Origin of the sequence: Saccharococcus thermophilus (assembly GCF_011761475.1) — a bacterium.
Taxonomy (GTDB): Bacteria; Bacillota; Bacilli; order Bacillales; family Anoxybacillaceae; genus Saccharococcus; species Saccharococcus thermophilus.
The window spans coordinates 1,555,486-1,612,388 of the sequence record NZ_JAASRS010000001.1 but is presented as its reverse complement, the minus strand read 5'-3'; the positions used below and the strand labels follow the sequence as shown (position 1 = coordinate 1,612,388).

The window sequence follows — 56,903 nt, the reverse complement described above, 5'->3', positions numbered from 1 at the left end:
ATTGCCAGCTTTTTATCGATTTTGCGCTTGCGCGGGGAAACGGTCGATGAATTGACGGGATTCGTGAGAGCGATGCGCAGTCGCATGATGGCCCTCGATTATGAAGAAGAAGTCATCGATACGTGCGGAACGGGAGGGGACGGGGCATCGACGTTCAACATTTCCACGGCAGCAGCGATCGTTGTTTCCTCGCTCGGCGTCAAAGTGGCGAAGCACGGCAATCGCGCCGTTTCCTCCAAAAGCGGAAGCGCGGATGTGTTAGAAGCGCTTCGCATTGGCATTCAAACAACTCCAGAGGAAGCGAAAAAAGCGTTAAAAACGAAAGGATTAGCGTTTTTATTTGCGCCGCTGTATCATTCGGCGATGAAACATGCCGCACTGCCGCGGAAAGAGATCGGATTTCGCACCGTATTTAATCTCATTGGGCCGCTGGCCAATCCAGCGCGCTGCAAGCGGCAAGTCATCGGCGTTTATTCAACGCAGTATGCGGAAAAACTTGCGGAAACGCTGCGCCGCCTTGGCTCTGAACATGTTTTATTCGTAACGGGAAAAGATGGGATCGATGAATGCAGCATTGCCGCGGAAACGGATGTGGTCGAACTGAAACACGGAGAAATTCGCCGCTTTGTCATCACGCCCGAACAATACGGGCTTGCGCGCGGAAAATTGGAACATATCCAAGTGCACACCGTGCAGCAGAGCGCCGAACTGTTAAAAGCGGTGATGGAAGGAAAGGCCAATGAAAGTGCGACCAATATCGTCATTTTCAATGCCGGCGTCGCCTTATATGCGGCCGGGAAAGCGGGCACGATTCACGAAGGGGTGGAAATGGCGAAAGAAGCGCTGATGACAAAGAAAGCGTATGAACAATTCGAGCGCCTGCGCTTGAAAGAGGTGGAACAATATGCTTGAGCAAATTATTGCCACGAAACGCGAAGAAATGAAAACACTCACTTTACCGGAGCCGCTGCCAGTGAGAACGCAGCGTTCGCTGCGGGCGGCGCTAGAGCGGCCTAACCGCTCGCTTGGTTTAATCGCTGAGGTGAAAAAGGCTTCTCCGTCCAAAGGGGTCATCCGCCCCGATTTCCATCCAGTCGACATTGCCAAGGCGTATGAAAAAGCGGGTGCCGATGCGATTAGCGTATTGACGGATGAACATTATTTCCAGGGACATCGCCGTTATTTACGTGAGGTGAAAGAAGCGGTAAGCGTTCCGGTTTTACGCAAAGATTTTATTATCGACCGCTTGCAGATCGAGGAGAGCGTGCGCATCGGCGCCGATGCGATTTTATTAATCGGCGAAGCGCTGCCGCCAAAAGCGTTGTACGAATTGTATCAAGAGGCGTATGACAAAGGGCTGGAATGTTTAGTCGAGGTGCATGCGAGCGAAACGCTGGAGCGAATTCTTGACTTGTTTACCCCAGAGATGATCGGGATTAATAACCGTGATTTGCATACGTTTGTGACGGATTTGGAAACAACCGAAAAAGTGGCTCCGTTGATCCCGCCTTCGAGCATCATCGTCAGCGAAAGCGGCATTGCCACTTTCGCTGATGTCAAGAAAGTGCAAACGTACGGGGCCAACGCCATGCTTGTCGGCGAATCGCTGATGCGAAAAGCCGATGTGGAGGCGGCGGTATATGAATTGTTCGGGGAGGTCGATTCGCTTGCCCGTCCGTCTTAAGTATTGTGGCAACCGTTCCGCGTCAGATTTGCAAAAATCGCTGCAGAGCAAAGCGGATTACATTGGACTGATTTTTGCCGAGAGCAAGCGGAAAGTAGAAGCGGAAGAAGTAAAACAGTGGCTGCGAACGATCGAGCTTGGCAATAAGCAGCTCGTCGGCGTGTTTGTCAACGCGCCGGCGGAGTTAGTTGCCAATGTAGCATCGCAGCTGCCGCTCGCGGTTATTCAATGCCACGGTCATGAAACAGCGGCGCATGTCGCAGCGATCAAAGAAGCGACAGGCCTTGTCGTTTGGAAGGCGATTCATCATGATGAAGATGCCGTTAGCAAGATGCAGCAATACGCCGGCATAGCCGACGGCTATGTTGTGGATAGCCGGGTAAGCGGGGCATGGGGAGGAACGGGAGTTACCTTTGACTGGAGCAATGTTCCGCTTTATTTAGAAGAAGCGGCCCGGCAAGCCGTCCCTTGCTTTATTGCCGGGGGGATTACGCCGGAAAATGTCGAGCGGCTTTTAGCCTATCGGCCGTACGGCATTGACATTAGCAGCGGGATTGAGGAAAACGGAGAAAAAAGCGTGGAAAAAATGAAAGAAATCGAAAAGAAGGTGGCGAACTATGTATAACGTTCCAAACGAGAATGGCAGATTTGGAGATTTCGGCGGAAAGTTTGTGCCGGAAACGTTAATGCTTCCGCTTGAGGAAATAGAAGAAGAACTAACGAAGGCGCTGGCCGATGAGACGTTTAAAGCGGAGTATATCCGCATTTTGCAGCAATATTCCGGGCGCCCGACTCCGCTTACGTTTGCGCCGAATTTAACGAAACTGCTAAACGGCGCTAAAATTTATTTAAAACGCGAAGATTTAAACCATACCGGTGCCCATAAAATTAATAATGCCATCGGACAGGCGCTTTTGGCGAAGCGGATGGGCAAGAAAAAAATTATTGCCGAAACGGGTGCGGGCCAGCACGGGGTCGCCGCCGCCACCGTAGCGGCGCATTTCGGCATGGAATGCATCGTCTTTATGGGGGAGGAAGATATTAAGCGCCAGGAATTAAACGTCTTTCGCATGAAATTGCTAGGCGCCGAGGTGGTTCCGGTATACAGCGGCAACCGGACTCTAAAAGACGCGACGAACGAAGCGATTCGCTATTGGGTGCAGCATTGCGATGACCATTTTTATATGATCGGCTCTGTCGTCGGGCCGCATCCGTATCCAAAAATGGTGCGTGAATTTCAGCGTGTCATCGGAGATGAAGCGAAGCGGCAGTTTCTTGAGCGAGAAGGAAAGCTGCCGAACGTCATTGTCGCGTGTGTGGGCGGCGGAAGCAACGCGATCGGCATGTTTTATCCGTTTTTGGAGGATGACGTGCAGCTTGTCGGCGTTGAAGCGGCCGGGAAAGGAGTCGATACCCCGTATCACGCCGCAACCATCACCAAAGGCACGAAAGGCGTTATCCACGGATCTTTAACATACTTGCTGCAGGATGAATATGGGCAAATTATCGAACCGTATTCCATTTCCGCCGGCCTCGACTATCCAGGCGTCGGCCCGGAACATGCGTATTTGGCAAGCATCGGCCGCGTTCGCTACGAAAGCGTGACTGACGAGGAAGCGATCGCCGCGTTTCAATTGTTATCGCGGGAAGAGGGGATTATTCCGGCGATCGAGTCGGCACACGCATTGGCCAAAGCAGTGGAGCTGGCGAAAACGATGGACGATAGCCAAACGGTGCTCGTCTGCCTCTCAGGTCGCGGGGATAAGGACGTGCAAACGATGATGCGCTATGTCCATGTAAAGGAGGATGACGACGTTGCCGCTATGTACCGTAACTAAACCGATGTTTATTCCGTTCATTGTCGCCGGGGATCCAAGCCCAGACATTACGGTAGAACTAGCGCTTGCGCTTCAAGAAGCAGGCGCCGATATGTTAGAGCTTGGCGTACCGTATTCCGATCCGCTTGCGGATGGCCCGATTATTCAGCGGGCGGCCGCCCGGGCGCTGCGCGGGCAGATGACGCTGCAAAAAGCGGTCGAATTAGTTCCGGAAATGCGAAAAAAAGGCGTAAAAATTCCGATTATTATCTTTACGTATTACAATCCTGTGTTACAATTAGGAAAAGAACACTTTTTTGCTTTAGCGCAACAAAACGGAGTCGATGGGGTGCTAATCCCTGATCTTCCGTTTGAAGAAAGCGGCCCGATCCGCCAGCTTGGCGAAAAAACAGGCATTCCGCTTATTTCGCTAGTAGCGCCGACATCGAAAAAGCGGATGGAAACAATCGCTTCCCATGCGCAAGGTTTTTTATACTGCGTCTCTTCGCTCGGGGTAACCGGAGTACGCGACACGTTGCCGGAAACGTTAAACGGCTTTTTAACGGAAGTAAAACGGCACAGCCGCGTCCCTGTTGTTGTCGGATTTGGCATCTCGACTAGCGAACAAGTGAAAATGCTAAAAGACTATTGCGACGGTGTGGTCATTGGCAGTGCGCTCGTGCAAAAAATAGAGCAGCTGAATGAGCGGTTGCAAACACCGGCAAACAAAGAAGAGGCGCTTGCCGAGTTTCAACGTTACGCCCGTTCGCTAGTAGCACCGCTGAAACAAGCGTGTTCATCGCATGAAAGTTCGAAATAAGGAGTGTCGTTATGGAAATCAAAGCACAGTTAAGGGGTTTGCCCCCTTATCAACCGGGAAAATCGATCGAAGAAGTGAAGCGGCAGTACGGACTTTCCGATATTATTAAACTAGCATCCAACGAAAATCCATATGGATGTTCACCTGCTGTGAAAGAGGCGATCATCAACAGATTAGACCATCTTGCTGTTTATCCAGACGGGTATGCGCGCCTATTGCGGGAAAAAGTGGCGGCACATTTAGGCGTAAAAGAAACGCAGCTTATTTTTGGCAACGGGTCCGATGAAGTCATACAAATTATTTCTCGTGCGTTTTTATCTGCCGGTACGAACACGGTCATGGCTGTGCCGACATTTCCGCAATATCGCCATAATGCGGTCATCGAAGGAGCGGAAATTCGTGAGATTCCGCTTGTTAACGGACGCCATGATTTAGAAGCGATGCTTGCGGCTATTGATGAAAAGACGCGTGTTGTTTGGATTTGCAACCCGAATAACCCAACTGGGACGTATGTCACGGAACAGGAGCTGCAATCGTTTTTGAAGCGCGTTCCTAAGCATGTCCTTGTGGTGCTAGACGAGGCATATTATGAATACGCGACGGCGGATGATTATCCGCAAACCGTTTCGCTTCTTGCGCAATATGATAATGTCATGATTTTGCGGACGTTTTCCAAAGCATACGGATTAGCGGCGCTCCGAGTCGGATATGGTATTGCCAGCGAAGCGCTTATTCAAGGGATGGAGCCGGCGCGCGAGCCATTTAATACATCCAGCATCGCGCAGGCAGCGGCGATTGCGGCGCTAGATGACCAAGCGTTTATCCGCGTTTGCTTGGACAAAAACAGAGAAGGGCTTGAGATGTTTTACCGTTTTTGCGAGGAAAACGGCTTGCGCTACTATCCTTCGCAGACGAATTTCATTTTGATTGATTTTGCGATCGAGGGAAATGAAGTCTTTCAATATTTGCTCGAGCGCGGCATTATCGTCCGCTCCGGCAATGCGCTTGGCTTTCCGACGTCCGTGCGTATTACCGTTGGTTCGAAAGAGCAGAACGAACGGGTGATTAGCGCGTTGGCGCAAATGATCCGGGAAAAACAACTTGTATAGTGGATGAACCGCCCCGTTGCTTTTTTAGGCAGCGGGCGCATTTTTACAAATGTATATACCACGAAGCCCGTGACTTAAGTCTTGGGATGGAGTGGAAAACAGCTTTGAATAGAGCCGACAGGGAGCTAAGCCCCATTGAGGTGTTTGTCCATGAAAATTTGGCGGAACAAGAGTAAGTGTTTGCACATGCAGGTGTAGGAAAACTCTTTAGTACGTCAGAACCCGCCGACCTTAGTCGTGTAGAAGTTCAGATGAAGAAGGTGAAGCAATTGGAAGGAAACGTCTTTGTTGTTGGCCTTGGTTTAATTGGTGGATCGATCGCGCTGGCGGTGAAAAAAGCACATCCAGACGCTGTCATTATCGGATATGACGTCAACGAACAAGAGCTGAAGCTTGCCCGCTCCTTAAAAGTGATTGATGAAGTTGCTTCGTCGCTGGAGCGGGGGATGGAGAATGCGGATTTGATTGTTTTAGCGACGCCTGTCATGCAGACGGAAAAAATTTTGGCGCAAATGCCCGTCCATCTGCTAAAAGAAAACGTGATTGTCACCGATGTAGGAAGCACAAAGCAGCGGATTGTCCACCATGCGCAGCGGTTAGGAAAGCAAGGAATCACGTTTATCGGCGGCCACCCGATGGCGGGTTCGCATAAAAGCGGCGTTACTGCAGCACGGACGCATTTGTTTGAGAACGCTTTTTACGTATTGACGCCGACAAATGGAGTGGCAGTCGAGAAAATCGAGCGCCTGAAAGAATGGCTGAAAGGGACGAAAGCGCAGTTTGTCGTGCTGTCGCCGGAAGAACACGACCGTATTACCGGAGTGATCAGCCATTTTCCGCACATTATCGCCGCAAGCCTTGTTCACCAAGCCCAACAGTATGAAAAAGAAAACCCGCTTGTCAGTCGTCTTGCCGCGGGAGGCTTTCGCGATATTACGCGCATCGCCTCGAGCAACCCGGAAATGTGGCGCGATATTTTTATACATAATAAGGGTGAGCTTTTAACGTTGTTTGACCGCTGGATCGCCGAGATGAAAAAGCTTCGTTCCATCGTGGAAGAGGAAAACAGCGCGGCGATTTATCATTATTTCCTAGAGGCAAAACAATTTCGCGACGGCCTGCCGACACGGACGAAAGGAGCGATTCCATCGTTTTACGATTTATATGTCGATGTGCCCGATTACCCTGGAGTTATTTCCGAAGTCACTGGCTATCTAGCCAAAGAGAACATCAGCATCACCAATATCCGCATTATTGAAACAAGGGAAGAAATATACGGGGTATTGCGGCTTAGCTTTCAAAGCGAAGAAGACCGAGCGAAGGCGAAAGCATGCATACAAAAACATACGAATTATGAAACATATGAAGTATAAAATGGAGGGGATGACGTGCAGTTACGGACAAACGTTTCATCATTGCAAGGAATCATCCATGTACCCGGCGACAAATCGGTTTCCCACCGCGCGGTGATGTTGGGAGCGATTGCGCGCGGTACGACGACGATTGAAAATTTTTTGACGGGGGAAGATTGCTTAAGCACGATTGATTGTTTCCGGAAAATGGGAGTAATGATCCGGCAGGATGGGAGCCATGTCGTTGTCGAGGGAAAAGGACGGGACGGATTACAAGAGCCGTCTGATATTTTACATGTCGGCAATTCGGGAACAACGGCGAGGCTGTTGCTTGGCATTCTAGCCGGATGTCCATTTCACGCCTGCCTGATTGGCGACGAATCGATCGCCAAACGGCCGATGGGAAGAGTGACGAAGCCGTTGAAAATGATGGGAGCGCGCATTGATGGGCGCGAATATGGAAACTATACGCCGATATCGATCCGCGGCGGTGAACTTCAGCCGATTCATTATGAATCTCCTGTGGCGAGCGCGCAAGTAAAATCAGCCATTTTATTGGCGGGCTTAGCGACGGATGGCACGACGGCAGTAACGGAGCCACATCGTTCCCGCGATCACACGGAGCGCATGATCCGGCTGTTTGGTGGGGATGTAGCGGTAGATGGCCTCACGGTGTCGGTTACAGGGCCGCAGCAGCTGACAGGGACCAGTATATATGTTCCTGGAGACATCTCTTCGGCCGCCTTTTTCTTAGTGGCGGGCGCCATTGTCCCTAACAGCGAAATCACGTTAAAAAACGTTGGATTGAATCCAACAAGAACTGGAATTATTGATGTGTTGCAAAAGATGGGCGCGGAAATAGCGATCGAGAACGTTCGCAATGAACAGACAGAGCCGCTTGGCGATATTACCGTCCGCACTTCGCGGTTAGCGGCAACGGAAATTGGCGGCGAACTCATTCCACGGTTAATCGATGAAATTCCGATTATTGCCCTCCTTGCCACCCAGGCGGAAGGAACGACGGTTATTAAAGATGCAAGCGAACTAAAGGTGAAGGAAACGAACCGAATTGATACGGTCGTGACCGAGTTAAGAAAGCTCGGTGCCGAGATTGAAGCGACGGAAGATGGCATGATCATTCATGGCAAATCAGCTTTAAAAGCAGAGGAAGCTGTGGTCGACAGCCATGGCGATCATCGCCTCGGCATGATGTTGGCGATTGCCGCCTGCATTACGAAAGGAACCGTCCATTTAAAACGCCCGGAAGCGGTCGCTGTTTCGTATCCGGCGTTTTTTAACCATCTTCATTCTTTAATGTGAGCGAAAAAGCAAGAAACGGTATGCCGGTTTCTTGCTTTTTATCATAACGAGGCGTCCCACTTTCACCGAAAATAAGTGGGAAGAAGGCCAATCATATGTCGCTTCATTCCCTCATATTCTGTCGTAAAGGGGGAATGAAGACATGCCATATATTATTGAAAGCGCATATGTCATTCGTCAAGAACGGCTGCAGCACTGTGCGCTCGTGATGGATCATAATCGCATTGACTACATAGATGAGCAGGCGAAGCGTTATACATGGATGCGCATGGAAATAGGGGAAATGATCGTCACACCCGGGCACGTGATGGTTGATTTTTCCTTTCAGCAACCGCGGACATTTGCCCAATTTAAACAATATGTTCAGCAATCTCTCATCAAGAACGGCTGCACCACGCTGCTAGCTGTTTGTGACGTCCCTTCGGAACGGGAGCTCGCTTCCGCACTGCGTAAGCTGCGACAGCATTTGTTAAACAGCCCCATCGATTATTTCATCGGCGTAAAAGTACCCGCTCGTATGCTGACCCCGTCCTTTGTGCTTGCCTGCAGGAGATGGAAAATACGAGTCATTTTTGTCGAAATAGAGGAAAGCGATGTTTTGCATTCCGTGCCATGGTATTGGATTGCCGATATCATGAAAACCGCCCCGCTTACCTTTGTGCCATATTGGCCGAACGAAAAAAGAATGAAAAAGCAGGAGGCAGCATGGCGAAACTTGCTCGCTATGCACCACATCCCATTTATTCCGTTTCCGCTGCGGGAGCGAACGCCGCTAAGGCTGAATGTGTTAAAGCAAATCGGCATTTATCCACAAAAAGGAGATCTGCGCATTGGCGGCGAAGTAGATTATAATCTATATGGAAAGGAAGCGATGAGCCGTTTAGTTGCCGAAACGCATATTGTCGATTATGATAATCATGTTCCGGTTGTTACGGTTCATAAAGGAAGATTGCTGAAGGTGGAAAATCAACTTTATTTTTACCCCGGATTTGGCACGGAGCGGATCATCCGTGCAGCTGGGATGTTTGCTGCTAATTTTTCGTAAGGAAGGGTTTATGTCTATGACACGCGTCGAAGAAATTGTCCGTTTGGTCGAAAATGGAGAAGTGAATAAAGCGTTATCTTTGGTGCCTGAGGTGAAGAAAAACGGAAGCGATGAAGAAAAATACGAGCTTGCTGATTACTTATATTCGTGGGGAATGCTAGAGGAAGCGAAAGAACTGCTCGAAGAGTTGTCGCTTCGCTATCCGGACGAAGGGGAAATCCGTTTGTTTTTGGCGGAAGTATATACAGAGCTCGACGAAGAGGACAGGGCGCTTGAGATTTTAGCGCAAATTAAGGAAGACGACCCGCTGTTTGCGCGCGCCTGTCTGCTTGCGGCCGATCTGTATCAAATGCAGGGGCTGGAGGAAGTCAGCGAACGAAAGTTAAAGCAGGCATATGAAAAAATGCCGGATGAACCGATTATTCAATTTGCCTTAGCGGAGCTATATTTTTCGATGGGGCAATATACAAAAAGCATTCCATTTTACGAAAAAGTGCGGGAAAAAACAAAGGAAATGGCCGGCACCCTCATTGTTGAGCGGCTTGCAGAGGCGCTCAGCTTTTGCGGGGAATTTGAGCAGGCGCTGCCGTATTACGACGAAGCGCTAAAAGCAAAAGTCGACAGCCGGACGCTATTCGGCTATGGGTTTACGGCATTTCAAGCGGAATATTACCAAACCGCCATTGAAAAGCTAAGCGAGCTAAAAGAACTCGATCCGGAATACGTTCCGCTTTACTTATACTTGGCGAAAGCGTATGAGCATGAAGGAAAGCTGAAAAAAAGCTATGACATTGCCAAGGAAGGCATCCATGTCGATGAATGGAACAAAGAATTGCTGCTCTACGCCGGGAAAATGGCGCTAAAGCTTGGAAAGCCGGATGAAGCGGAATCATGGCTGAAAAAAGCGATCGAAATCGACCCAGGCTATATTGAAGCGCTGACGACGTTATGTGCGCTGCTCTTGCACGAGGAGCGGTATGAAGACGTTGTTTCCTGCCTAGAAGGAGCGCTGGCGCAAGGAGAGTATGACCCGCAGTTTGAATGGGATTTAGCGCGCGCGAAACATAAGCTCGAAATGTATTCCGATGCATTAAACCATTACCAAGAGGCATATACTTTCTTTAAGAATAACGTTGATTTCCTTGAAGAGTACGGCTATTTTCTCATCGAAGAAGGCGACAGAGAGAGAGCCAAAGAAATATTTCAGCAAATCGTACGTCTTGACCCTGGGCACATGGAGGCAGCCAACATGCTGCTGCAGTTAGAGGAGTAGGAGATCCGCGGTCCATATTACCTCTTTCTTGGAAAATGATAGAGGGGGAAGCGCATAATGACGCACGTATCCGTGAATGAAAAAAAAGAGTTTATTCGTTGGTTTTTAAATCACTATCAGCTGAAGCGGCGTGAATGTGTTTGGATTTTAAACTATTTAATGAGCCATGACCAGCTGATGCAAAAGGTTCATTTTGTGGAAAACGCCCAATATTGTCCGCGCGGCATCATTATGTCGACCCATTGTGTCGATGATGTTCCGTTCCGTTTTTACAAAGGCAACGTGATGACGACCGATGCGGAAAAATCGTTCCATGACATTCGTCTAAACCGCGACGAGGATATTTATATCCAGCTGAATTTCCGCGCTTCTTTTCATTCGCCGCAATATGTTGCTGTATTGGAAGAAAACCCGTATGCGCCGAAACAAATGCATGTCAACGAAAGTGATCAGCGTTTGGCCGAACAATTTTTAGAAAAATCGCTGTATGAATTTCAGCGGGAACGGTTAATGAAGCTGATTGATGAAGCGTTAGACCGCCAAGATGAAGAAGCATTCCGCCGTCTTACCGAAGAATTGAAAAAGTTATGAAACCTTGCTGTACGCAAGGTTTTTTTTTGTTAAAAAATATGGTATGGTGATAGGGGAAATGAACTTTGGAAAAAAGGAGAGTACATATGAAATGGACAGCAGCGGATGTACAATTGTATCAAAAAGAAAAAGATTATATTGACACGGCGCTTATTCCGCTTATTCCTATTACGATGGACGACGGCGCCAAGGCGGCTGCTTCCGGGGGAGAGTTTGTGCAGCTTGTTGCCGGGGAATTGGAGCGGCAATTAAAAGGCAGGGTGTTTTTATTTCCACCGTTTTCCTATTTCCTAAGCGAATCGAGAAAATTGCTTGTAGAAAGGCTCACGGATTGGACAAGCCTGCTAATGGAACAAGGAATGAAATATGTATTTTATATAACATGCGATCGTACATGGAAAGAGCAAGAAACAGTAATTTCAGACAGGCTGTGGACTGTTCCGACGGTTCCGTTCGAGAATATGGATGAATCCTATAAACATGAACTGGTCCGTGATCAAGCGTCGCAGCTGCTCCGCTTTTTTATTGCGCAATGGTCCTAAACCGGCTTGGCAGAAAGTTGAAAGGTTAAAGCGATGACGATATTGACCTTGTCCGCCGATTGAGCTATCATTAGAATGTCCTAGTTTTCTGTTGTGTTATACAATATCGTTCGGATGGACTTTATTTTGGATAGAGGGGGGAAGACGATGAGTGACAAACATCGCGTAACAAGACGCCAATTTTTAAACTACACGTTAACTGGCGTCGGCGGCTTTATGGCTGCTGGAACTTTAATGCCGATGCTCCGCTTTGCCTTTGATCCGATTCTAAAGCGTGAAGCAGGCACGGAGATGGTAGCGGTAGCGGATGTAAAAGACATTACGACTGAGCCAAAGCGTTTTGACTTCAAAGTAAAAGTAAAAGACGCTTGGTATGAGTCGGAAGAGCCAAGATCGGCATGGGTGTACAAAGACGAAAAAGGAGAAATCGTAGCGCTTTCTCCAATTTGTAAACACCTTGGTTGTACAGTGAACTGGAATACGGATAAAGCACATCCGAACCAATTTTTCTGTCCGTGCCATTACGGGCGCTACACGAAAGATGGCACGAACGTTCCAGGAACGCCGCCACAAGCTCCACTAGATCGTTACGAGTACAAAGTGAAAGACGGAAAGTTATACTTAGGAAAAGCGAAACCACGAGGGGGGGCGTAATACGTGTTAAACAAACTGTATGACTGGGTTGACGAACGTTTAGATATTACGCCTTTGTGGCGGGATATCGCTGACCATGAAGTTCCGGAACATGTTAATCCGGCACATCACTTTTCCGCATTTGTTTACTGCTTTGGCGGATTAACGTTCTTTATTACGGTCATTCAAATTTTATCTGGAATGTTTTTAACGATGTATTACGTTCCAGATATTAAAAACGCTTGGGAATCTGTGTATTACTTGCAAAATGAAGTGGCGTTTGGCCAAATTGTTCGCGGCATGCATCACTGGGGCGCAAGCCTTGTTATTGTCATGATGTTTTTACATACATTGCGCGTCTTTTTCCAAGGTGCATACAAAAAGCCGCGGGAGCTAAACTGGATCGTTGGTGTGCTTATTTTCATGGTCATGATGGGGCTTGGCTTTACCGGCTACTTATTGCCATGGGATATGAAAGCGCTATTTGCGACAAAAGTAGGTTTGCAAATCGCGGAAGCAACACCGGTGATCGGTCCGGCAATTAAAACGCTGCTCGCAGGGGATCCAGAAATTGTCGGTGCGCAAACATTGACAAGATTCTTTGCGATTCACGTTTTCTTCTTGCCTGGCATTCTGCTCGGTTTAATGGCTGCGCACTTTTTAATGATCCGCAGACAAGGTATTTCTGGTCCACTATGATGCGAATGAACGTGGTTGATTGATAAGAAAAAGGAGGGAAACATGCAATGCATCGCGGAAAGGGAATGAAATTCGTCGGCGATTCCCGCGTTCCCGCTGTGAGAAAGCCGAATATTCCAAAAGACTATTCGGAATATCCCGGGAAAACGGAAGCGTTTTGGCCGAACTTCCTATTAAAAGAATGGATGGTCGGTTCTGTCTTTTTAATCGGCTTTTTATGTTTGACGGTTGCCCATCCATCTCCATTAGAGCGTATTGCCGACCCGACGGATACGGCATATATTCCGCTTCCAGACTGGTATTTCTTGTTCTTGTATCAATTGCTCAAATATTCGTATGCATCCGGTCCTTATACCGTCATCGGAGCAATTGTAATACCAGGGCTGGCCTTTGCTTCGTTATTGTTGGCGCCGTTTTTGGATCGCGGCCCGGAGCGCCGCCCATGGAAACGTCCGGTTGCGACCGGAATGATGCTGTTAACGCTGGCGGCTATGACTTATTTAACATGGGAAGCCGTTGTTACACATGACTGGAAAAAAGCGGCTGAGCAAGGGAAAATCCGTGCGCAAGTGGAAATTGATAAAAATGCGGAAGGCTATAAAATTGCTCAAGCGAATACATGTACATCCTGCCACGGTGAAAACTTATCCGGCGGTGCGGCCGCGCCATCGCTCATCGGCACGGGCTTAAAGCCGGAAGAAATCGCGAAAATCGCGAGAAATGGTAAAGGCAACATGCCTAAAGGCGTTTTCAAAGGCACGGATGCTGATTTGAAAAAGCTTTCGGAATTCATTGCTGGGTTAAAAGCGAAATAAACGGTCCATCGAGAAAAAAGCTGGCTAGGATTAGTCAGCTTTTTTCTTTCACGACAAGCATAGAGAGCAGGTGCATAGGAATGAAATGGCTGTATCCTATATTGGCATATCGTCCCTTTTTATGGCTTTTGCTGGTTGTCAACATAGCTGGGACGATTTACGGGTATATATGGTACCGATATCAATTGGCGGAAACGCCGCCCATTTTTTTGCCGTTTGTTCCTGATAGCCCGACGGCAAGCCTATTTTTTGTGTTTGTTTTGCTTGCGTTTTTGTGCCGCCGCCATTTTCCCTTATTGGAGGCATTAGCGCTTGTCACATTAGTCAAGTACGGCGTTTGGGCGGTGGTGATGAACATATTAGTGTGGAAAGTGACAGGAACGCTCGATGTGATTGGTTGGATGTTGATGATCTCCCATGGAGCGATGGCGGTAGAAGGGATGCTCTATGCCCCGTTTTATCGCTTCCGCTGGCCGCATTTAGCGATTGCCGCTGTTTGGACGTTACATAATGATATCATCGATTACGTCTTTGGAATGATGCCTCGTTATAGCGTGCTCGAGAAATACACAGCAGCTATTGGTTATTTTACGTTTTGGCTTAGCATTGTTTCGATTGCGATCGGCTATTTATTGTGTGTACGAAAAAACCGTTTTGTTCTCCCGTTAAATTAATGGTCTACTCTTGTCCACTCCTTCATACATTGTAGTAGTTAATGGAGGAGGGACAAGGATGAAGCGAATATGGCTGCTTGCTTTGCTTACGCTCGTCTGTTTATTTCCATCGCTAAACTATGCCGCCGAACAGGATGGAGGCTGGAAAAAATTAGACCAAATTTCTGATCAAGCATTGCAATTGGCGAAAAACGGGCAATTTGAAGAAGCAAAAGAAGTATTGCTCTATTTTTCCAAGCAATTTTTCGCGACGAATGCGCGCGATCGGCTAAAATCTGCCGACGAACTACGCGCTGTCACGATTACTCATGAAAATGCGCTGAAAGCGGTTGCCGCCTCTTCATTGCCGGCGGAAGAAAAAATCGATAAAATTACACAGTTTCGGCTTGTTGTCGATGCGATTCGCTCGGCCCATCAACCGCTTTGGTCAGAGATGGAAGCAACGGTGATGAATGCATTTCATCAGCTTGAAAATGCGGTCGATCAACAGAGTGAGGAGGCGTTTGCCGCTTCCCTCCGCTACTTTTTAGATCGTTATGCGCTGATTGAGCCGAGCGTCAAAATTGATGTGCCGGCGGAGCAAGCGAAAAAAATAGACAACGAGATAGAAATGTTGCAAGCACCGGTCTTTCAGCAGCTAAGCCTTGTGGAAAAGCATGAACGTTTAAAACAGATGCGCGCAGATTTGCGGTCGCTTTTTGAAGGGGCTAAAAAAGATGAAGCCGACCCATCATTAATATGGGTGATGATTTCGACAGGGGGAATTATTGTATTGACGCTATCTTATGTAGGCTGGAGAAAGTATCAAGGAGAGAAGGAAAAAAGCCGCACCCGCCAAAAAAACGAGGAATAAAAGGGGCATAGCGCCCCTTTTTAGTGTTCAATCGGTTGTTTTCGTTCGTCGAGCGTAAAGCCTTCGCCAAGCACATCGTGAACGTCCGTCACCGCGACGAACGCATGCGGATCAACGGAAATAATAACGTTTTTCAGCCGCGGCAGTTCATTTTTCGCAACCACACAGTACAGTACATCGCGGTCGCGTTTTGTATAGGAGCCGCGCCCTTTTAACACCGTTACACCGCGGTCCATTTCCGTCAAAATTCGATTGGCGATTTCCTCGCTCTTTTCCGAAATAATCGTCGCTCCTTTTGCCGCATAGCCGCCTTCCTGCATAAAATCAACGACACGAGCCGCGATAAACACCGCGACGAGCGTATACATTGCCTCGCGGTAAGAAAGATAAAGCAGCAAAGAAAGGGTGATGACGACCGCGTCAAACGTAAACATCGTTTTTCCCATGCTGATTCCTTTATATTTATAAAGGAGTCTGGCAATAATATCGACGCCACCCGTCGTGCCGCCGTAGCGGAAAATAATGCCAAGGCCAACGCCGATAAAGACGCCGGCAAACAATGCGGCCAACGTCATATCATGTTTCAGCGGCATATGAATGGTGTAACGTTGAAAAATCCAAAGAAAGAGAGAAACGCTAACCGTTCCGATAATCGTGTATAAAAACGTATGGCGGCCAAGTAATTTCCAGCCAATAAAAAAGAGAGGAATATTTAGCGCCAAGTTGGTAATGGAAGGATCAATGCCAAACAAAAAGTAAAGCAACAGCGTAATTCCGGTAAAGCCGCCTTCCGCCAAATTATTTTGCATGTTAAAGTGGACAAGCCCGAACGCAAAAATGGCGGCGCCAAACAAAATGAAAAGGATGTTTTTTATTTTTAGCCCGAGAATCATACATTCCCTCCGTATTCAGAGTAGTCGGCGACCTTAATTATAGATGAAGTTGCCCATTCAGGCAACGCGGATGGACGGTGCGCGAAAATATTTGTCAAAAACGCCGCTTTTCGCTAACATGAAGACATGAGAGGTGACATGGATGCAGGAAAAAACGATGAAACAACTGCAACAAGAAGTCGATGAATATATTGGCCAGTTTAAAGAAGGATATTTCAGCCCGCTCGCTATGCTGGCAAGGCTGACGGAAGAACTTGGTGAACTGGCGCGGGAAGTAAACCATTATTATGGAGAAAAGCCGAAAAAACAGACGGAAAAAGAAAAAACCATTGAAGAAGAGCTAGGGGATTTGCTATTTGTTCTTATTTGTTTTGCCAATTCCCTGCACATCGATTTGCAGCAGGCGCATGACATGGTGATGGAAAAGTTTCGCACCCGTGATAAAGACCGTTGGACACGAAAAGAGGAGGAGAAATAATGAAAACGATTCGTATTGTCATTGCCGGCCCGCGCGGCCGTATGGGGCGTGAAGCTGTTTCACTTGTTCAAAAGACCGATCATTTTCAACTCGTTGGGGTTATTGACCGGAAAAATGACGGCGGAGATTTAGCAGATGTCGAAGGGTTTTCCGGCATCCACGCCCCGATTTATACGGATGCGGCCCGTTGTTTTGAGGAAGTCAAACCGGATGTGCTCATCGATTTAACGACACCGGAAGCGGGAAAAAAACATGCCGAAATCGCCCTTCACTGCGGAGTCCGTCCGGTAGTCGGCACGACCGGCTTTACAGATGAAGACATTAAACGGCTTACTGCATTGGCGGAAGAAAAAGAAATTGGCGCGATCATTGCTCCTAATTTTGCGGTTGGCGCGGTATTAATGATGAAGTTTGCACAAATGGCGGCGAAATATTTTCCAGATGTCGAGATTATTGAATTGCATCACGATCAAAAATTGGACGCTCCATCAGGAACGGCACTGAAAACAGCGCAACTCATTTCGGCGGTGCGTCCATCGAAAAAACAAGGGCATCCCGATGAGAAAGAAACGCTTGCCGGGGCGCGTGGGGCAACCTATGACGGCATTCCGATCCACAGTGTCCGTCTGCCGGGATTGGTCGCTCATCAAGAAGTCATTTTTGGCGGCAACGGCCAATCGTTAACGATTCGCCACGATTCTTTTCACCGCGGTTCATTTATGTCGGGAGTGAAGTTGTCCGTCGAAACGGTAATGCATTTACATACGCTTGTATATGGATTGGAACATATTATTGAATAGCGTTGCTTGGTAAGTTTGGAGAGAGAAAATAACGAACACAAGCGGGGGTGCTATCGTGAAAATCGCGTTAATCGCGCATGATAAAAAGAAAGCGGACATGATTGCGTTTGTTACCGCCTATCAGCCGATTTTAGAACAACATGAATTGTATGCGACCGGCACAACCGGCCTTCGCATTCAAGAAGCAACCGGATTAAACGTCCATCGCTTTCAATCCGGTCCGTACGGTGGCGATCAAGAAATCGGCGCGATGATTGCCCGCAATGAAATGGATATGGTTATCTTTCTTCGCGATCCGCTCACGGCGCAGCCGCACGAACCGGATGTGAGCGCATTAATTCGTTTATGCGACGTATATTCCGTGCCGCTGGCGACAAATATGGGGACGGCGGAAATTTTGATTAAAGGTTTAGAGCGCGGCGATTTTGCGTGGCGAAATATTGTCCGCGGCAGAAAAGGTGAAGCTGATGAATAATGAACTGCATATATTAGCATTTGGCGCCCATCCGGATGATGTCGAAATCGGCATGGGCGGAACGATCGCCAAATACGCCGAAAAAGGTTACTGCATCGGTATTTGCGATTTAACGTTTGCCGAACTGTCGTCCAACGGCACGGTCGAACGGCGGCAACAGGAAGCGAACGATGCTGCGCGTATTTTAGGCGTTGCCGCGAGAATCAACCTTGGCCTTCCTGATCGCGGTCTACATTTGACAGAAGAAGCGGTTAGAAGCATTGTTGCTGTCATCCGGCGGTATCGTCCGCGTGTGGTGTTTGCCCCTTACTGGGTCGATCGCCATCCGGATCATGGGCATTGCGCCCGGCTTGTCGAGGAAGCGGTTTTTTCCGCCGGCATCCGCCGCTATAAAACAGAGCCGGATTTGCCCGCACATCGCGTCGAATCCGTCTATTATTATATGATTAACACTTGGGATCGCCCGCATTTTGTTATCGATATTAGCGATACGATCGAGAAAAAAATCGCTAGTTTGCGCGCTTATGAAAGCCAATTTACGAAGACGGCAGGCTCGGTCGATACGCCGCTTACCAATGGCTATATTGAAACAGTCGAAAGCCGCGAGCGGCTATTCGGAAAAGAAGTTGGCGTTAAGTTTGCCGAAGGCTTTTTCACGAAGAAGCCAATTCTTATCCATGATTTACTAGGAGTGTGACGATGAGGTTAAAAATAGGTATTGTTTGTTATCCGACAGTCGGAGGTTCCGGAGTTGTTGCCACGGAATTAGGAAAATTGCTGGCGGAAAAGGGTCATGAAATCCACTTTATTTCGTCAAGCATGCCGTTTCGCTTAAATAAAATATATGGCAATATTTACTATCATGAAGTAAGCGTCAACCAGTATTCCGTTTTTCAATATCCGCCATACGATTTGGCGCTAGCTAACAAAATTGCCGAAGTGGCGAAACGCGAGCAGCTTGATGTGTTACATGCCCACTATGCCGTTCCACATGCTGTTTGTGCTGTATTAGCGAGGCAAATGGTAGGGGGAAAATTAAATATTGTTACGACATTGCATGGAACGGATATTACTGTTTTAGGGTACGATCCTTCACTAAGCGATATGATTAAATTCGGTATTGAGCAATCTGATGTCGTTACCGCCGTTTCCAACGCGCTCGTTCGCCAGACGTATGAGCTGCTGGATGTGCAAAAGCCGATTCAAACCGTTTATAATTTTGTTGATGAACGGGTTTACCGCCGCAAAGAAGCCGGCTATTTAAAAAAGGAGTACGGAATTCAAGAAAACGAAAAAGTGATCATTCACGTATCCAACTTTCGCAAAGTGAAACGGGTTCCCGATGTAGTCCGGGCGTTCTCGCTTATTCGCAAGCAGTTGCCGGCGAAGCTTCTGCTTGTCGGCGATGGTCCGGAAATGACGGTCGTCTCCCACCTTGTGGAAGAGCTTGGACTTAACGATGATGTACGTTTTTTAGGAAAACAAGATAGGCTGGATGAATTATATTCGATTAGCGATGTGAAGCTGCTATTGTCTGAAAAAGAAAGCTTTGGCCTTGTGCTATTAGAAGCGATGGCCTGCGGCGTGCCGTGCGTCGGCACAACGATTGGCGGCATTCCAGAAGTGATTGAAGACGGACACACAGGATTTTTATGCGGACTCGGCGATGTCGAGGAAGTGGCAGAAAAAACGCTGCGGATTTTAACCGATCCACAACTTCATACATATATGGCCAAACAGGCGGTGCAAACCGTATATCAAAAGTTTCATTCGAGAGAAATTGTCCAGCAATATGAAGATATTTATGTTTCACTAGTAAAGAGGTGAGCCAATGAAAGAACCATTTCAAAAGGCGCTTGGCATCATTCGCCAGCTAAAACAGCATGGATATGAGGCATATTTTGTCGGCGGAGCGGTGCGAGATCTTTTATTGGGACGGAAAATCGGCGATGTCGATATCGCAACAAGCGCACTGCCGCATGAAGTGATGAAATTGTTTCCGAAAACGATTGATATTGGCTCGCAGCATGGCACCGTCGTCGTTATTGATGACGGAATTCCGTATGAAGTAACCACGTTCCGTACCGACGGCGACTATGAAGACCACCGCCGGCCGGAATCGGTGACGTTCGTCCGTTCTCTTTACGAAGATTTAAAGCGACGCGATTTTACAATGAATGCGGTTGCCATGGACGAACAAGGAAAGCTGATCGATCCGTTTGGTGGGCAAGATGCGATTGCAAAGCGGGTTATCTGCACCGTCGGCGAAGCAAAGCAGCGTTTTTCCGAAGACGCTTTGCGCATGATGCGGGCGCTCCGTTTTGTCAGCCAGCTCGGCTTTTCCCTTGCCGAAGAAACAAGGCAGGCGATTGTAGAAAACGCCCCGCTTCTTGCCCATATTTCGGTAGAGCGGATGACGATGGAATTTGAAAAGCTGCTCGAGGGGCCGTTTGCCAGCCGCGGCCTGTCTTTACTAGTTGAAACAGGGCTGTTTTCCTATTTGCCGCTGCTTCGCGATAAAGGGCATGACTTAAAGGCGGCGGTCGGCTATGATTGGAGTCTGCTTGATTCGCGCGGGCAGCGTTGGGGGCTTTTGTGCCAGACCCTTCACATTACCGATGCGGACTCCTTTTTGCGCGCCTGGAAATTGCCCAATCGGCTGATTAAAGAAGTGGAGGCAGTGCTATCCATTTTGCGGGAGGTTCATTCGTTTGGCGACTGGACGAAAGAACGGTTATTTGCCTTTGGATTAGAACATGCCATTTCCGCGGAAACGGTCCGTTCTGTCATCCAGGGGGAGCCGGTGGAAAAGCATCTCCAAATGTTAAACGAGATGTTTGCCGCTCTTCCGATTAAAACAAAAAACGAACTGGCCGTAAGCGGAAAAGATCTGATCGAATGGTTTGAAAAACCAGGCGGCCCTTGGATAAAAGAAATGCTTGCCGTGGTTGAACGAGCGGTGATTCATGGAGAAGTAGATAATCATAAGGAGCGGATTTACGAATGGCTCATGGATCGCAATCGGATACAAGAAAAAAATTATTAGAGCTATTTGCGGAAGCAAACGGCGATTTTATTTCCGGGCAAAAAATTAGTGAAATACTCGGATGTTCGCGCGCCGCTGTGTGGAAACATATTGAAGAGCTGCGAAAAGAAGGATTTGAACTTGAGGCGGTGCGCCGGCTCGGCTACCGAATTGTCAGCACCCCTGATAAAGTGACTGCCAATGAAATTCAGCTTGGCCTCAAGACGGAAACATTTGGCCATTTCGTTCATTTTGAGGAAGAAGTGGCTTCGACGCAAAAAATTGCTTTGAAGCTTGCCTATGAGGGGGCAAAAGAAGGGACGCTTGTTATTTCCGAGCTGCAGACAGCAGGTCGCGGCCGCATGGGCCGCAAATGGTTTTCGCCAAAGGGAACGGGCATTTGGATGAGCCTCATTTTGCGCCCGCCGATTCCGCCGCAAAAGGCGCCGCAGCTGACGTTGTTAACTGCGGTTGCCATTTGCCAGGCGATTCAGCAAGTAACCGGCATAGTTCCCGATATTAAATGGCCGAACGATATTTTATTGAATGGCAAAAAATGCGTCGGCATTTTAACCGAGCTGCAGGCTGATCCGGACCGCGTTCATTCCGTTATTATTGGCATCGGCGTGAATGTCAACCAAACAGTCGAGCAGTTTCCGGAAGACATTCGCACCATTGCCACATCGCTTGCCATTGAAAAGGGAGAACGGATCAAGCGCGCGCGGCTCGTGCAGGAAATTTTGCTTCAGCTAGAGAAACTTTACCATCAATATTTGCAGCATGGATTTCGTCCGATTAAACTATTATGGGAAGGATATGCTGTCAGCATCGGTAAAAAAATTACGGCGCGCACGTTAAACGGCTCCATAAAAGGAACCGCTCTCGGCATTACCGATGAGGGACTGTTGATGCTTGAGGATGAGGACAAGCATATCCATTACATTCATTCAGCGGATATTCAACTATAAAATACCGTCTAGAAAAGTTATGACAATTCTGTTACAATACAAACGAATAAGGAAATGGGCAGTATCTTTCGTGAAAGAACTGCACCGCGCATCAAGGAAAACAGAAAAAACGCGATCTGCCTTGATCCTTAGAAAGGACTTGGACAGAGGGATGAACTCAGCCGATGACGGTCAAGAATGTCCTTCTTTCTCAAGGCAGGGAAAGAAGGCTTTTTTGTTCGGTCGATTCATCTCCTCTGCAAACAAAGAGGAGGGAATAAGTGGTGAAAACGAAAACGGACTTTCTGAAAATGAAAAAAACGAATGAGCCGATTGTCATGCTGACCGCCTATGATTTTCCGTCGGCGAAACTGGCGGAAGCAGCGGGGGTCGATATGATTCTAGTCGGCGACTCACTCGGCATGGTCGTTTTAGGATATGATTCGACGATTCCTGTTACCGTCGAAGACATGATTCACCATACGAAAGCGGTTCGCCGCGGCGCGCCGAATACGTTTATTGTCACCGATATGCCGTTTATGTCCTATCATTTATCACGAGAAGAGGCGCTCCGCAATGCGCAGCGGATCATGCAGCAGTCTGGGGCAAACGCTGTGAAGGTCGAAGGTGCGGACGAAGTCGTTCACGTCATTCGCGCCTTAACACAGGCGGGAGTTCCGGTCGTCGCCCACCTTGGCCTTACGCCGCAGTCTGTCGGGGTGCTCGGCGGCTATAAAGTGCAAGGAAAAGACGCGGAAAGCGCGAAAAAATTAATCGAAGATGCGAAGCTTTGCGAACAGGCTGGCGCGATCGCGTTGGTATTGGAATGTGTGCCAAAGCAAATTGCGGCAGCGATTACGGAGCAGTTGGAAATACCGGTTATTGGCATCGGCGCCGGCGATGAAGTCGACGGTCAAGTACTCGTCTATCATGATATTCTCGGCTACGGAGTCGATCGCGTTCCGAAGTTTGTAAAAAAATACGCCAATATTCAAGAAGTGATTTCCCATGCGATTGCCAATTATGTCGCCGATGTCAAACTGCGCCAGTTTCCGGAGCTAAGCCATATGTTTACGATGAAAGAAGAAGAGTGGATTGCGCTGTATGGAGGAAAACAATCATGATTGTAATCACAAAAATAAAGGATATGCAAACAAAGATGGAGCAGTACCGCCGCGAAGGAAAAACGATCGGCTTTGTCCCGACGATGGGGTATTTACATGAAGGCCATATCGCTTTAATCCAAAAAGCACGGGAGGAAAACGACATTGTCGCTTTAAGCGTGTTTGTCAATCCGCTTCAGTTCGGACCAAATGAAGATTTCGAGCGCTATCCGCGCGATCTCGAACGCGATCAGCGCATTGCCAAAGAAAATGGCGTCGATGTTTTCTTTTCTCCCGATGTCAAGGAGATGTATCCGCACCCGTTAAGCGTGCAAGTGATCGTCAAAGAGCGTGTCGATGTCCTTTGCGGCAAATCGCGGCCGGGTCATTTTGATGGGGTTGCTACCGTATTAACTAAACTGTTTCATATTGTGATGCCGCACCGCGCTTATTTTGGCTTAAAGGATGCGCAACAAGTGGCGGTGGTAGACGGGTTGATCCGCGATTTTCATTTTCCGATTGAATTAGTGGCGGTGCCGACCGTTCGCGAAGAAGACGGTCTTGCCAAAAGTTCCCGCAATGTTTATTTATCGCCGGAAGAACGAAAAGAAGCGCCCGCTTTATATGAAGCGCTGAAGCAGGCCAAAGCGGCCATCGAAAGCGGAGAAAGAAACGCAGAGGCGGTTTGTGCACTAGTAGAACAATATATTCAAACTCATACTCACGCTGAAATCGACTATGTGGAAATTTACTCTTATCCGGAATTGAAACCGCTCGAAACGCTTGCCGGAAAAGTAATTATTGCGGTGGCGGTCCGCTTTGCGAACGCGCGCCTGATTGATAACATTATCCTCGATATAGTGTAAGACGATACCAGTTACTTTCTAGGGAGGGATTGCCTTGTTTCGTACATTAATGAACGCGAAAATTCACCGTGCACGCGTGACGGAAGCAAATTTAAATTATGTCGGCAGCATTACGATCGACGCCGATATTTTAGATGCCGTCGGCATGGTTGCGAACGAAAAAGTGCAAATTGTCAACAATAATAACGGAGCTCGTTTTGAAACGTATATTATTCCCGGCGAACGGGGCAGCGGCGTATTTTGCCTAAATGGAGCGGCGGCGCGCCTTGTGCAAAAGGGAGATATTATCATTGTCATTTCTTATGTGATGGTTCCGGAAGAGAAAATTGCAGAGCACCGTCCGAAAATCGCCATTATGGATGAAAATAATCGCATCCAGCAGCTCATTGTCGAAGAGCCGGCGCATACGGTTTTATAAAAAAGGAGAGGGGCTATTTCGAAATACGGAAAAGCCCCTTTCATTACGCTGTTGAATTTTGAGGTGACAATCCAACATGCACGAACGTTTTGTCGTTATTGATTTAGAAACAACCGGGAATGTTCCGAAAAAAGGAGACCGCATTATTCAGCTCGGCATGGTCGTGGTCGAGAATGGGAAAATTGTTGACCGTTTCTCGAGCTTTTTTAATCCCGACCGAACGATCCCGCCTTTTGTTCAACAGTTAACGAACATTAGCGAGCAAATGGTGGAAAACGCGCCGAGCTTTGCTGAAAAAGCGGCGAAAGTAGTTGATATGTTGCAGCAGTCTTATTTCGTTGCCCATAACGTTTCTTTTGATTTGCCGTTTTTACAAGAAGAATTGCAGATGGCCGGCTTGCCGATCTTTACCGGTCCAACTATTGATACGGTGGAATTAGCCCGCATTGTGCTGCCGACGGCGGAGAGCTATAAATTAGGCGATTTGGCCAAACTGCTCCATATTACCCACGATCAACCGCATCAAGCGGACAGCGATGCCGAAGTGACAGCAAAGCTATTGATGAAGCTGCTCGACCGTCTGCGCCAGCTTCCGCTTATTACGTTGCAGCAGCTAAAACGCTTGTCACCGTATTTGAAAAGCGATTTATATTCGCTGCTCGATGGCATCATCATGGAAAAGATGGCGACGTTAGCGGATGAACCGCCATATGTATTTTATCGTGGCATTGCTTTAAAAAAGCCGTCATCTGTGTCGAAAAAGGAAAAAGATCGAGATCAAACAGCGTCTTTTTCCGCGTTTTATGCCGGCCCGCACACTCTTCCGCTCGATCATTATGAAAAGCGGGATGGGCAGTGGGAGATGATGAAGCTTGTCTACGAGGCGCTGGCTACATCGCAGCACGCTTTAATTGAAGCGGGCACGGGACTTGGCAAATCGCTCGCCTATTTAATCCCGAGTGCTTTTTTTGCTTACGAGCAGCAAAAGCGGGTCGTCATTAGCACGCATACGCTGCAGCTGCAGCAACAGCTTTTAGAACGGGATATTCCGCTTTTAAACAAGATTGTTCCATTTTCGCTGCGCGTCGCGGTGCTAAAAGGAAAGCGCAATTACCTTTCTGTTGATAAGTTTATCTCCTTTTTGCGCGAACCCCATCCAACTTATGATGTGGTGCTGCTCAAATGCCAGCTGCTTGTTTGGCTAACGCAAACGGAAACCGGAGATATGGATGAACTGAATATATCGTCCGGCGCGCGTTTATTTTGGTCGTCTTTATCTGCGGATGACGAAGATGGTAGCAGTAAATATAATTTCTTTATGCAGGCAAAACAACGTGCGGAAGAATCGCATATTATTATCACCAATCACGCGTTTTTATTGCATGATCTCATTTCTTCCGCTCCGCTTTTGCCATCTTATGATCATATGATTATTGATGAAGCGCATCATTTAGAAGAAGTAGCATCCCATTATTTCGGAGAGCACGTTGACTATGTCTCCATCCGGCTATTGTTGACCAAAATCGGCAAAATGAATGAAAATGGCTCATTGGCCAAATTAATAAAGCGGTTTACGGAACAAAATTGGCATGCAGAAGATGCGTTTTTGCACTGCGAGCGCCTTTTGGAGGAACTGCAATTTGAATGCGATGAATTGTTTCGCCTGCTGCGCCGCTATGCGCTAGAAAGAAAAGCGTCGAGATCGGGCCGCTGCCGCTACCGTTTTGCTCCGGAAAAGGAAGGCGGAAGGCAGTGGAGCGCGGTGAAAGAATTATGCTGGCGCATTCGCGGCCATATGGCTAAATTGGTGGAGGAAACAAGACGATTGCAGTCGATATGTACCAAGGAGCAAACACAATCAAGACAGGCTGGCGATTATTCATATTTTTCTGATATTTCTGCTTTGCAGCAACGGATGGAGGCGTTGTCTGACTTGCTTGAAAGCGACGATCCGATGGTGGTGCGCTGGATCGAAGCGGAAGAAAAAGGGGCGGCGAACGCCACGGCCCTGTACTCACAGCCGATTCAGTTGGACGAATTTTTTGCCGAGCGTCTGTTTATGGTGAAAAAAAGCGTTGTACTTACTTCCGCCACCTTAACGATTGGCGATAGTTTTTCTTATATCGTATCGCGGCTTGGCTTAAGCGATTTTTATCCACTTTGCCGCGCGATTCCGTCGCCATTTTCGTATAAAGAACAGGCGATGGTAATGATTCCGACCGATTTGCCATCCATTTCTTCCACCGCTTTGGAAACATATGCGGAAGCTGTTGCGGATGGGGTAGGGAAAATCGCAAGACAAATAAAAGGAAAAATGCTCGTGCTTTTTACTTCTTACGAATTGCTGAAATTAACGGCAGCGGCGATGAAGATGGAAGAACGAAATGAAGATTTTGTTCTCATCGCCCAAGGGGTGCAAAGCGGGAGTGCGGCAAAGCTGACAAGAACGTTTCAACAGTTCGATCATGCGATTTTGTTTGGGACAAGCAATTTCTGGGAAGGTGTTGACTTGCCGGGAGATGAACTGACAATCGTGGTGATTGTCCGTTTGCCGTTTGCACCGCCGGATGACCCAGTGATGGAAGCAAAAAGCGAACATGTTCGCGCCAAAGGCGGGGATCCTTTTTATGAACTATCCCTCCCTGAAGCGGTTCTGCGCTTTAAACAAGGATTCGGCAGGCTGATTCGGACAGAAAAGGATAAAGGGGCGCTTTTTGTCCTTGATCGCCGCCTCACCACCGCCTCATACGGAAAATATTTTCTAAATTCGCTGCCGTCCGTACATGTTTGCGAAGATTCGCTCGATCGGCTGCTGCAAAAACTCAAAGCATGGCTTTGATAAATAAGCGAAAAATGGTGTAATCTATAGCTAGATGAATCAGCCGACCATGCTTGTGAAAGAAAAACAATAAAAGGCGCCTTGCTGCCAATAAGGACGGCAAGGCGCTTACGAAATGGATTTCGGCGGTGTAGGCGGGCAATTTTTTATGAAACAAACAGGCAAACCTGTTATAATAATGAAGAAGCACAACATGTTTTTCTGTTGTTGTATTTGTATTGTTGCCGTCAATCGTGCTTTGTATAAGTAACAAAATTTGTGTCACACAGGAGGAAACGACGTAAATGGAAAGTAAAATCGAAGTGCTCGCTACCGTTAAAATCCAGCATTCCGATGACTTGTACAAAATTGTCGATTGCCTAAACCGGACGTTAAAGCGCGACAATCTCATGTTTGGGCTTGCTTTAGATGAAAATGATAAAAACCAGGCAATTTTTACTATTTACCGAACGTAGTGAGATGTGGTGGCAATGAGAAAATGGGTGGTTTTGCTCTTTATTTTTTTATGCCTTGCCGTTTGGCAGGCGATTTCCGTTTATCAAGACGCACTTAAGCCAAAGCTGTGCATGGAGGCAAAAGCGCTCGAGCGCGCCAAAGAAAAAATTGCGCTGGCACAGATTGACCGTACGTATACATACTATGGCAACGAGTCGTATATCGTTTTCGTCGGCAGGACGAAACAAGGAAAAAGATATGTCGTCTGGGTTCCGGAGAAAAAGGGAAAAATCGTTGTCAAACGGGCGGGAAGCGGCATTACGGAAACAGAAGCGATCGCGAAATTAAAAGCCGATCGTCATCCGAAGAAGATCATTTCCGCTAAGCTTGGTATGGAAAAGGGTGTACCTCTTTGGGAGTTAACATATATCGATCAATATAATCGTTACTCGTTTTACTACTTAAGTTTTACGGACGGAACCTTTCTAAAGAGGTACAGTTTTCAACAATGATGTATTAGGGGGAAAGAAACGATGAAATTGGCAAAGCGGGTTGCTTCACTCACACCATCAACAACATTAGCGATTACGGCAAAAGCAAAAGAGCTAAAAGCAGCAGGCTATGACGTGATCGGATTAGGCGCGGGTGAGCCGGATTTTAACACGCCGCAGCATATTATTGACGCAGCGGTAAAAGCGATGAATGAAGGGTATACGAAATATACACCAACAGGTGGTCTGCCAGCTCTAAAGGAGGAAATTATTAAGAAATTCGAAAAAGACCAGCAGCTTCGTTATGAGCCGTCAGAAATTATTGTTTGTGTTGGAGCAAAATACGCATTGTATACATTGTTTCAAGCTATTTTAGACGAAGGGGATGAAGTGATCATCCCGACTCCATATTGGGTTAGCTATCCAGAGCAAGTGAAGCTTGCCGGCGGTGTGCCAGTTTATGTTGAGGGGCTGGAAGAAAATCAATTTAAAATCACGCCAGAACAGTTAAAAGCGGCGATTACGGAGCGGACAAAAGCGGTGATTATCAACTCGCCAAGCAATCCGACGGGAATGATTTATACGGAAGAGGAGCTAAAAGCGCTTGGCGAAGTTTGCTTGGAGCATGATATTTTGGTCGTTTCCGATGAAATTTATGAGAAATTGGTGTACGGAAACGCCAGACACGTATCGATCGCGCAATTGTCGCCGGAGTTAAAAGAGCAAACGGTCATCATTAATGGCTTGTCCAAATCGCATTCGATGACGGGATGGCGGATTGGCTATGCGGCGGGAAACAAAGAAATTATCAAGGCGATGACCAATCTTGCCAGCCATAGTACATCCAACCCGACCTCGATTGCGCAATATGCGGCCATTGCCGCGTACAGCGGCCCACAAGAGCCGGTCGAAGAAATGCGCAAAGCGTTTGAAGAACGGTTAAACATTATTTACGAAAAACTGATTCAAATTCCAGGGTTTACTTGTGTAAAACCACAAGGGGCGTTTTATTTGTTCCCGAACGTCCGCGAGGCGGCGCGAATGGCTGGTTATGATACGGTAGACCAATTTGTTGCCGCGCTGCTAGAAGAGGCAAACGTGGCGATTGTTCCAGGATCTGGATTCGGCGCTCCGGACAATGTCCGCTTGTCCTATGCCACTTCGCTCGATGTATTGGAAAAAGCAGTCGAGCGCATGAAACAATTTATGGAGAAAAAACTGCAACGCGCATAAACAAAGCGGCTTTGCTTCCGGCAAGGCCGCTTTCCTAATGGACGCACGCTTTTCTATTGCCTCTGTTTTTGTCGAAATGTATAATATTGAATGATTGTACATACATTGCGTTCGAACAGATGTTGGAGGGAAAATGTACGTGAAAACAACGATTGCAGAAGTAAAAAATTACGTTGGACAAGAAGTAACGATCGGCGCCTGGTTGGCCAACAAGCGTTCAAGCGGCAAAATCGCCTTTTTGCAGCTGCGCGATGGGACAGGCTTTATCCAAGGCGTTGTCGAAAAATCAAAGGTAACGGAAGAGGTTTTTCAAATCGCCAAATCGATCACCCAAGAAACATCGCTATACGTAACAGGAACGGTGCGTGTCGACGAACGTTCCCCGTTTGGTTATGAACTTTCGGTGACGAATTTACAAATTATTCATGAGGCTGTTGATTATCCGATTACCCCAAAAGAGCATGGCGTTGAGTTTTTAATGGACCATCGCCATCTTTGGTTGCGCTCGCGCCGCCAGCATGCGATTATGAAAATCCGCAATGAAGTGATTCGCGCTACATATGAATTTTTTAATGATCGCGGCTTTGTGAAAATCGATCCGCCGATTTTAACCGGTAGCGCGCCGGAAGGAACGACGGAACTGTTCCATACGAAATATTTTGATGAAGATGCATATTTGTCGCAAAGCGGTCAGCTGTATATGGAAGCGGCGGCGATGGCGCTCGGCAAAGTATTTTCATTCGGCCCGACGTTCCGCGCCGAAAAATCAAAAACGCGCCGGCATTTAATTGAGTTTTGGATGGTTGAGCCGGAAATGGCGTTTTACGAATTTGAGGATAATCTCAAACTGCAAGAGGAATACGTATCATATATCGTTCAATCTGTTTTGAAACATTGCGAGCTGGAATTAAAACGGCTAGAGCGTGACACAACGAAACTGGAGCTCATCCAGGCGCCGTTCCCGCGCATCACGTATGATGAAGCGATTCAGCTGTTGCATGAAAAAGGGTTTAACGACATTCAGTGGGGTGATGATTTTGGCGCGCCTCATGAAACAGCAATTGCTGAAAGTTTCGATAAGCCTGTATTTATTACCCATTATCCGACGAGCCTAAAGCCATTTTATATGCAGCCGGATCCAAACCGTCCGAAAGTGGTATTATGCGCGGATTTAATCGCCCCGGAAGGATACGGGGAAATTATCGGCGGTTCTGAGCGGATTCATGATTATGAATTGTTAAAACAGCGCCTCGAAGAGCACCATCTGCCGCTGGATGCGTACAAATGGTATTTAGAGTTGCGGCAATACGGTTCCGTGCCGCATTCCGGATTTGGCCTTGGGCTTGAACGCACGGTCGCCTGGATTTGCGGCGTCGACCACGTTCGCGAAACGATTCCGTTTCCACGTCTGCTTAACCGTCTTTATCCATAAGAAAAACCCCCGAGAAAAAGGGGGTTTTTTTATCCGGTTAATGTTATACTATAGTTGAGGTGCATCCGCATGGATAAAAAGAAAATAGCCGAATGGCTGGCGCAAGGAAGCGTCGCCATTCCAAAATTATTGTTGAATCATTATAAGTATCTCGGTTTGTCGGAAGGGGAGTTCGTGTTATTATTACATATGCATTCCTTTATCGAAGATGGTGTTTTATTTCCGACCCCCGCCGAGCTGGCCGAAAAAATGACAGCTGCTCCTTCTGAATGCATGGAAATGCTCCGCAAATTGCTGCAAAAGGGATTTATTGCCATTGAGGAGCATACCGATGAGCGGGGGATCCGCAGTGAAAAGTATTCGTTGCAGCCGCTTTGGGAACAGCTTGTTCAATATTTATACACCGAGTGGGCGAAGGAAGAAAGGAAAGATCGGCAAGAAGAAGAGGAAAGCTTATATACCGTGTTTGAACAAGAGTTTGGCCGGCCGCTTTCCCCGTTTGAATGTGAAACGTTATCGATGTGGATTGACCAAGACGGACATAGCCCGCAGATTATTAAAGCGGCGCTTCGCGAAGCGGTGCTGTCGGGAAAATTGAATTTCCGCTACATCGACCGTATTTTATTCGAATGGAAAAAGAATGGAATCCGTACGATCGAGCAGGCGCAACATTATGGAAAAAAATTCCGTAAACATCAGCAATCCGCTCGATCAACGAAGACAGCGCCGAGTGAATACAAACAAACCATTCCTTTTTTTAACTGGCTGGAATCTTAGCGAGAGGCATTGTCTCTCGTTTTTCTTTGCAAATAGAAAGGAGAATGGACCGTGCTGACGAAAGAGCAAATTCGCTACTGTTTAGATAAAATGGGAGAAATGTTTCCGAACGCGCATTGCGAGCTTGTGCATCGCAACCCGTTTGAACTGTTAATCGCCGTTGTTTTATCCGCCCAATGCACCGACGCCTTGGTCAATAAAGTGACAAAAAGTTTATTTGAGAAGTATAAGACTCCCGAAGACTATATCAAAGTGCCGCTTGAAGAGCTGCAGCAGGATATTCGTTCGATCGGTTTGTACCGCAACAAAGCGAAAAATATTCAAAAGTTATGTGCCATGTTAATCGAGAAATATAACGGCGAGGTACCGAAAGACCTCGATGAGCTGATGAAACTGCCGGGGGTTGGGAGAAAAACGGCCAATGTGGTCGTTTCGGTCGCTTTCGGCATCCCGGCCATCGCCGTTGATACGCACGTCGAGCGCGTAAGCAAGCGCCTTGGTTTTTGCCGGTGGAATGATACCGTTTTAGAGGTCGAAAAAACGTTAATGAAAAAAGTTCCGAAAGAAGAATGGTCCATTACCCATCATCGCATGATTTTCTTCGGACGTTATCATTGCAAAGCACAGTCGCCGCAATGTCACGTTTGTCCGCTTCTCGATTTATGCCGGGAAGGGAAAAAGAGAATGCGAAAGAGGGATGAAAGCAGTGCAGGTGCCAAATGAGTTTGCCCACCCATTGTTTTTCCGTGAGGGAGAAGTGATCGAAGTTAAAGAAGAACTGGCTTTTCCGCAGATGATGAAAAACGTGCCCTTTTATTATGACATAACGGCGCGTGAGCCGTTTCCATGGGATCATATCGAACAATCGATTCCGGCGGTGCTGCAATTATGGAACGAAGAAAAAACGCAATTGGAACACTGCTTTGCCAGACGCGACCGCCGCGCTGCCCGGCAGCCGATGATCCGCGGGCTTTCCTATTTGCTTTCTTGTTTGTTTTGGCTAAATGGAAAGAGAGTCAATCATGTGCGGCGCTGGCAAGAAGAAATCAGCACCTTGCCGGTTAAACCGGTAAACTGTTTAGAACGGCTTCAGTTTATTTTTGATCGTTGCGATGTGTATCATTCATTTATTCAACTGTGCGAGCTGTTTGAAGAAACGGCGAAATTGGCATATAAGCAAATAGCGATAAACAAAAGGATGACTCGTTAAGCGAGCCATCCTTTTGTTTTTTGATATTAATTTTCCGTGCCGGAGTGCTGTGTATTGGTTCCAAAGGTTCCAAACCCTTTTTTTGTTTGGTTATTTCCATTTTTTGCGCCATTATGATTGTTTGGCGGCGGTGTGGTCGGATTCGGCGGCGGCGTGGTCGGATTCGATGGCGGCGTAGTTGGCGCAGTATTATTGCCATTGTTGCCGCTGTTGTTCCCACCTTGGCCGTTGTTGCCACTATTGATGTTGTTGCCATTATTGCCGCCTTGATTGTTTTGATTTTCATTTGTACCGTTATTTCCGCCATTATTTGTGCCATTATCTGTGCCGTTATTTGTGCCGTTATTATCCCAATTTGGCTGCTGTTGATTGTTGTCGTTTTGATTTTGATTTGGCTGGTCTGACGGCGAAGGTTGGTTAGGATTTTGTTCTCCCCCTGGCACCTGGACGCTCGTTAGAGCCGGCTTGCTTGTAATGTCCCCTTCTTTCGCATAGACAGCAATCGTATACACAGCGCCTGGGGTTGGATTGCTGATCGCAATCGCTTCATCTTTCGTCGTTACGACATTGGTTGTGCCTTGATCGGTTTTAATGTGTACTTCAAAAATGGTGTTGTCATGCATATCGCTATATTTCCATGAAACAGAAATGGTGTTTGTTCCTTGGTCGTATGCCGCCTGCAAATCCGTTACTGACGGCAGCGTTTCTGGTTCGTCTGGCGCCGTCTCGGTCGGCTCTGTTCCACGGACGAAGCATTCGTACGTAATTTCGCTTGCCGGCGTGTATTTGCTTGCCAGTTTCGGCGGATTCGTTCCTTTTTTAATTGGCAGTTTTACCACGCTGTTCGGCATTTCAAAATCGCTGCCGCCGTCATCCACATGGGAAATGACGCGTTTAAACAGCAGTTTCGGAATGCGTTGTTCCCATTGTGATAAATCGGCGGTGCTGCTTCGTTTGCTGAAACCGGTCCATACGGCGGCCGTATAGTTTGGCGTGTAGCCGACAAACCAGCTGTCCTGAACGGCGCGATCGGACAGGCCGTATTGTCTTGCCACCTCTTCCGGATAGTTAGTCGTTCCCGTTTTGCCGGCAACATGGTGTCCTGGAACGTTGGCTAGCACCCCTGTTCCATATTCGACTACCGATTTTAGCATATCCGTAATCATGTAGGCTGTATAATCTTTCATCACCCGCTTAGGCTTCGGTCTTAAGTCCATTTCCGTGCCGTCTGGGAAGACGATTTTCGTGACGGCATGCGGTTTAATGTAAATCCCGTTATTGCCAAATGCGCTGTACGCTCCGGCCATTTGCAATGGAGAAACGCGATTTTCCAATCCGCCGATCGCATACGCTTCCTCGACTCGGTCAAAGCCCATGCCAAGGCGGTTGGCGAATTCTTTGGCGCGTTCTTTTCCAACAGCTTGTAATGCTTTTAACGCTGGAATGTTGCGCGATAGCGCCAGCGCATGGCGCATTGTAATCGGTCCTAAGTATCTTCTGTCGGCGTTGCGGATCGGTTTTCCGTTCGAGTAAGTGTATGGTTCGTCGACAATTTGATGGGCGGTCGACCATTTTAAATATTCAATAGCTGGACCGTAATCCAAAATCGGCTTAATGGACGATCCAGGCTGACCGACTGGTTGAATAGCATAGTTAAACCCAAACTTCACGTTTTCCCGGTGGCGTCCGCCGCCAAGCGCACGAATTTCTCCTGTTTTTGTATCGATTAAGGCGATCGCCGACTGTAAATCTTTTTTATCAGTAAATAACGTATCTGAATTTAATAGATTTTCTACATATTTTTGCGCATCTTGGTCTAATGTCGTATAAATTTTCAATCCGTCTTCAAATACGTTGACGTTTGCTTGGTCTGTCACTTCTTTGATTACTTCATCGATAAACGCATCGTACGGAACGGAATTATGATGCTGTTTCCGTTCGACGAGCATCGATTTAATCGGTACTTGTTTTGCTTTTTCCGCTTCTTCTTTCGTGATAAAACCGTGTTTTGCCATTAGCGATAACACAACATCCCGACGTTTTTTCGCCGCTTCCGGATGGTCATACGGGTTGTAGTTGTTTGGGCTTTGCGGCATTCCGGCGAGCAGCGCCGCTTCCGGAAGCGTCAAATCTTTTAAATTTGTTTTTCCAAAGTAATATTCCGCTGCTCTCGCAACACCGTAAATGCCATCTGAATAATAAATTTTGTTGAAGTACATTTCTAAAATCTCGTGTTTCGAATACTTTTGTTCCAAACGCAGCGCGAGCCATAGTTCTTGCGCTTTCCGTTTTAACGTTTTTTCTGGTGAAAGAAAAGTCATTTTTACGACCTGCTGCGTAATGGTGCTTCCACCTTCCGCACCAAACCCTTCTTTTAAGTTGGCGAGAACAGCGCCGGCAAGCCGGATAAAGTCGACGCCGTGATGCTCGTAAAAGCGCGCATCTTCCGTTGCCAGCACCGCATCTTCCAGCACTTTTGGTACATCTTTATAAGAAATATAAGTTCGCTTAATGCCGCCAAGCTCCGCCACTTTATGCCCTTTCATGTCATAAACGGTAGATGACATCGGATCTTTAATTTTCGCTTCATCAAGCGGCGGTGCATCTTTTACAAAATAGGCGAACGTAGCAATTCCGCCTACCATTCCTATCACCATCAGCAGCAAAGCAGCAATGGCTAATTTTTTAAAAAGCGAAAGTCCCTTTTTCTGTTTCGCTTTCTTTTGTTTTGTCTGCTTTGCCTGCTTTGCCGCTTGTTTACGTTCTACGCGAGAACGATATTCACCAGACATAAGCAAATCCTGCCTTTCTTAGGAAATTTTGCATCGTTAATGAGCAAAGTAAACTTTTTCTACTACACTAATATAATCAATTCTCGGTTGGTAGCCAAGTGCAATGTAATGGCCATACTGTTCGATGTCCCGTTTCGGAATCGATTTTCTCCCGCCTTCTTGCCTTTTTTTCCAGTAGGCAATTAAATGGCTGGCATCTAAGAGATACACTTCATTGAGCGTGGCAAACCGCAAAATAACGAAACAAATGCCTCCATGCTGCAGCACTTGCTCCATATGCTGAATTTGATGCTCATGAAAATTTTTTAGCGGAAACGATGTTTTGTTTTTCGTTTCTTTTGCTTCAAAGTCAATGTATTTGCCGCGGTATACGCCGTTGTAGTCGGTCGTGGAAGCTTGTTTAAAATACGCTTCTTTAATAACAGCCGCGCTTCGTTTCGGGTAGTCAACGCGGACGATTTGCACTGGCGTCGGCTTTTTATGGACGACAGCAATCCCTTGTTCACGATAATACTCATTGGTAGCGTTCAAATCTTCTTCGAGCGTCATGCCTCGATTTCCGTAATTTGGCTGGAACGGGCGGATCGGTTGGTTCATTTGTTTTGTTTCATATGTCCTTCCGCCGGGATATTTGAATACCATCACCCTCATCTCCTTCGAATGTTTTTTATTATACCACAGGAAGATGAGAAAAGGGTGTATGAGAAAACGGTTTGGACGATCCTTCTACATAAATGATTACGCACATTTCCTTTTTTCTTGACCGTACATCAGAAATAGATATGTCGAATTTGTTCGAAGTAATGATGACTGCCGCTTTCTTTGCCGAAATAATTCTAGTTTTGTCATATAGGCAGGGAGTCATGTTTTCATCGCGAATTGATTATCATCATGAATGAAGAATGGGGGGAGAACAAGGAATGAGCAAGCGGTTCGTCAAAAAAGAGGAAGTGGAAAAACAGCTGCTCGAAATTTTTCAATTGATCGAGCAAGTAGATGAGAAAATGGGAAAAGTGATTGCCGAAGTCATTGAAGAACGTTATGAGCAAAACCAAATGCAGCTTGACCAATTGCAGGAACAGTTGGCAAATGTCGAACGCCGGCTGCATCGTGCCGATGCGGAGCATGAAACAGAACTTCCGTTCCCATCAAAATTATATTTTGTGTGATTTGTTTCCCGTCCGCAAAAATGATATGGTGTATAATGAAATTGTATGCTTGGGGGAAATGGTGATGGACAAACAATTAAAAACGCTGACGGAGAAGTTATTGGACTATAATCAAAAATTATTGGCGATTTCCCAGCAAGCCCATGCGCAAAAACAGGAACCTGACTTTTTTGCGGAAGTAAAGCCGTTTGCCGATCAAGTAAAACAAGTAGTCGATCAATGGAGAGAGATGGCGATCTTATGGGTAAAAAAAGAGCGGCCGAAACATATTCACGAGATTCAAATCGAAACGGCGGGAGAAAATATCGAAAAAATAAGTGTGGAAGCATTTTATCCATCTGTTTCCGAGCGGCGCATGAAGCAATTTTGCCGGTCGATTGAGTATACGTTGTCGCTTGTATTAGAGCGTTTGGAAGAAGCACAGTGCAATGAACGATAATTGGTGAAAAGCTGTCTCCTGCACGTGAGAAGACAGCTTTTATTATTTACTGTAGATGAGCAAATTCACTAACATAAATTTACATCCATACAAAAAAGGAGACATGAACCCGATTCCTTGATTAGAATAGATGTGTCACCAAACCATTCTCAAGGAGGTTCATGTCTCATGAATAGACTACCACATCACCAAGGAATCGACAAGTTTTTCGCAATGTTGGGGCTGGCCCTTTATTTCTCTAAGCCGGTCATGAAGCATCTCATTCATATTATCGATGCGCTGACAACGAAAGGATTTGCGGGAACCTTGACCGATCTGCATCACGAGAGCTTTCATCCCAACCATCGAACGACACTGAGCCATTTTTTCACGAAAAGCCCTTGGGATGAAGAAATCTTGCTTCGCAAACTCCAGCAGTGGATGCTTCGTCATGTGGAACGAACGGCCAAGCGAGAGAATCACCCCATTTTTGTTTCGATCGATGATACGATCTGCCGAAAAACGAAGCCTTCGTCACAGGCGAAACACGCTATTGAAGGGTGTAATTGGCATTATTCTCACGCGGACAAAAAGTCGATTTGGGGACACTCTCTCGTCTGGCTCATGGTTCATACGATGACGCAAGCCTTTCCCTTTGCGTTTCGCCTCTACGACAAGGCGGATGGGAAAAGCAAGGGTCAATGGGCCATCGAGATGCTTTCTTCTTTGGATGTGCACGGTTCTGTTTATGTGCTGATGGATTCTTGGTACCCATCGAAAACACTCGTGGAAGCCTGCCTGAAAAAAGGATTCCACGTCATTGCGATGCTCAAGACGAATCGGGTTCTCTATCCAAAAGGCATTGCGATCCAAGCCAAGCAGTTTGCACGCTACATCGAACCGGAAGACACCCATCTCGTCACGGTGGGAGAAGAGCGTTATCGCGTGTATCGCTACGAGGGAGCGCTGAAAGGTCTCGATGATGCCGTTGTGTTGTTGGCTTGGAAAGCCGATCAGCCGATGACACCTGAACATCTTCACTGCGTCTTGAGCACCGACCGGGAGCTAAGCGATGAAGAGATCTTGCGCTACTATGCCCAGCGTTGGTCGATCGAATGCTTTTTTCGACAAGCGAAAGACCAGCTGAAGCTCGATGGGTACCGCGTTCGTCAACGTCGGGCGGTGAAACGGTATTGGATCTTGGTGCAACTCGCTTATGTGTACAGTATGGTCGAATCCAACAGCGATTTCTCTACCGGGCTTGACTTCCTTCGAAAGAAGAAAGGACATAGCCTCGTGGAGTTTATTTACGATGCAGCCAAACAAGATATTCCCATTGATGTCGTTAAAAAACAGCTTCATGTGGCATAAGGGGTACTCCGTTTGTCTCTTTTTACATGGTAATTATTGTAATGAAAATTGCTCAACTACAGTTATTTATAAATCTTTCTCCACTTTAACGGAAACAGGACCGCTGTTTTCCGTGGCCACGGTGCCAATTTCGTATTCCACCCGCTCCGTATGTTTCGGAGGGACGTTGTTGCCGTGCTTTGGCTTCTCATGATCACGCCCTTTTAGCTTATGTTGGAAATGGACGCCTCTACCCATGACTAACACCCCCTTGGTATTACTTTGGGGGAGGCAACGGTGAAATATACAAAAAAAAAGAAGGGAAAAATCCCCCTTTTGTCGTTATAAACCAATGTATTCGTTTTTATTGTCCGGCTTATAGGCACCGGCAAGTTCGAGATCGCGGGAAAGGTCGCGATATTCGGCAATCGTGATTTCCCCGCGCAAATACATTTGCCGGGCGAAATCGAGCAATTCATTGACATCGACTGGTTCGTAGTTTTTTACAGCGATAAATTTGTTTTTTAATTCCGCCATGTTCATCCTTCTTCCCCCTTCCCCTTTTTATTAATAGTACCATGAAAGTATAGAAGAACTATAAATTCGGAAAATTAAAACTTCCGACAATTGCTGACATGTCCTTTCTCACGTTTCTCCGCTTTTATACATATACTAATGGCAGCCTAGAGGATGGAGGGGGAGTACTATTACTATGTATCGGTATCCGCGTCCGCGTCCGTTTTCCACGCCATTTTCTGCACAAATGCCGTATCACCATGTATGGCATCCATATCAGCCATATTCTTATGCTCCGCCGCTGCCAACCCATTGGCCCGGTGCACACCAAGGACATTCCGCTGCGGCTTCGTATCCAACGCCATACCCAAAACCTGGCCCGTTGTTGACAGCGCCGGCGCCTGGTATGCAATCATTAATGGCACAGTTTAAAAATTCAGACGGCACGTACGATATCAATAAAATGATGAGCACGATGGGGCAGATGATTAACACCGTCAACCAAGTAAACGGAATGCTGAAAGGATTAATTAGCACGTTTAAAAAATAGTCAACTCCTCCGCATCTGTCCGGAGGAGTTTGTTTTTTAAATTAACAGTTCATACACTTCATTTAGCTGATATACCCGCTCAAAATCGCGCTCATCCATCGCGTAGCGGATTTCATGGGGCAAAATGCGGTCTAAAAACCTGGTTTCTTCTTGTGACAGGGCACGAACAAATTCCTCTTCGCTTTTATACGGTTTGCTCATCAGCTTTTTATAAATGCGACGAGGGGTATCATCGTGGTATTCCAGATAGTTGGATAAAATTTCCCGCAAATAGGCAAGCGTCTTTTCCATTACGTTTCCTCCCCTTTAAAAAACGCTTCGAACGTTTTGCTGACGTTTTTCTTCCCTTGCGCATAAGGGTTTTCTTCTGTCACTTGTTTCGGATCCAAATTTGTTTTCACTACTAACATCGGTTCGCTAGACGGCTCATTAATAAGTCTGTTTGTTAATCGCTTAAAATCGGGCAGTTTTTTCATGATTCGGCACCTCCTATAAGTAGAGTGGGTTAAGCGAAACAAAAGTATGTATAGCATAAGAAGCGGTAAACGGCATAAGCTAACAAAGAATCATTCGTTTAGGAGGTGATTACGGTGACGAACCGGAATGACAACCGCGAACGGAAAAATAAATATCCAAACAACCGGGAAGAAATGGCAAAGGAATGGGATATCCAGAAGGATTCAACACCAGAAATCAACAATAAATACGGAAGCAAGTCGCATAAAAATTAGGCATAGAAAAAAGGGATGCCCATTTGTTTCGGGCAAGCCCTTTCTTTCATTCAATCTCGATGTATTTCCGTTTTTGTGGCAGGCGAATGACGAGCTTCCCATTTTGGAAAGACGCTTTTACATCTTTTTCGCTCACTGGGTAAGGCAGTGGAATCGTGCGGGAAATATGCTTTTGCATTTTCCGCTTTTGGTATACATGTCCCTGTTCATCCATTGATTCGATTGTTTCATGATGATGGATGATCAGCTGCAAATAATCGTCCATAAATTGCAGCTCGATTTGGTTTCGCTTTACGTTTGGGAGATGAGCGATAATCGTATATTCCTCTTTTGTTTCGTGAACATCGATCGGGATATAGGCGTGGGAAAACGTTTGTTGAAAGTATTCATCCAGTGTTTCTATCATTTTTTTTAGTGGCCGTTCATCTAAAAATTGATCGAACATTTTCCACAACTGCCCAAACGGCTCCTTATTTTCTCCATGTTTCATCGGCGGCTGAAAATGTTCGCCCATTTTCTTGCAGCTCTCCTTTCGAGTCATTTCTTAGTTTTAAGTGTATGTACCGAAATGGAAAAAAGTCACTGCTATTTTTTAAGAATTTTTAATGTGTTTTTAACATCAATGGAATATAATTACATCACCATAGAGAACCATGTGCACAAACTGTTTAGCTGGCGCTTAACATAAAAGCACGCCAGCGAACTAAGGGGCAGATGCAATGCATATTTTTCATTGGTTCGTCACCCTTTTTTTCTCGGGAACAGCTGTATCGCTTCTTTCTTACCAGGCAGTCGAAATCGTGCAGGCGGTTATTGATTTTCTAGTCGATCGTCATTCGTAAAGTGAACAAGTTGTTTTTATTGCTGATCGCATCCGGCGGTTGGCTTTTCTTTTGATATGATATAAATATAAGTATATGCAACCATAGGATAAAGTGAGGGGAAAAGATGAATAACCGCATTTTAATTATTGAAGACGAAGCCAATTTGGCGCGATTTATTGAGCTTGATTTATCTCATGAAGGATATGAAGTGCACGTAAGCCACGACGGCAGAGAGGGATTGGAGCTCGCTCTTTCCGAAGAGTGGGATTTAATTTTATTGGACGTCATGCTTCCAAGTTTAAATGGCATGGAAGTGTGTCGGCGCATCCGTGCGGCCAAACAGACTCCAATTATTATGATTACGGCAAGAGACAGCGTCTTTGATCGTGTCATGGGATTGGACAACGGTGCTGATGACTATATTGTGAAGCCGTTTGCGATCGAGGAGCTACTCGCCCGCATTCGCGCTCTGTTTCGCCGTGTTCACCCTACCTCGGAAGAACATGTGTTGACGTTTAAAGATTTAACCGTCGATTTGAACGCACGCACGGTGAAAAAGGGGGATCGCATCATTGAATTAACGAAACGCGAATACGATTTATTAGTAACGTTTTTGCAAAATATAAATATTGTGCTCACCCGCGACACACTGCTTAATAGGGTATGGGGATTTGACACGGAAGTCGAAACGAATGTGGTTGATGTATATGTCCGTTATTTGCGGCATAAGCTCGATGAAAGCGATAAAGAGCGGTATATCCAAACGGTGCGGGGCGCTGGATATGTGATGCGGTCATGAAACTTTTTCGGCTTGAAAACGTCTCATTAAAATGGAAGCTTACTTTTCTTTCCGCGGTGGCGATTTTTATTACGTATTTTGTTTTCACTTTTTTGCAATATCATATTGTGAAACAATGGCTGCTGAACGAAGAAGAAAAAGCAATGAAACAGACGGTTGAAGAAATTGAAACTTATTACGCTGAAAACCGTAATATATCATGGAAGGACGTTCGCCAAAGCAAGCCGCTGTTGGAAGAATTAAATGAAAAATATCAATTGATTCGCGTGCTCGACCGCAAAGGAAACGTCGTTGTCTCGGTTTCCAACGGCGCTTCTGTTTCATTGTCGCCAAGCGCTGTTCCAAAAAAGCCGCAAATGGACTATCATTTTATCAACAACGAACGTTTTATTATGCTGCGCGAACCTTTGCACGTCGGGGCAGTACACGGAACGATCGAAATTGCGCGCCGTCTTGTAAAATTTCAGCACCTGACCAATATGTTCTTTTTCGTTATGACGGTCATCGGCGCCATGGCCATGGTTGCGAGCGCTCTTATCGGCAAGCTGGTCGCGCAAAATTTTGTCGGACGTCTGAAAACGTTGACGAAAACGATGATGGATATTAAAAACAAGGGCATCCAAAAGCGCATCGATGTTCCAGCTTCACGTGATGAAATGTCGGAATTAATGATGATGTTTAATCAAATGATGGATGAAATTGAACGCTCGTTTGACCAGCAAAAACAATTTGTCGAAGATGCTTCTCATGAGCTGCGAACACCGATTGCCATTTTAGAAGGCCATCTTTCATTATTGCGGCGGTGGGGAAAACATAATCCCGATATTTTGGAAGAATCCCTGCAGGCGGCCATACAGGAAGTGGGGCGCTTAAAAAAACTGGTGCTGGAGCTTTTAGATTTATCGCGTGCAGAGACGATTACCGTTCCAAACAATATTGTGCCGATTGATCCGCAACAAGCGGTTGAACAAGTAGTGAAAAACTTCCGTGTTTTGCATCCAGATTTTCAGTTTACTATCGACAATTCATCAACACAAACGGCGCGAATTCGCATGACAAAGTACCATTTTGAACAATTGCTGTTAATTTTGCTCGATAATGCGGTAAAATATTCCCAACAGGCCAAACAGGTGACGATTTTGATAAAGGAAGAAGAACGGTTTGTGAGGATTGCTGTAACAGACTATGGCATCGGAATTCCAAAAGAGGAATTGGAAAAAGTATTTTTGCGCTTTTATCGTGTCGATAAAGCGCGAAGCCGTGAAAAGGGCGGCGTTGGCCTTGGCCTGGCCATCGCGAAGGAAATCATCGACAAATACGATGGACAGATTACGATAGATAGCGAAGTTGGCCGTGGGACAACGGTCGAGTTGGCGATTCCGAAAGCAAAGTAGAGAAAGGTGAGAAGCGATGGAACATCTTCACGAAGGAACGATCATGCAGAAAAAAAATATTCAGCATGTGGTCGAAAAATTTCGCAAACGCGGAGTGAAAATCGCTACTTGCAAGCCGCGGACAATGATGTCATTATCTTGTTTGGAAGAAATCGAGACAGGAAAAAACCGATAAAGGTGAGTAGCAATATGGAGGTTCATTGCCAAAAAATTATTCCTGCCATAAAAACGATGAAAGATTTTGAAAAGTTTTTAGCCAGCTCCTATAGGTACGGAGTGTTATTGGAGGTACATATTTCCCAATTAAAAAGCGTATTTCATTACGCCCGTCAGCACGAAAAAAAACTGATCGTTCACGCCGATTTGATTCAAGGATTAAGCCATGACGAGCATGCGGCCGAATATTTATGCCAGGAGTTTCGTCCGTACGCGCTGATTTCCACCAAAGGAAATGTCATTATGAAGGCAAAGCAAAAAAAGGTGCTGGCGATTCAGCGCGTTTTTTTGTTTGATTCGCACGCGCTTGAAAAAAGCTACCAGTTGATTGAAAAAACGCAGCCCGACTGCATTGAAGTAATTCCAGGAGCAATGCCCCATATGATCGGCGAAGTGAAGGAACGTACGGGAAAGCCGATTTATGCCGGCGGGCTGATTCGCACCGTGGACGACGTCGAGCGTGCGCTCGAAGCGGGAGCGGTCGCGGTGACTACTTCCAATAAAGAGTTGTGGAAATATTATGAGGGGCGTTAATGTTTTTCCATAAAGGAAAGGACAAGCCATGCCAGCGGGAAAAGTTTCTTTTCCGCATTTCACTAGCCAACCAAGCTGTTTTTCGCTATAATGAAAGTAAGTTAATAATCAGTCAGGAGACAAGGAGAGACCATGCATGCATGGTAGGCGAAAGCTTATCGTGTTTGCCATGGTCTCTTTTTGTCTTTTTACCATAAAGGGAGGAGTTTTTATGACAGCAACACGGTTTTCGAGCAAACAGCGGCGCGAACGTTTAGAAGAAATGAGCAAACAGTATTACGATGTTTTAGTAGTAGGCGGGGGCATCACCGGCTGCGGCATTGCGCTAGATGCCGTTACGCGCGGCATGAAAACGGCACTGGTGGAGATGCAAGATTTTGCGGCGGGGACGTCGAGCCGTTCGACAAAGCTTGTTCACGGAGGGCTTCGGTATTTAAAGCAATTGGAAGTGAAAATGGTCGCCGAAGTCGGCAAAGAGCGGGCGATCGTTTATGAAAACGGGCCGCACGTGACGACACCGGAGTGGATGCTTTTGCCGATTCACAAAGGTGGGACGTTTGGCAAATGGAGCACGTCGATCGGTCTTTGGCTTTACGACCATTTAGCCGCCGTGAAGCGAAGCGAGCGGCGCAAGATGTTAAGCGCCAAAGAGACGTTGCAAAAAGAGCCGCTATTGAAACGGGAAGGATTGCTTGGCGGCGGCTATTACGTCGAATACCGCACCGACGATGCCCGTTTGACGATGGAAGTGATCAAAAAAGCGGTGGAATTGGGGGCCGATGCCGTCAACTATACGAAAGTGGAACAATTTCTGTACGATGAAAACGGCAAAATCATCGGCGCCCGCTGCCGCGACCAGCTCAGCGGCCGCACGTATGACATTCGCGCGAAAAAAGTGATCAACGCCGCCGGACCGTGGGTCGATACGTTGCGGGAAAAAGACGGCTCGAAAACAGGAAAACGACTGCAACTGACAAAAGGAGTTCATATTGTTATCGATCAAAAACGGTTTCCGTTAAAGCAAGCGATTTACTTTGATACGCCAGACGGCCGCATGGTATTCGCGATTCCGCGCGATGGGAAAACGTACGTCGGCACGACTGATACATTTTACGATGAAGATATTGCCAACCCGACGATGACGGAAGAAGACCGTGACTATTTACTGCGCGCGATTCACTATATGTTCCCGTCCGTCCACATTACGGCGGCTGATGTGGAATCAAGCTGGGCGGGCGTCCGGCCGCTCATCTATGAAGAAGGAAAAGATCCGTCGGAAATTTCCCGTAAGGATGAAATTTGGCAATCGCCGACAGGATTAATTACGATCGCCGGCGGAAAACTGACCGGATACCGGAAAATGGCGGAAACGGTTGTCGACTTAGTGGCAAAGCTATTGGAGAAAGAGGAGGGGAGAACGTTTCGTCCATGCCAAACGAAACATTTGCCGATCTCCGGCGGGGATGTCGGCGGCTCGCAGCAGTTGCCGGTTTTTATCGCGAAAAAAGCCGAAGAAGCGGTGCGCTACGGGTTTACGAAAGAAGAAGGAGAACGGCTCGCGAAAATATACGGCACCAATGTCGATCGATTATTTGAACTAAGCAAGCAATATGACCATTCATGCGGCCTTTCCCGCGAACAGTTTGTCCGCCTTGTGTACGCCATTGATTACGAAATGGCGGCAAAGCCGATTGACTACTTTATCCGCCGTACCGGAGCACTCTTGTTTGACATCGCTTCCGTCCGCCATCAGAAAGATCGCGTCATCGCCTTTATGGCCGATTATTTGCAATGGACGGAAGAGCAAACGGCGGCTTATACAAAAGAACTGGACAAAGCGCTGCGCGAGGCGACGTTATCGCAAGTGCAATCATAATCATGGCGCTCATTTATTGGGCGTCATTTTTTTTGACAGAACGGATTAAAATAGGTAAAAACATAGCAAGTACTTGCCGCCAAATAGCATCAATAGGGGGATGAGGATGGGGATTACCTATGATCCAATCATGAAAATGTTCCACCTGCAAGCAAACGATATGAGTTACATGATGCAGCTTGTCGGCCGCGGGTATTTAGCCCACTTTTACTGGGGAAAAAGAATTCGAAAAGCGAATGGTTCGCGAAAACTGCGGTTTCTCACCCGCCCGTTTTCCCCTAATCCCGATCCATCCGACCGCCGGTTTTCTTTAGATACGCTGCCGCAAGAATACCCGGCATATGGCAACACAGATTTTCGCACGCCGGCGTATCAAGTGCAATTGGAAAACGGGGCGACGATCTCGGATTTGCGCTACAAAACGCATCGCATTTATAAAGGAAAGCCAAAGTTAGAAGGGCTGCCGGCCACCTATGTAGAAAGCGAAAACGAGGCGGAAACGTTAGAAATCGTATTGGAAGATGGCGTGATCGGATTGCACGCCACACTGCTTTATACGGTATATGAGCGGTGGAATGTGGTGACGCGTTCTGTTCGCTTTGAAAGCCATGGTGCGGAACGGATCAAGCTGTTGCGAGCGTTAAGCATGAGTGTGGATTTCCCGCATGCTGACTATGAATGGCTGCATCTCCCGGGAGCGTGGGCGCGGGAACGGGCGGTGGAAAGGCGCCCGCTTGTCACCGGCATACAGTCGGTAGAAAGCTGCCGCGGTGCCAGCAGCCACCAACAAAATCCATTTATCGCCCTGCTGAGAAAACATGCCAATGAAGATGTGGGGGAAGTATACGGCTTTAGCCTTGTATACAGCGGCAATTTCCTCGCCCACGTCGAAGTCGACCAATTCCAGACGACGCGTGTATCCATGGGAATCAATCCATTTGATTTTACGTGGCTGTTGGAGCCGGGCGAGTCGTTCCAGACGCCGGAAGTGGTGATGGTGTATTCCGATCAAGGATTAAATGGAATGTCGCAAACTTATCACCAGCTGTACCGCACCCGCTTAGCGCGTGGGGCATTCCGTGACCGCGAGCGCCCGATTCTCATTAACAATTGGGAAGCGACATATTTTCATTTTAATGAAGAAAAAATTTTGCGCCTTGCGAAAACGGCAGCGGAATTAGGGATTGAGCTATTTGTGCTCGATGACGGTTGGTTTGGCAAACGCGATAATGATCGCAGTTCATTAGGAGATTGGTTTGTCAATAAACAGAAGCTGCCAAATGGACTAGAGAGACTAGCAAAAAACATTAACCAGATGGGCATGCAGTTTGGTCTATGGATGGAACCGGAAATGGTTTCCGTCGACAGCGAGCTGTATCGGAAGCATCCGGACTGGTGTCTTCATGTGCCGGACCGTCCGCGTTCAGAAGGGAGAAATCAGCTTGTATTAGACTATTCCCGCAAAGAAGTGTGCGACTATATCATTCAAGTGATTTCCGACGTGTTAGCGAGCGCGCCGATTTCCTATGTAAAATGGGATATGAACCGTCATATGACGGAAATCGGTTCTGCCGCCCTGCCGCCAGAACGGCAGCGCGAAACGGCTCACCGCTACATGCTGGGGTTGTATCGCGTTATGGAAGAAATAACGTCCCGTTTTCCGCATGTTTTGTTTGAGAGCTGCTCGGGCGGCGGAGGCCGGTTTGACCCAGGCATGTTATACTACATGCCGCAAACATGGACGAGCGACAATACGGACGCGGTTTCCCGCTTAAAAATCCAATACGGCACCAGCCTTGTTTACCCAATCAGCGCGATAGGCGCGCACGTGTCGGCGGTGCCGAACCATCAAGTTCACCGCGTTACATCGTTGGAAATGCGCGGTCATGTGGCGATGTCGGGAAACTTTGGTTATGAGCTGGATTTAACGAAACTAAGTGAGGAAGAAAAACAAAAAGTAAAAGAACAAGTGGCATTTTACAAAGAAATCCGCCGTCTTGTCCAATTCGGAACGTTTTACCGAATACTCAGCCCGTTTGAAGGCAATGAGGCGGCATGGATGTTCGTATCCGAGGACCGATCAGAAGCATTGGCCGCCTATTTCCGCGTGCTGGCGGAAGCGAATGCCCCGTCCGCATTCTTGCGGCTAAAAGGGCTGGATCCAAATCAAGATTACGAAATCATTGGCAGCGGCGAAGTGTATGGCGGCGATGAGCTGATGCATGCAGGGTTAAATGTGCCGGAGCGCCGCGGCGACTTCATTAGCGTCATTTGGCGGTTAAAAGCAACCCGTTAATGAAAAAAACCGGTGTCCAGCATGCCGCTAGGCACCGGTTTCTAGTTTGGAGAGTTTTTCCAAAATCCGCCGTTTCCGATAGAGCATTTTTCCTGTTTCGGCAATGTCCTCAATAAACGCTTTATTAAACATTACACCAAAAACAATGCCAACGATCGGGACGAATTGAAACAGCTTTTTCCACCCGTATTGATCGCGAAACGTCATCATGACTTCGCGCCAGCCTTGAAGCTGGGAAAAGACTTGCTGATGATGGTCGGAAAACGATGCGAGCTGATCGAGAATCGCCTTTTTGCCGACAATATCGGAGGAGGCGAATTGCAAACATTTCACAATAAAAATTCGCTCTTTTTTCTCCTTCGGATTGTAACCATAGACGATGGCGATTTCCTGCAGCGTTTTTAACGCGAGGCCGAGAAGGGCAGGAATATCGATTGCCAGCGTCAACGCGCCGCCGACGCCTGTCGTTGCCCCTTGAATTTGAGCAAACGTCACGCGCGCGTCGATCAATTCATCACAGACGCGATCCATGGTCGCAAGCGGCAGATGTGCCACTTGTTCTAATGTTGAGACATGGAGCTTTTCTAATATTTTTCCTTCTTTCACGAGATATTGCCCGCCGCTTTGAATATAGCTACCAAGCTCATCTAACAGCTGTCCCAGTTTTTTATGTACGATGTTTGGCGTGAGCTTATCCAGCACTTTAAACGGCAGCCGTCCGAGCTTTTCCCAAAACCATAAATCTTTTTGGCTTTGTTCCCAGCGGCTAATGGTTTGCAGTTCTTGTTCGAGCGCTTGTTTCGTTTCCATTCGTCAACCTCCTTATATATAAAATGAATAAACGGGCAATCGATTATACGTGTGGCAAAAAGAAATGTTTCATTTTTATTGATCTTTACTAAAATTTTTACTAAAATATTTACCAAAGAGACGCTATTTTAGGAGGCATAACGATGATCGCGAAATTAAAAGAAGAGTTTATTCAGCTATTTGGCGGGAGGAACGAGGAGATTCGGGTATTTTTCGCCCCCGGCCGCGTCAATTTAATTGGCGAACATACCGACTATAACGGCGGGCATGTGCTGCCGTGTGCGTTAGAAATCGGCACGTATGCGCTCGTGCGCAAAACAGCCAATCCGTTTATCCGCTTTTACTCAAAAAACTTTCCCGAAACTGGGATTATTACGGTGTCTTATGATGATTTGTCCTACCAAGAACAACATGGGTGGGCGAACTATCCGAAAGGGATTATCGCCGCGTTTCAGCAGCTTTGCCCGATCGAGACGGGACTTGATATTTTGTATTACGGGACGATCCCGAACGGCGCCGGATTATCGTCGTCCGCTTCCATTGAGCTAGTAACGGCGGTCATGCTCAATGAACTATTCTCGCAGCATATCGATATGCTTGAACTTGTGAAAATGAGTCAAAAAGTAGAAAATGAATATGTTGGCGTCAACTGCGGCATTATGGATCAGTTTGCCGTCGGAATGGGGAAGCGAAACCATGCAATGCTATTAAACTGCCAAACGTTAAAGTGCCGCTATATACCCGTTTCGATGAACGATTGCTCGATCGTCATCGCCAACACGAACAAAAAGCGCGGTCTGGCCGATTCGGCGTACAACGAACGGAGGGCGGCATGCGAGGCAGCGTTGGCGAAATTGCAGAAACATATAAACATTGCCTCACTCGGTGATTTGACAAGCGAGCAGTTGGAAGAGTATAAACACCTTCTTTCCCCACTTGAACAAAAGCGTGCCCGTCATGCCGTGACGGAAAACGAGCGGACGATGGAGGCGGCGGCCGCGCTGGAAAAGGGAGATTTGGCCCGCTTTGGCGAGCTGATGAAACAGTCGCATATTTCGTTGCGCGATGACTATGAAGTGACAGGGACGGAGCTAGATACGCTTGTTGAAGCGGCGTGGAAGCATGAAGGAACAATCGGCGCCCGCATGACAGGGGCTGGATTTGGCGGCTGCACGGTGAACATTGTGAAAGATGCGTACATTCTTGACTTTATTGAACAGGTCGGGAAAGAGTACGCCGAAAAAATCGGCTATAAGGCTAGCTTTTATGTCGTAAAAATCGGTGACGGAGCGAGAGAAATAACAGAAACAAAGGAGATGAGCGTATGATTCTTGTCTGTGGCGGCGCAGGCTATATCGGCAGCCATGCGGTATACCGCTTGATCGAAAAAGGAGAAAAAGTTATCGTTGTTGATAATTTGCAAACCGGTCATCGTGAGGCCGTTCATCCGGAAGCGATCTTCTATCAAGGCGATATTCGCGACCGCGCGTTTTTGCGCGATGTATTTTGTAAGCATGAGATCGATACGGTGATTCATTTCGCTGCCAATTCCCTTGTCGGCGAAAGCATGCAGGAGCCGCTCAAATATTACGATAACAACGTGTACGGCACGCAAGTATTGCTAGAAATCATGAACGAGTCCGGCGTCAAGCAAATCGTGTTTTCCTCGACGGCCGCGGTATACGGAGAACCGAAACAAATTCCGATTGTGGAAACCGATCCGACGATGCCGACGAATACGTACGGGGAAACGAAGCTGGCGATGGAAAAAATGATGAAATGGGTCGACCGTGCTTATGGAATCCGCTATATTTCGCTGCGTTATTTTAATGTCGCCGGCGCTTACGGCACGTTGATCGGCGAAGATCATGACCCGGAAACACATCTTATTCCATTAATTTTAAAAGTGCCGCTCGGCCAACGTGAAGCGATTCATATTTTTGGCGATGATTACGATACGCATGACGGCACTTGCATTCGCGACTATATTCACGTGCTCGATTTAGTTGATGCTCACATTCTAGCGGTAGAAAAGCTGCGGAACGGTGCGGAAAGCAACGTGTACAATTTAGGAAACGGCAACGGGTTTACCGTTAAAGAAGTGATCGAAGCGGCGCGGAAAGTTACCGGCCATCCGATTCCGGCGCGCGTCATGGCGCGGCGACCGGGCGATCCGGCGAAGCTTGTCGCATCCGCGGAAAAAGCGAAACGCGAGCTCGGCTGGGAACCAAAATACACATCCATTATCGATATTGTCGCTTCCGCATGGGAATGGCATCAGGCGAAACCGAACGGGTATCGAGGTGCGTGACAGTGGCGGACATTTTGACGGCGGTAGAACAACTGATCCAATACGGGGTTGAAAGCGGCCTGCTTCCACGCGAAGATATTGTTTACGCGCGCAATCGCCTGCTGGCGGCGCTGCGGTTGACGGAGTGGAAACAAGTAGAGGTAAAGGACACGTCCTTTACCTCTCCTTCTCCAATCTTAGAGACGATTTTAGATTGGGCATATGAACGCGGTCTTTTGGAAACGAATACAACGACAGAGCGGGACATATGGGGCGCCAAGCTGATGGACTGTTTAATGCCGCGCCCGTCGGAAGTGATCCGCGAATTTTACAACCAATATCATCAAGCTCCGAAACAAGCAACAGACTGGTTTTATTCCTTAAGTAAAGCGTCTAATTACATTCAAACGGCGCGAATTGCGAAAAATAAACAATGGAAAGCAAAAACGGCGTATGGGGAGCTTGATATTACCATCAATTTATCCAAACCGGAAAAGGATCCAAAAGAAATCGCCAAGTTAAAAGACGCACCGACATCTTCGTATCCGCGGTGCTTGTTATGCAAAGAAAATGAAGGATACGAAGGAACGTGGCATCACCCAGCGCGTTCCAACCACCGCGTCATTCCGATTGCGCTATTGGACGAGACGTGGTATTTTCAATATTCCCCGTATGTGTATTATAACGAACATTGCATTGTCTTCCATGCCGAGCATGTGCCAATGAAAATGGAACGGAAAACGTTCGCGCGTTTGCTCGATTTCATCGAAAAATTTCCGCACTATTTCATCGGCTCGAACGCCGATTTGCCGATTGTCGGCGGTTCGATTTTGGCGCATGATCATTTTCAAGGCGGAAACTATACGTTTGCGATGGAAAAAGCGGAAATCGAAGAATACATCTCGTTTCCGTCTTTTCCATCATTGACAGCAGGGATCGTACGCTGGCCGATGTCGGTGATCCGCCTTTGCGGCAAAAAAGAAGAAGTGCTCGAAGCGGCGAATTGCATTTATGAAACGTGGCAGACGTATAGCGACCCGAGCGTCGACATCTATGCCAATAGCGGCGATGTTCCGCATAATACGGTCACCCCCATCGCGAGACGCCGCGGCGATTTGTTTGAAATGGACATTGTTTTGCGCAATAACCGGACATCGGAAGAGCATCCATATGGCATTTTTCATCCTCATGAAGAATTGCACCATATTAAAAAAGAAAATATTGGGTTAATCGAGGTGATGGGGCTCGCCGTGCTTCCGGGACGACTTGCCAGCGAATTAGATACATTGGCAACATACCTTGTTCGAAATACGAAAAAAGACGAGTGGGACGAAGCGCTTTTCAAACATTGGAATTGGTACGAGCAAATCGGTGCCGCTTACCCGAATATTACAGAAGAAAATGTATCGGACATTTTGCAGCACGAAGTAGGACAGTGCTTTATCACCGTCCTAGAACATGCCGGCGTGTTTAAGCGCAATGAGAAAGGAAAACAGGCATTTCGCACCTTTTTACGGAAAGTGCAGGAGAAGTTGTCATGATTCGGGAAGGAAAATTCAAAGGTTTGAAAAGTATCATTTTAGAAAATCATTACATAAAGGCAACCTTTTTGCCTGAGTACGGCAGTAAACTCGCTTCGTTCATCGATAAAGAAACGAATGAAGAATGGCTGTTTCAGGCAAAAAGCGATATGCTCACCATACCGAGTTACGGCGCCGCTTTTAGCGACTATGATTCTAGTGGATTTGATGAAGTATTTCCGAGCATCGATGCTTGTTTTGACCCTATAACGGGAAAGCCGATCCCTGACCACGGAGAAGTATGGGCGCTTCCATGGGAATATCGTTTGGAAGGGGAGACAGTTGTTTTTACGGTCAAAAGCCCTGTTTTTCCGTATACGATGACAAAACGGGTCTGGCTAGAAGAGAATCGGCTCTGTTTTGATTATGCGGTCGCCAATGATGGCGACACGCGGTTCTACTTTATTTGGACGCCCCACGCGCTTTTGCGATGTGACGAATATACGAAAATCGTTGTTCCCGACGGTTTAAATAGTGTGATGACCGTCGAGCATCAGACAGAACATCTTGGCGAATGGGGAACAATCCATCCGTACCCCATTACTATGTCGCAAAAAACGGGGAAGCCGTTGGATTTATCCAAAATGGAATCGCCGTCCGCGAACAATTGTGAGAAATTTTATTTTACCGAGCGCGTCCCTAAGGGAATGTGCGGAATCGTTCAAGAAAATACTGGACGCAAACTCATGTATTATTATCCAGAGGAAAAAGTTCCATATTTAGGAGTCTGGAAAACGCAAGGCGGCTATCGCGGCGATTATAATTTGGCGCTCGAACCATGCACGGGGGTGTACGACAACTTGTCTGTCGCTTACGCTATCCGCAAAGTTTCGTTTGTCGAGCCGAAGGACGTATTTACATGGTGGTTTCATATGGAAATAGGGGGATAGCCGTTTGCCAAGATGGAAATGATGTCCGTTAATGTGGGTAAGTATGAAGAGCGAAAACATTATAAGGAAGGGATCTATTCGAACCAATGGCGACATTAAAAGAAATCGCGGAAAGAGTCGGAGTATCGGTGGCGACGGTGTCGCGCGTGCTTAATTATGACACCACCTTGTCGGTGTCGGATGAAACGAGAAAACGCATTTTCGAAGTAGCCCAGCAGCTAAACTATAAGACACTGCGGGAACGCAGCCAGCAGCCGAAGGAATCGTTTCGTTTCGGGCTCGTTCATTGGTACTCCGAACGGCAAGAAATGGATGATCCGTATTACATGGCGATCCGCTTAGGGGTCGAAAAAGAATGTTTTGAACGAGGAATTGAATTAGTAAAGCTCTTTAAGCAAAACGGCTCCTACCCAACGGAACGAATGGAACATTTAGACGGCATTATCGCCGTCGGAAAATTTGGGCCAAAAGATATCAATGCGTTTGCCTCCAGCACCGAAAACATCGTCTTTGTCGACTGCTCGCCGGACGAGCGGAAATTTGACTCTGTCGTCATCGACTTGCGCAAGTCGACGATTACGGTGTTAGACTACCTGCTTGAGCTAGGGCATCGAAAAATCGGTTATATTGGCGGAAGGGAATATGTAGACGGCGAAATGCCGATTCACGATGAACGCGAGGCGACGTTTTATGAATATTTATACTTAAAAGGACTGTATGATTCACAATATGTATGGACAGGCAGCTTTACCGCCGAAGACGGATATCGTTTAATGAAACAAGCCATTTCGAGCAATGGCCTTCCAACCGCGTTTTTCATCGCCAGCGATTCGATGGCGATCGGGGCGTTGCGCGCGCTCCATGAAGCGCACATTTCCGTCCCTCGCGATATATCCATTATCGGGTTCAATGATATTCCGACGGCGGCATTTATTCACCCGCCATTAACAACAGTAAAAGTATATACAGAATTCATGGGGGAAACGGCGGTAGAGTTGTTGGTGGAACGCTTGACAACGAAGCGGTCCATTTGTAAAAAAGTAGTGGTACCGACAGAACTGGTTGTGCGTGAAAGCAGCCAAACTTGTTTAAAAGGGAGCGGAAAGTGACCAGCTCCCTTTTTGCATCAATGAAATTCGATATCGACGCGTTTTTTCGGGCTAGACGTTGTTTTTGGAATATGGATGTCGAGCACGCCGTTTTTATAGGTTGCTCTAATATTGTCAGTCGCCGCATCCGATGGCAGTGTAATGGAACGTTGGAAACGTCCAAAGAAGCGTTCGCGGCGGTGCATCTGCTCTTCCTTAATATTTTGATCACGCTGGATTGTTCCGCTGACCGTTAAGACATTGTTGTGTACATCGATGTGCACGTCTTCTTTTTTCTCTAAACCAGGAAGATCGCACGATACGACATATTCATTTTCCGTTTCATGCATGTCCATGCGCGGCATCCCGATATGGTCGTCCATATGGGTAAAGAGAGAAGGAAAATCGGTTGAGAAAAATCGGTTCATGTCTCTGCGCATTGTTTCTAAATGGCGAAATGGATCGTAAGGAATTAAAGACATAAACAGCGCCCTCCTTTGATTGTTATATATATTTGTCATCAAATAGTTTGTTTTGGGCAGCGCTGGGTACCGTCAAGAATTTTGTGTAATATAATGGGGGTAGGGTTTCTCTGAAATGGATTTGGAATGAATAGGGAACTAGTTTCCTCCACACAGGAGACTGAATATTCAGTCTCCTGTGTGGAAAGGGAGAATCCCCCTATTTTGTTTATTTACAGTATTTGGTTAATGATAACGTTCTTCAAACATTCGCTCGAGGGCTTCCTGTGCTTCGGCAAATCCTCGCAACTTTCGCCCTGCCCATTTCTCATTAAAATCTTGAATGGTCAAATATACGATTTTTTCAGCGGCTTCTAAACTATTCAAACTGTTCATCGGCTTTAGACGTTTCCGAATCTCCTTGATCGTTCGTTCAATGGCATTCGTCGTGTAAATCACACTTCGAATACTGCTTGGATAATCCATAAATGTAAGGAGGACATCCAACTCATTGGCCCAAGATTGAACTTCTCTCGGATACTTGCTTGACCATTTCGACTCAAACTGTTGAAACATCTGTAACGCCATCTCCTTATTCGGCGCGCGATAAATCAGCCTGAGATCCTCGGCCACTTCAAATTGGTCTTTTTTCCGAACACGATGGAGCGTGTTACGGACTTTGTGAACGACACAACGCTGCACATCGGCTTTCGGATAAACCGCCTTAAAGGCTTCCTCCAACCCTGGTAGTCCATCGAATATGCCCAGAAGCACTTCCTTGGCGCCTCTTTGGTAGAGGTGTTGAAGAATTTCCTGCCATACATAGGCGCTTTCTTGTCCTCCCACAAAGAAATCAAGAATTTCGCGATATCCTTCTTCGTTCACCCCTAACACCACATAAATGACTTCTTTCTCCACGGTTTCGCGACGAAGTTTTACGTATAAACCATCCAAATATAAGACGGAATAACGCTTGTGCAGTGGACGAGTGTGCCATTTCTCGATGTCTTCCTTCACGACATCGGTAATACGGCTGATCGTCGCAGGAGAATAGGTGCTTCCTAGAATTCGTTCGATAAACTTGCCAATTTCCCGTGTACTCATGCCACTTTGGTACATCCTAATGATTGCTTCCTCCAGCCAGCCGGTGTGCCGTTGGTAAGGGGCAAACAACTGTGTTTGAAATTCTCCGTTTCGGTCTCTAGGGACCAAAAGACCTTCAATCCGGCCATATTGCGTATCTAGATTTCGTTGATAGTAGCCGTTTCTCATATTTGATGTTCCGGCCTGTTCTATTTCGAGGAAATTCTTGATTTCTTCCCGCATGATCAGTTCTAATTTTTCCTTTACAAACTGACGAATGACACTTTCCAGTTGATTTGCCCAGTCGACATTCGGTATACTTTTAGACATAGGTAGGGTTCTCCTTTCTCTGGAATGTTTGGGTTCAATCAGAGAATACCCTACCTTTTTTATTTTGATCTAGTAAAATGCTTTACACAAAATTTTATACATCATCCAGCGCTGTTTTATACACCGAAAATAAACGGTAAACAGACCTAATAGCACAAGCAATACAGCTTATTTTAATGCATCATTGTTCCAAAAAATTGGCATGTGTATCTCTGTTAAAGATTATTGCATAAAGAATGGGACCTCCAAATAGGAAG

The 56,903-nt window shown here is 46.9% G+C and carries 63 protein-coding genes (1 of these 63 running past the window's edge); 52 read left to right on the top strand and 11 right to left on the bottom strand.

The genetic code is table 11. The features are described 5' to 3' along the window. The 17 genes from trpD to ypjB form a co-directional block, all read left to right on the top strand. Positions 1–912 carry the 3' portion of an anthranilate phosphoribosyltransferase gene (gene trpD / locus BDD39_RS08310; protein WP_166909760.1) on the top strand. 108 nt of this gene lie to the left of the window's left edge, so 912 of the gene's 1,020 nt are visible here — the last part of the coding sequence; its start codon lies off the left edge, out of view; it ends in the stop codon at positions 910–912. Next, positions 905–1,684, top strand: coding sequence for an indole-3-glycerol phosphate synthase TrpC (gene trpC / locus BDD39_RS08305; RefSeq protein WP_166909758.1), 780 nt, complete (start codon positions 905–907; stop codon positions 1,682–1,684). The genes trpD and trpC overlap by 8 nt, the downstream gene beginning before the upstream one ends. Next, positions 1,668–2,309 (top strand): phosphoribosylanthranilate isomerase, encoded by a 642-nt coding sequence (locus BDD39_RS08300; protein WP_166909756.1) that lies wholly within the window; start codon positions 1,668–1,670, stop codon positions 2,307–2,309. The genes trpC and BDD39_RS08300 overlap by 17 nt, the downstream gene beginning before the upstream one ends. Next, positions 2,302–3,522: a tryptophan synthase subunit beta gene (gene trpB, locus BDD39_RS08295; RefSeq protein ID WP_166909754.1), complete on the top strand. Its 1,221-nt coding sequence runs from the start codon at positions 2,302–2,304 to the stop codon at positions 3,520–3,522. The genes BDD39_RS08300 and trpB overlap by 8 nt, the downstream gene beginning before the upstream one ends. Then, entirely contained in the window at positions 3,491–4,321 is an 831-nt protein-coding gene (trpA, locus tag BDD39_RS08290; protein ID WP_166909752.1) for a tryptophan synthase subunit alpha, read from the top strand. The genes trpB and trpA overlap by 32 nt, the downstream gene beginning before the upstream one ends. Positions 4,322–4,332: 11 nt before the next feature. Then, on the top strand, positions 4,333–5,430 hold the full coding sequence (hisC, locus tag BDD39_RS08285; protein ID WP_166909750.1) for a histidinol-phosphate transaminase: 1,098 nt from the start codon (positions 4,333–4,335) through the stop codon (positions 5,428–5,430). Positions 5,431–5,699: 269 nt separating this feature from the next. Further along, positions 5,700–6,803 carry a prephenate dehydrogenase gene (locus BDD39_RS08280; protein ID WP_166909748.1) on the top strand — a complete coding sequence of 368 codons (1,104 nt, stop codon included), beginning with the start codon at positions 5,700–5,702 and terminating at the stop codon, positions 6,801–6,803. Between the two features lie 15 nt (positions 6,804–6,818). Continuing rightward, positions 6,819–8,102 (top strand): 3-phosphoshikimate 1-carboxyvinyltransferase, encoded by a 1,284-nt coding sequence (aroA, locus tag BDD39_RS08275; RefSeq protein ID WP_166909746.1) that lies wholly within the window; start codon positions 6,819–6,821, stop codon positions 8,100–8,102. A 142-nt stretch (positions 8,103–8,244) separates the two neighbouring features. Then, positions 8,245–9,147: a hypothetical protein gene (locus tag BDD39_RS08270; protein ID WP_166909744.1), complete on the top strand. Its 903-nt coding sequence runs from the start codon at positions 8,245–8,247 to the stop codon at positions 9,145–9,147. 16 nt (positions 9,148–9,163) lie between these two features. Beyond that, on the top strand, positions 9,164–10,420 hold the full coding sequence (locus BDD39_RS08265) for a tetratricopeptide repeat protein (RefSeq protein WP_166912336.1): 1,257 nt from the start codon (positions 9,164–9,166) through the stop codon (positions 10,418–10,420). A gap of 57 nt (positions 10,421–10,477) precedes the next feature. Then, the gene (locus BDD39_RS08260) at positions 10,478–11,011 is read left to right on the top strand and encodes a ReoY family proteolytic degradation factor (protein ID WP_166909742.1); all 534 of its coding nucleotides are present in this window, start codon (positions 10,478–10,480) and stop codon (positions 11,009–11,011) included. A gap of 86 nt (positions 11,012–11,097) precedes the next feature. Continuing rightward, positions 11,098–11,553, top strand: coding sequence for a YpiF family protein (locus BDD39_RS08255; RefSeq protein ID WP_166909740.1), 456 nt, complete (start codon positions 11,098–11,100; stop codon positions 11,551–11,553). Between the two features lie 147 nt (positions 11,554–11,700). Continuing rightward, on the top strand, positions 11,701–12,207 hold the full coding sequence (locus BDD39_RS08250) for a Rieske (2Fe-2S) protein (protein WP_166909738.1): 507 nt from the start codon (positions 11,701–11,703) through the stop codon (positions 12,205–12,207). A gap of 3 nt (positions 12,208–12,210) precedes the next feature. Continuing rightward, positions 12,211–12,885: a menaquinol-cytochrome c reductase cytochrome b subunit gene (qcrB, locus tag BDD39_RS08245; protein ID WP_166909736.1), complete on the top strand. Its 675-nt coding sequence runs from the start codon at positions 12,211–12,213 to the stop codon at positions 12,883–12,885. A gap of 47 nt (positions 12,886–12,932) precedes the next feature. Beyond that, positions 12,933–13,700: a menaquinol-cytochrome c reductase cytochrome b/c subunit gene (locus BDD39_RS08240; protein ID WP_166909734.1), complete on the top strand. Its 768-nt coding sequence runs from the start codon at positions 12,933–12,935 to the stop codon at positions 13,698–13,700. 80 nt (positions 13,701–13,780) lie between these two features. Then, a complete protein-coding gene (gene lhaT / locus BDD39_RS08235; RefSeq protein WP_166909732.1) occupies positions 13,781–14,374 on the top strand; it encodes a lipoprotein heptaprenylglyceryl N-acetyltransferase LhaT in 594 nt (197 codons plus the stop codon). Between the two features lie 58 nt (positions 14,375–14,432). After that, on the top strand, positions 14,433–15,227 hold the full coding sequence (gene ypjB / locus BDD39_RS08230) for a sporulation protein YpjB (RefSeq protein ID WP_166909730.1): 795 nt from the start codon (positions 14,433–14,435) through the stop codon (positions 15,225–15,227). A 20-nt stretch (positions 15,228–15,247) separates the two neighbouring features. Here the strand turns inward: ypjB and BDD39_RS08225 are convergent, their stop codons facing one another. Further along, positions 15,248–16,120: a YitT family protein gene (locus tag BDD39_RS08225; RefSeq protein ID WP_166909728.1), complete on the bottom strand. Its 873-nt coding sequence runs from the start codon at positions 16,118–16,120 to the stop codon at positions 15,248–15,250. 142 nt (positions 16,121–16,262) lie between these two features. Here BDD39_RS08225 and BDD39_RS08220 point away from each other — a divergent pair, with 142 nt between their 5' ends. From BDD39_RS08220 to BDD39_RS08130, 18 genes are all read left to right on the top strand, one after another. Next, positions 16,263–16,598 (top strand): nucleotide pyrophosphohydrolase, encoded by a 336-nt coding sequence (locus BDD39_RS08220; RefSeq protein WP_166909725.1) that lies wholly within the window; start codon positions 16,263–16,265, stop codon positions 16,596–16,598. Next, on the top strand, positions 16,598–17,398 hold the full coding sequence (gene dapB, locus BDD39_RS08215) for a 4-hydroxy-tetrahydrodipicolinate reductase (RefSeq protein ID WP_166909723.1): 801 nt from the start codon (positions 16,598–16,600) through the stop codon (positions 17,396–17,398). The genes BDD39_RS08220 and dapB overlap by 1 nt, the downstream gene beginning before the upstream one ends. Positions 17,399–17,453: 55 nt before the next feature. Continuing rightward, positions 17,454–17,873, top strand: coding sequence for a methylglyoxal synthase (gene mgsA / locus BDD39_RS08210; RefSeq protein ID WP_166909722.1), 420 nt, complete (start codon positions 17,454–17,456; stop codon positions 17,871–17,873). Beyond that, positions 17,866–18,570 carry a bacillithiol biosynthesis deacetylase BshB1 gene (bshB1, locus tag BDD39_RS08205; protein WP_208404355.1) on the top strand — a complete coding sequence of 235 codons (705 nt, stop codon included), beginning with the start codon at positions 17,866–17,868 and terminating at the stop codon, positions 18,568–18,570. Before mgsA ends, bshB1 begins: the two co-directional genes overlap by 8 nt. A 2-nt stretch (positions 18,571–18,572) precedes the next feature. Next, positions 18,573–19,700, top strand: coding sequence for an N-acetyl-alpha-D-glucosaminyl L-malate synthase BshA (bshA, locus tag BDD39_RS08200; protein WP_166909718.1), 1,128 nt, complete (start codon positions 18,573–18,575; stop codon positions 19,698–19,700). A gap of 4 nt (positions 19,701–19,704) precedes the next feature. Next, entirely contained in the window at positions 19,705–20,919 is a 1,215-nt protein-coding gene (locus BDD39_RS08195; RefSeq protein WP_166909716.1) for a CCA tRNA nucleotidyltransferase, read from the top strand. Then, positions 20,877–21,866 (top strand): biotin--[acetyl-CoA-carboxylase] ligase, encoded by a 990-nt coding sequence (locus BDD39_RS08190; protein WP_166909714.1) that lies wholly within the window; start codon positions 20,877–20,879, stop codon positions 21,864–21,866. The genes BDD39_RS08195 and BDD39_RS08190 overlap by 43 nt, the downstream gene beginning before the upstream one ends. 263 nt (positions 21,867–22,129) lie before the next feature. Next, positions 22,130–22,969: a 3-methyl-2-oxobutanoate hydroxymethyltransferase gene (gene panB, locus BDD39_RS08180; RefSeq protein WP_166909710.1), complete on the top strand. Its 840-nt coding sequence runs from the start codon at positions 22,130–22,132 to the stop codon at positions 22,967–22,969. Further along, positions 22,966–23,814, top strand: a complete 849-nt coding sequence (gene panC, locus BDD39_RS08175) for a pantoate--beta-alanine ligase (RefSeq protein WP_166909708.1) — start codon at positions 22,966–22,968, stop codon at positions 23,812–23,814. The genes panB and panC overlap by 4 nt, the downstream gene beginning before the upstream one ends. Positions 23,815–23,848: 34 nt before the next feature. Then, positions 23,849–24,232 (top strand): aspartate 1-decarboxylase, encoded by a 384-nt coding sequence (gene panD / locus BDD39_RS08170; protein WP_166909706.1) that lies wholly within the window; start codon positions 23,849–23,851, stop codon positions 24,230–24,232. A 76-nt stretch (positions 24,233–24,308) separates the two neighbouring features. Further along, positions 24,309–27,071 (top strand): ATP-dependent DNA helicase DinG, encoded by a 2,763-nt coding sequence (gene dinG / locus BDD39_RS08165; protein WP_166909704.1) that lies wholly within the window; start codon positions 24,309–24,311, stop codon positions 27,069–27,071. Positions 27,072–27,355: 284 nt separating this feature from the next. Next, entirely contained in the window at positions 27,356–27,526 is a 171-nt protein-coding gene (locus BDD39_RS08160) for a YpmA family protein (protein WP_166909702.1), read from the top strand. Positions 27,527–27,541: 15 nt separating this feature from the next. Next, on the top strand, positions 27,542–28,018 hold the full coding sequence (locus BDD39_RS08155) for a cell wall elongation regulator TseB-like domain-containing protein (protein ID WP_166909700.1): 477 nt from the start codon (positions 27,542–27,544) through the stop codon (positions 28,016–28,018). 21 nt (positions 28,019–28,039) lie between these two features. After that, positions 28,040–29,230, top strand: a complete 1,191-nt coding sequence (locus BDD39_RS08150) for a pyridoxal phosphate-dependent aminotransferase (RefSeq protein WP_166909698.1) — start codon at positions 28,040–28,042, stop codon at positions 29,228–29,230. A gap of 139 nt (positions 29,231–29,369) precedes the next feature. Further along, on the top strand, positions 29,370–30,662 hold the full coding sequence (gene asnS, locus BDD39_RS08145; RefSeq protein ID WP_166909696.1) for an asparagine--tRNA ligase: 1,293 nt from the start codon (positions 29,370–29,372) through the stop codon (positions 30,660–30,662). A gap of 69 nt (positions 30,663–30,731) precedes the next feature. Then, complete coding sequence (locus BDD39_RS08140) at positions 30,732–31,439, top strand: DnaD domain-containing protein (protein ID WP_166909694.1); 708 nt, start codon at positions 30,732–30,734, stop codon at positions 31,437–31,439. A gap of 51 nt (positions 31,440–31,490) precedes the next feature. Further along, positions 31,491–32,162: an endonuclease III gene (gene nth / locus BDD39_RS08135; RefSeq protein WP_166909691.1), complete on the top strand. Its 672-nt coding sequence runs from the start codon at positions 31,491–31,493 to the stop codon at positions 32,160–32,162. Next, a complete protein-coding gene (locus BDD39_RS08130) occupies positions 32,137–32,649 on the top strand; it encodes a YpoC family protein (protein ID WP_166909689.1) in 513 nt (170 codons plus the stop codon). The genes nth and BDD39_RS08130 overlap by 26 nt, the downstream gene beginning before the upstream one ends. Before the next feature lie 26 nt (positions 32,650–32,675). Here the strand turns inward: BDD39_RS08130 and BDD39_RS08125 are convergent, their stop codons facing one another. Next, positions 32,676–35,441 (bottom strand): PBP1A family penicillin-binding protein, encoded by a 2,766-nt coding sequence (locus BDD39_RS08125; RefSeq protein WP_166909687.1) that lies wholly within the window; start codon positions 35,439–35,441, stop codon positions 32,676–32,678. 36 nt (positions 35,442–35,477) lie between these two features. After that, positions 35,478–36,083 carry a Holliday junction resolvase RecU gene (gene recU / locus BDD39_RS08120; RefSeq protein WP_166909685.1) on the bottom strand — a complete coding sequence of 202 codons (606 nt, stop codon included), beginning with the start codon at positions 36,081–36,083 and terminating at the stop codon, positions 35,478–35,480. Positions 36,084–36,361: 278 nt separating this feature from the next. Between recU and BDD39_RS08115 the strand changes: the two genes are divergently transcribed. The 3 genes from BDD39_RS08115 to BDD39_RS08105 all read left to right on the top strand — a co-directional run bounded on the left by BDD39_RS08115 (position 36,362) and on the right by BDD39_RS08105 (position 38,399). Next, positions 36,362–36,610 carry a V-type ATPase 116kDa subunit family protein gene (locus BDD39_RS08115; RefSeq protein WP_166909683.1) on the top strand — a complete coding sequence of 83 codons (249 nt, stop codon included), beginning with the start codon at positions 36,362–36,364 and terminating at the stop codon, positions 36,608–36,610. Positions 36,611–36,674: 64 nt separating this feature from the next. Continuing rightward, positions 36,675–37,049 carry a YppE family protein gene (locus BDD39_RS08110; RefSeq protein WP_166909680.1) on the top strand — a complete coding sequence of 125 codons (375 nt, stop codon included), beginning with the start codon at positions 36,675–36,677 and terminating at the stop codon, positions 37,047–37,049. A gap of 168 nt (positions 37,050–37,217) precedes the next feature. Further along, positions 37,218–38,399 (top strand): IS701 family transposase, encoded by a 1,182-nt coding sequence (locus BDD39_RS08105; RefSeq protein ID WP_081189990.1) that lies wholly within the window; start codon positions 37,218–37,220, stop codon positions 38,397–38,399. Between the two features lie 66 nt (positions 38,400–38,465). Here the strand turns inward: BDD39_RS08105 and BDD39_RS08100 are convergent, their stop codons facing one another. Continuing rightward, a complete protein-coding gene (locus BDD39_RS08100; protein WP_166909678.1) occupies positions 38,466–38,636 on the bottom strand; it encodes a hypothetical protein in 171 nt (56 codons plus the stop codon). An 84-nt stretch (positions 38,637–38,720) separates the two neighbouring features. Further along, positions 38,721–38,921: a YppF family protein gene (locus tag BDD39_RS08095; protein WP_166909676.1), complete on the bottom strand. Its 201-nt coding sequence runs from the start codon at positions 38,919–38,921 to the stop codon at positions 38,721–38,723. Positions 38,922–39,090: 169 nt separating this feature from the next. On the opposite strand from BDD39_RS08095, the gene BDD39_RS08090 reads away from it, so the two are divergent. Beyond that, positions 39,091–39,444, top strand: coding sequence for a YppG family protein (locus tag BDD39_RS08090; RefSeq protein WP_166909673.1), 354 nt, complete (start codon positions 39,091–39,093; stop codon positions 39,442–39,444). 36 nt (positions 39,445–39,480) lie between these two features. Here the strand turns inward: BDD39_RS08090 and BDD39_RS08085 are convergent, their stop codons facing one another. Then, positions 39,481–39,735, bottom strand: coding sequence for a sigma-G-dependent sporulation-specific acid-soluble spore protein CsgA (locus tag BDD39_RS08085; RefSeq protein WP_166909670.1), 255 nt, complete (start codon positions 39,733–39,735; stop codon positions 39,481–39,483). Continuing rightward, complete coding sequence (locus tag BDD39_RS08080) at positions 39,735–39,920, bottom strand: hypothetical protein (protein ID WP_166909668.1); 186 nt, start codon at positions 39,918–39,920, stop codon at positions 39,735–39,737. Before BDD39_RS08080 ends, BDD39_RS08085 begins: the two co-directional genes overlap by 1 nt. 114 nt (positions 39,921–40,034) lie before the next feature. Here BDD39_RS08080 and BDD39_RS08075 point away from each other — a divergent pair, with 114 nt between their 5' ends. Next, entirely contained in the window at positions 40,035–40,175 is a 141-nt protein-coding gene (locus BDD39_RS08075; RefSeq protein WP_166909666.1) for a hypothetical protein, read from the top strand. A 46-nt stretch (positions 40,176–40,221) separates the two neighbouring features. On the opposite strand, the gene BDD39_RS08070 is transcribed toward BDD39_RS08075, so the two are convergent. Further along, entirely contained in the window at positions 40,222–40,689 is a 468-nt protein-coding gene (locus BDD39_RS08070; protein ID WP_166909664.1) for an Hsp20/alpha crystallin family protein, read from the bottom strand. A 205-nt stretch (positions 40,690–40,894) separates the two neighbouring features. Between BDD39_RS08070 and BDD39_RS16600 the strand changes: the two genes are divergently transcribed. The 7 genes from BDD39_RS16600 to BDD39_RS08040 all read left to right on the top strand — a co-directional run bounded on the left by BDD39_RS16600 (position 40,895) and on the right by BDD39_RS08040 (position 48,114). Further along, positions 40,895–41,017 (top strand): hypothetical protein, encoded by a 123-nt coding sequence (locus tag BDD39_RS16600; RefSeq protein ID WP_279587939.1) that lies wholly within the window; start codon positions 40,895–40,897, stop codon positions 41,015–41,017. 106 nt (positions 41,018–41,123) lie between these two features. Beyond that, complete coding sequence (locus BDD39_RS08065) at positions 41,124–41,798, top strand: response regulator transcription factor (protein ID WP_166909662.1); 675 nt, start codon at positions 41,124–41,126, stop codon at positions 41,796–41,798. Continuing rightward, positions 41,795–43,192 carry a HAMP domain-containing sensor histidine kinase gene (locus BDD39_RS08060; protein ID WP_166909659.1) on the top strand — a complete coding sequence of 466 codons (1,398 nt, stop codon included), beginning with the start codon at positions 41,795–41,797 and terminating at the stop codon, positions 43,190–43,192. The genes BDD39_RS08065 and BDD39_RS08060 overlap by 4 nt, the downstream gene beginning before the upstream one ends. Before the next feature lie 16 nt (positions 43,193–43,208). Beyond that, positions 43,209–43,367: a hypothetical protein gene (locus BDD39_RS08055; RefSeq protein WP_166909656.1), complete on the top strand. Its 159-nt coding sequence runs from the start codon at positions 43,209–43,211 to the stop codon at positions 43,365–43,367. Positions 43,368–43,381: 14 nt separating this feature from the next. Continuing rightward, positions 43,382–43,942, top strand: coding sequence for a glycerol-3-phosphate responsive antiterminator (locus tag BDD39_RS08050; RefSeq protein ID WP_166909654.1), 561 nt, complete (start codon positions 43,382–43,384; stop codon positions 43,940–43,942). 211 nt (positions 43,943–44,153) lie between these two features. Then, the gene (locus BDD39_RS08045; RefSeq protein ID WP_166909652.1) at positions 44,154–45,818 is read left to right on the top strand and encodes a glycerol-3-phosphate dehydrogenase/oxidase; all 1,665 of its coding nucleotides are present in this window, start codon (positions 44,154–44,156) and stop codon (positions 45,816–45,818) included. Positions 45,819–45,924: 106 nt separating this feature from the next. Further along, a complete protein-coding gene (locus BDD39_RS08040; RefSeq protein ID WP_166909649.1) occupies positions 45,925–48,114 on the top strand; it encodes an alpha-galactosidase in 2,190 nt (729 codons plus the stop codon). Between the two features lie 27 nt (positions 48,115–48,141). On the opposite strand, the gene BDD39_RS08035 is transcribed toward BDD39_RS08040, so the two are convergent. After that, entirely contained in the window at positions 48,142–48,924 is a 783-nt protein-coding gene (locus tag BDD39_RS08035) for an EcsC family protein (RefSeq protein WP_166909646.1), read from the bottom strand. A 143-nt stretch (positions 48,925–49,067) separates the two neighbouring features. Here BDD39_RS08035 and BDD39_RS08030 point away from each other — a divergent pair, with 143 nt between their 5' ends. The 5 genes from BDD39_RS08030 to BDD39_RS08010 all read left to right on the top strand — a co-directional run bounded on the left by BDD39_RS08030 (position 49,068) and on the right by BDD39_RS08010 (position 54,793). Then, on the top strand, positions 49,068–50,252 hold the full coding sequence (locus BDD39_RS08030; protein ID WP_166909644.1) for a galactokinase: 1,185 nt from the start codon (positions 49,068–49,070) through the stop codon (positions 50,250–50,252). Continuing rightward, on the top strand, positions 50,249–51,235 hold the full coding sequence (galE, locus tag BDD39_RS08025) for a UDP-glucose 4-epimerase GalE (RefSeq protein WP_166909642.1): 987 nt from the start codon (positions 50,249–50,251) through the stop codon (positions 51,233–51,235). The genes BDD39_RS08030 and galE overlap by 4 nt, the downstream gene beginning before the upstream one ends. Continuing rightward, positions 51,196–52,755, top strand: coding sequence for a UDP-glucose--hexose-1-phosphate uridylyltransferase (gene galT / locus BDD39_RS08020; RefSeq protein ID WP_208404353.1), 1,560 nt, complete (start codon positions 51,196–51,198; stop codon positions 52,753–52,755). Before galE ends, galT begins: the two co-directional genes overlap by 40 nt. Continuing rightward, positions 52,752–53,684: an aldose 1-epimerase gene (locus BDD39_RS08015; protein WP_166909638.1), complete on the top strand. Its 933-nt coding sequence runs from the start codon at positions 52,752–52,754 to the stop codon at positions 53,682–53,684. The genes galT and BDD39_RS08015 overlap by 4 nt, the downstream gene beginning before the upstream one ends. Positions 53,685–53,770: 86 nt before the next feature. Then, on the top strand, positions 53,771–54,793 hold the full coding sequence (locus tag BDD39_RS08010) for a LacI family DNA-binding transcriptional regulator (protein WP_166909636.1): 1,023 nt from the start codon (positions 53,771–53,773) through the stop codon (positions 54,791–54,793). A gap of 17 nt (positions 54,794–54,810) precedes the next feature. Here the strand turns inward: BDD39_RS08010 and BDD39_RS08005 are convergent, their stop codons facing one another. Together BDD39_RS08005 and BDD39_RS08000 are read right to left on the bottom strand one after the other, a co-directional pair. Further along, the gene (locus tag BDD39_RS08005) at positions 54,811–55,254 is read right to left on the bottom strand and encodes an Hsp20/alpha crystallin family protein (protein ID WP_166909634.1); all 444 of its coding nucleotides are present in this window, start codon (positions 55,252–55,254) and stop codon (positions 54,811–54,813) included. Between the two features lie 225 nt (positions 55,255–55,479). After that, a complete protein-coding gene (locus tag BDD39_RS08000) occupies positions 55,480–56,646 on the bottom strand; it encodes an IS256 family transposase (protein ID WP_166907797.1) in 1,167 nt (388 codons plus the stop codon). Positions 56,647–56,903 lie beyond the last annotated feature (257 nt).

Coding starts and splice junctions, on each gene's coding strand:
- trpC (WP_166909758.1), top strand. CDS start 905: ATGCTTGAGCAAATTATTGCCACGAAACGCGAAGAAATGAAAACACTC.
- BDD39_RS08255 (WP_166909740.1), top strand. CDS start 11,098: ATGAAATGGACAGCAGCGGATGTACAATTGTATCAAAAAGAAAAAGAT.
- BDD39_RS08060 (WP_166909659.1), top strand. CDS start 41,795: ATGAAACTTTTTCGGCTTGAAAACGTCTCATTAAAATGGAAGCTTACT.
- BDD39_RS08095 (WP_166909676.1), bottom strand. CDS start 38,921: ATGAACATGGCGGAATTAAAAAACAAATTTATCGCTGTAAAAAACTAC.
- BDD39_RS08265 (WP_166912336.1), top strand. CDS start 9,164: ATGACACGCGTCGAAGAAATTGTCCGTTTGGTCGAAAATGGAGAAGTG.
- BDD39_RS08055 (WP_166909656.1), top strand. CDS start 43,209: ATGGAACATCTTCACGAAGGAACGATCATGCAGAAAAAAAATATTCAG.
- BDD39_RS08110 (WP_166909680.1), top strand. CDS start 36,675: ATGGACAAACAATTAAAAACGCTGACGGAGAAGTTATTGGACTATAAT.
- BDD39_RS08270 (WP_166909744.1), top strand. CDS start 8,245: ATGCCATATATTATTGAAAGCGCATATGTCATTCGTCAAGAACGGCTG.
- BDD39_RS08250 (WP_166909738.1), top strand. CDS start 11,701: ATGAGTGACAAACATCGCGTAACAAGACGCCAATTTTTAAACTACACG.
- BDD39_RS08010 (WP_166909636.1), top strand. CDS start 53,771: ATGGCGACATTAAAAGAAATCGCGGAAAGAGTCGGAGTATCGGTGGCG.
- BDD39_RS08220 (WP_166909725.1), top strand. CDS start 16,263: ATGCAGGAAAAAACGATGAAACAACTGCAACAAGAAGTCGATGAATAT.
- BDD39_RS08100 (WP_166909678.1), bottom strand. CDS start 38,636: ATGGGTAGAGGCGTCCATTTCCAACATAAGCTAAAAGGGCGTGATCAT.
- BDD39_RS08065 (WP_166909662.1), top strand. CDS start 41,124: ATGAATAACCGCATTTTAATTATTGAAGACGAAGCCAATTTGGCGCGA.
- BDD39_RS08130 (WP_166909689.1), top strand. CDS start 32,137: ATGAAAGCAGTGCAGGTGCCAAATGAGTTTGCCCACCCATTGTTTTTC.
- BDD39_RS08040 (WP_166909649.1), top strand. CDS start 45,925: ATGGGGATTACCTATGATCCAATCATGAAAATGTTCCACCTGCAAGCA.
- galE (WP_166909642.1), top strand. CDS start 50,249: ATGATTCTTGTCTGTGGCGGCGCAGGCTATATCGGCAGCCATGCGGTA.
- BDD39_RS08045 (WP_166909652.1), top strand. CDS start 44,154: ATGACAGCAACACGGTTTTCGAGCAAACAGCGGCGCGAACGTTTAGAA.
- BDD39_RS08125 (WP_166909687.1), bottom strand. CDS start 35,441: ATGTCTGGTGAATATCGTTCTCGCGTAGAACGTAAACAAGCGGCAAAG.
- dapB (WP_166909723.1), top strand. CDS start 16,598: ATGAAAACGATTCGTATTGTCATTGCCGGCCCGCGCGGCCGTATGGGG.
- BDD39_RS08105 (WP_081189990.1), top strand. CDS start 37,218: ATGAATAGACTACCACATCACCAAGGAATCGACAAGTTTTTCGCAATG.
- BDD39_RS08050 (WP_166909654.1), top strand. CDS start 43,382: ATGGAGGTTCATTGCCAAAAAATTATTCCTGCCATAAAAACGATGAAA.
- dinG (WP_166909704.1), top strand. CDS start 24,309: ATGCACGAACGTTTTGTCGTTATTGATTTAGAAACAACCGGGAATGTT.
- hisC (WP_166909750.1), top strand. CDS start 4,333: ATGGAAATCAAAGCACAGTTAAGGGGTTTGCCCCCTTATCAACCGGGA.
- BDD39_RS08005 (WP_166909634.1), bottom strand. CDS start 55,254: ATGTCTTTAATTCCTTACGATCCATTTCGCCATTTAGAAACAATGCGC.
- BDD39_RS08080 (WP_166909668.1), bottom strand. CDS start 39,920: ATGAAAAAACTGCCCGATTTTAAGCGATTAACAAACAGACTTATTAAT.
- BDD39_RS08225 (WP_166909728.1), bottom strand. CDS start 16,120: ATGATTCTCGGGCTAAAAATAAAAAACATCCTTTTCATTTTGTTTGGC.
- lhaT (WP_166909732.1), top strand. CDS start 13,781: ATGAAATGGCTGTATCCTATATTGGCATATCGTCCCTTTTTATGGCTT.
- BDD39_RS08140 (WP_166909694.1), top strand. CDS start 30,732: ATGGATAAAAAGAAAATAGCCGAATGGCTGGCGCAAGGAAGCGTCGCC.
- BDD39_RS08195 (WP_166909716.1), top strand. CDS start 19,705: ATGAAAGAACCATTTCAAAAGGCGCTTGGCATCATTCGCCAGCTAAAA.
- panC (WP_166909708.1), top strand. CDS start 22,966: ATGATTGTAATCACAAAAATAAAGGATATGCAAACAAAGATGGAGCAG.
- recU (WP_166909685.1), bottom strand. CDS start 36,083: ATGGTATTCAAATATCCCGGCGGAAGGACATATGAAACAAAACAAATG.
- BDD39_RS08160 (WP_166909702.1), top strand. CDS start 27,356: ATGGAAAGTAAAATCGAAGTGCTCGCTACCGTTAAAATCCAGCATTCC.
- BDD39_RS08070 (WP_166909664.1), bottom strand. CDS start 40,689: ATGGGCGAACATTTTCAGCCGCCGATGAAACATGGAGAAAATAAGGAG.
- BDD39_RS16600 (WP_279587939.1), top strand. CDS start 40,895: ATGCATATTTTTCATTGGTTCGTCACCCTTTTTTTCTCGGGAACAGCT.
- BDD39_RS08000 (WP_166907797.1), bottom strand. CDS start 56,646: ATGTCTAAAAGTATACCGAATGTCGACTGGGCAAATCAACTGGAAAGT.
- ypjB (WP_166909730.1), top strand. CDS start 14,433: ATGAAGCGAATATGGCTGCTTGCTTTGCTTACGCTCGTCTGTTTATTT.
- galT (WP_208404353.1), top strand. CDS start 51,196: ATGGCATCAGGCGAAACCGAACGGGTATCGAGGTGCGTGACAGTGGCG.
- BDD39_RS08155 (WP_166909700.1), top strand. CDS start 27,542: ATGAGAAAATGGGTGGTTTTGCTCTTTATTTTTTTATGCCTTGCCGTT.
- bshB1 (WP_208404355.1), top strand. CDS start 17,866: ATGAATAATGAACTGCATATATTAGCATTTGGCGCCCATCCGGATGAT.
- BDD39_RS08240 (WP_166909734.1), top strand. CDS start 12,933: ATGCATCGCGGAAAGGGAATGAAATTCGTCGGCGATTCCCGCGTTCCC.
- trpA (WP_166909752.1), top strand. CDS start 3,491: ATGACGACGTTGCCGCTATGTACCGTAACTAAACCGATGTTTATTCCG.
- BDD39_RS08015 (WP_166909638.1), top strand. CDS start 52,752: ATGATTCGGGAAGGAAAATTCAAAGGTTTGAAAAGTATCATTTTAGAA.
- BDD39_RS08035 (WP_166909646.1), bottom strand. CDS start 48,924: ATGGAAACGAAACAAGCGCTCGAACAAGAACTGCAAACCATTAGCCGC.
- BDD39_RS08085 (WP_166909670.1), bottom strand. CDS start 39,735: ATGGAAAAGACGCTTGCCTATTTGCGGGAAATTTTATCCAACTATCTG.
- trpB (WP_166909754.1), top strand. CDS start 2,302: ATGTATAACGTTCCAAACGAGAATGGCAGATTTGGAGATTTCGGCGGA.
- BDD39_RS08150 (WP_166909698.1), top strand. CDS start 28,040: ATGAAATTGGCAAAGCGGGTTGCTTCACTCACACCATCAACAACATTA.
- BDD39_RS08115 (WP_166909683.1), top strand. CDS start 36,362: ATGAGCAAGCGGTTCGTCAAAAAAGAGGAAGTGGAAAAACAGCTGCTC.
- BDD39_RS08090 (WP_166909673.1), top strand. CDS start 39,091: ATGTATCGGTATCCGCGTCCGCGTCCGTTTTCCACGCCATTTTCTGCA.
- BDD39_RS08260 (WP_166909742.1), top strand. CDS start 10,478: ATGACGCACGTATCCGTGAATGAAAAAAAAGAGTTTATTCGTTGGTTT.
- BDD39_RS08030 (WP_166909644.1), top strand. CDS start 49,068: ATGATCGCGAAATTAAAAGAAGAGTTTATTCAGCTATTTGGCGGGAGG.
- bshA (WP_166909718.1), top strand. CDS start 18,573: ATGAGGTTAAAAATAGGTATTGTTTGTTATCCGACAGTCGGAGGTTCC.
- BDD39_RS08190 (WP_166909714.1), top strand. CDS start 20,877: ATGGCTCATGGATCGCAATCGGATACAAGAAAAAAATTATTAGAGCTA.